49 protein-coding genes and 2 pseudogenes (1 of these 51 running past the window's edge) are annotated in these 57,671 nt (G+C 62.7%); 38 read left to right on the top strand and 13 right to left on the bottom strand.

What is annotated here, in order from left to right; translation table 11 throughout:
* Nucleotides 1-296, bottom strand: a pseudogene (locus G3N94_RS43160) (DUF4158 domain-containing protein); its annotated part reaches 1,649 nt to the left of the window's first position; the annotation flags it as partial.
* Between the two features lie 191 nt (nt 297-487).
* Between G3N94_RS43160 and G3N94_RS42920 the strand changes: the two are divergent.
* A complete protein-coding gene (locus tag G3N94_RS42920) occupies nt 488-610 on the top strand; it encodes a hypothetical protein (RefSeq protein ID WP_277398525.1) in 123 nt (40 codons plus the stop codon).
* A 30-nt stretch (nt 611-640) separates the two neighbouring features.
* On the opposite strand, the gene G3N94_RS08190 is transcribed toward G3N94_RS42920, so the two are convergent.
* The 5 genes from G3N94_RS08190 to G3N94_RS08170 all read right to left on the bottom strand — a co-directional run bounded on the left by G3N94_RS08190 (nt 641) and on the right by G3N94_RS08170 (nt 6,164).
* Nucleotides 641-2,350, bottom strand: coding sequence for a hypothetical protein (locus G3N94_RS08190; protein WP_205791827.1), 1,710 nt, complete (start codon nt 2,348-2,350; stop codon nt 641-643).
* Nucleotides 2,351-2,402: 52 nt separating this feature from the next.
* Entirely contained in the window at nt 2,403-3,635 is a 1,233-nt protein-coding gene (locus G3N94_RS08185; protein ID WP_241021698.1) for an aminotransferase class V-fold PLP-dependent enzyme, read from the bottom strand.
* Nucleotides 3,636-3,651: 16 nt separating this feature from the next.
* Nucleotides 3,652-4,113 (bottom strand): RidA family protein, encoded by a 462-nt coding sequence (locus G3N94_RS08180; protein ID WP_205791825.1) that lies wholly within the window; start codon nt 4,111-4,113, stop codon nt 3,652-3,654.
* A 9-nt stretch (nt 4,114-4,122) separates the two neighbouring features.
* The gene (locus tag G3N94_RS08175) at nt 4,123-5,082 is read right to left on the bottom strand and encodes a dihydrodipicolinate synthase family protein (protein WP_205791823.1); all 960 of its coding nucleotides are present in this window, start codon (nt 5,080-5,082) and stop codon (nt 4,123-4,125) included.
* 110 nt (nt 5,083-5,192) lie between these two features.
* Nucleotides 5,193-6,164 (bottom strand): LysR family transcriptional regulator, encoded by a 972-nt coding sequence (locus G3N94_RS08170; protein WP_205791821.1) that lies wholly within the window; start codon nt 6,162-6,164, stop codon nt 5,193-5,195.
* A gap of 210 nt (nt 6,165-6,374) precedes the next feature.
* Here G3N94_RS08170 and G3N94_RS08165 point away from each other — a divergent pair, with 210 nt between their 5' ends.
* The 5 genes from G3N94_RS08165 (at nt 6,375) to G3N94_RS08145 (ending at nt 15,001) form a co-directional block, all read left to right on the top strand.
* Nucleotides 6,375-10,106 (top strand): hydantoinase B/oxoprolinase family protein, encoded by a 3,732-nt coding sequence (locus G3N94_RS08165; protein WP_205791819.1) that lies wholly within the window; start codon nt 6,375-6,377, stop codon nt 10,104-10,106.
* Nucleotides 10,107-10,190: 84 nt separating this feature from the next.
* Complete coding sequence (locus G3N94_RS08160) at nt 10,191-10,952, top strand: DUF969 domain-containing protein (protein WP_205791818.1); 762 nt, start codon at nt 10,191-10,193, stop codon at nt 10,950-10,952.
* Nucleotides 10,949-11,914: a DUF979 domain-containing protein gene (locus G3N94_RS08155; protein WP_205791817.1), complete on the top strand. Its 966-nt coding sequence runs from the start codon at nt 10,949-10,951 to the stop codon at nt 11,912-11,914. Before G3N94_RS08160 ends, G3N94_RS08155 begins: the two co-directional genes overlap by 4 nt.
* A 183-nt stretch (nt 11,915-12,097) precedes the next feature.
* A complete protein-coding gene (locus tag G3N94_RS08150; RefSeq protein WP_205791816.1) occupies nt 12,098-13,648 on the top strand; it encodes a phospholipase D family protein in 1,551 nt (516 codons plus the stop codon).
* A gap of 141 nt (nt 13,649-13,789) precedes the next feature.
* Nucleotides 13,790-15,001 carry an aminotransferase class I/II-fold pyridoxal phosphate-dependent enzyme gene (locus G3N94_RS08145; protein ID WP_205791815.1) on the top strand — a complete coding sequence of 404 codons (1,212 nt, stop codon included), beginning with the start codon at nt 13,790-13,792 and terminating at the stop codon, nt 14,999-15,001.
* A 99-nt stretch (nt 15,002-15,100) separates the two neighbouring features.
* Here the strand turns inward: G3N94_RS08145 and G3N94_RS08140 are convergent, their stop codons facing one another.
* Nucleotides 15,101-15,727, bottom strand: a complete 627-nt coding sequence (locus G3N94_RS08140; RefSeq protein ID WP_205791814.1) for an NAD(P)-binding domain-containing protein — start codon at nt 15,725-15,727, stop codon at nt 15,101-15,103.
* Nucleotides 15,728-15,809: 82 nt separating this feature from the next.
* Between G3N94_RS08140 and G3N94_RS08135 the strand changes: the two genes are divergently transcribed.
* Complete coding sequence (locus G3N94_RS08135; protein WP_205791813.1) at nt 15,810-16,190, top strand: helix-turn-helix domain-containing protein; 381 nt, start codon at nt 15,810-15,812, stop codon at nt 16,188-16,190.
* A gap of 3 nt (nt 16,191-16,193) precedes the next feature.
* On the opposite strand, the gene G3N94_RS08130 is transcribed toward G3N94_RS08135, so the two are convergent.
* A complete protein-coding gene (locus G3N94_RS08130; RefSeq protein WP_205791812.1) occupies nt 16,194-16,886 on the bottom strand; it encodes a hypothetical protein in 693 nt (230 codons plus the stop codon).
* A 193-nt stretch (nt 16,887-17,079) separates the two neighbouring features.
* On the opposite strand from G3N94_RS08130, the gene G3N94_RS08125 reads away from it, so the two are divergent.
* From G3N94_RS08125 to G3N94_RS08085, 9 genes are all read left to right on the top strand, one after another.
* A complete protein-coding gene (locus tag G3N94_RS08125) occupies nt 17,080-18,237 on the top strand; it encodes a porin (RefSeq protein WP_205791810.1) in 1,158 nt (385 codons plus the stop codon).
* 515 nt (nt 18,238-18,752) lie between these two features.
* Complete coding sequence (gene dhaL / locus G3N94_RS08120; RefSeq protein ID WP_205791809.1) at nt 18,753-19,355, top strand: dihydroxyacetone kinase subunit DhaL; 603 nt, start codon at nt 18,753-18,755, stop codon at nt 19,353-19,355.
* Nucleotides 19,300-19,749: a dihydroxyacetone kinase phosphoryl donor subunit DhaM gene (gene dhaM, locus G3N94_RS08115; protein ID WP_205791807.1), complete on the top strand. Its 450-nt coding sequence runs from the start codon at nt 19,300-19,302 to the stop codon at nt 19,747-19,749. Before dhaL ends, dhaM begins: the two co-directional genes overlap by 56 nt.
* 16 nt (nt 19,750-19,765) lie before the next feature.
* The gene (locus G3N94_RS08110) at nt 19,766-20,083 is read left to right on the top strand and encodes an HPr family phosphocarrier protein (protein ID WP_205791806.1); all 318 of its coding nucleotides are present in this window, start codon (nt 19,766-19,768) and stop codon (nt 20,081-20,083) included.
* A complete protein-coding gene (gene ptsP / locus G3N94_RS08105; protein WP_205791805.1) occupies nt 20,076-21,737 on the top strand; it encodes a phosphoenolpyruvate--protein phosphotransferase in 1,662 nt (553 codons plus the stop codon). The genes G3N94_RS08110 and ptsP overlap by 8 nt, the downstream gene beginning before the upstream one ends.
* The gene (locus tag G3N94_RS08100) at nt 21,734-22,186 is read left to right on the top strand and encodes a hypothetical protein (RefSeq protein WP_205791804.1); all 453 of its coding nucleotides are present in this window, start codon (nt 21,734-21,736) and stop codon (nt 22,184-22,186) included. Before ptsP ends, G3N94_RS08100 begins: the two co-directional genes overlap by 4 nt.
* The gene (gene dhaK / locus G3N94_RS08095) at nt 22,183-23,169 is read left to right on the top strand and encodes a dihydroxyacetone kinase subunit DhaK (protein ID WP_205791803.1); all 987 of its coding nucleotides are present in this window, start codon (nt 22,183-22,185) and stop codon (nt 23,167-23,169) included. Before G3N94_RS08100 ends, dhaK begins: the two co-directional genes overlap by 4 nt.
* A 25-nt stretch (nt 23,170-23,194) precedes the next feature.
* Nucleotides 23,195-23,917: an MIP/aquaporin family protein gene (locus G3N94_RS08090; protein ID WP_205791802.1), complete on the top strand. Its 723-nt coding sequence runs from the start codon at nt 23,195-23,197 to the stop codon at nt 23,915-23,917.
* 77 nt (nt 23,918-23,994) lie between these two features.
* Complete coding sequence (locus G3N94_RS08085) at nt 23,995-25,710, top strand: dihydroxyacetone kinase family protein (protein ID WP_205791801.1); 1,716 nt, start codon at nt 23,995-23,997, stop codon at nt 25,708-25,710.
* A 179-nt stretch (nt 25,711-25,889) separates the two neighbouring features.
* Here the strand turns inward: G3N94_RS08085 and G3N94_RS08080 are convergent.
* From G3N94_RS08080 to G3N94_RS08070, 3 genes and pseudogenes are all read right to left on the bottom strand, one after another.
* A pseudogene (locus tag G3N94_RS08080) lies at nt 25,890-26,021 on the bottom strand (copper resistance protein CopC); the annotation flags it as partial.
* Nucleotides 26,022-26,065: 44 nt separating this feature from the next.
* On the bottom strand, nt 26,066-26,974 hold the full coding sequence (locus G3N94_RS08075) for a hypothetical protein (protein ID WP_241021685.1): 909 nt from the start codon (nt 26,972-26,974) through the stop codon (nt 26,066-26,068).
* A gap of 159 nt (nt 26,975-27,133) precedes the next feature.
* Nucleotides 27,134-27,595, bottom strand: a complete 462-nt coding sequence (locus G3N94_RS08070; protein ID WP_205791800.1) for a DUF2946 domain-containing protein — start codon at nt 27,593-27,595, stop codon at nt 27,134-27,136.
* Between the two features lie 390 nt (nt 27,596-27,985).
* On the opposite strand from G3N94_RS08070, the gene G3N94_RS08065 reads away from it, so the two are divergent.
* The 3 genes from G3N94_RS08065 to G3N94_RS08055 all read left to right on the top strand — a co-directional run bounded on the left by G3N94_RS08065 (nt 27,986) and on the right by G3N94_RS08055 (nt 30,313).
* Nucleotides 27,986-28,240: a hypothetical protein gene (locus G3N94_RS08065; protein WP_205791797.1), complete on the top strand. Its 255-nt coding sequence runs from the start codon at nt 27,986-27,988 to the stop codon at nt 28,238-28,240.
* Between the two features lie 56 nt (nt 28,241-28,296).
* Nucleotides 28,297-29,364 (top strand): DUF6708 domain-containing protein, encoded by a 1,068-nt coding sequence (locus tag G3N94_RS08060; protein ID WP_205791794.1) that lies wholly within the window; start codon nt 28,297-28,299, stop codon nt 29,362-29,364.
* A gap of 76 nt (nt 29,365-29,440) precedes the next feature.
* On the top strand, nt 29,441-30,313 hold the full coding sequence (locus G3N94_RS08055) for a hypothetical protein (RefSeq protein ID WP_205791791.1): 873 nt from the start codon (nt 29,441-29,443) through the stop codon (nt 30,311-30,313).
* Between the two features lie 154 nt (nt 30,314-30,467).
* Here the strand turns inward: G3N94_RS08055 and zwf are convergent, their stop codons facing one another.
* On the bottom strand, nt 30,468-31,943 hold the full coding sequence (gene zwf, locus G3N94_RS08050) for a glucose-6-phosphate dehydrogenase (protein ID WP_205791788.1): 1,476 nt from the start codon (nt 31,941-31,943) through the stop codon (nt 30,468-30,470).
* Between the two features lie 232 nt (nt 31,944-32,175).
* Nucleotides 32,176-33,609 (bottom strand): TetR/AcrR family transcriptional regulator, encoded by a 1,434-nt coding sequence (locus G3N94_RS08045; RefSeq protein ID WP_205791784.1) that lies wholly within the window; start codon nt 33,607-33,609, stop codon nt 32,176-32,178.
* A gap of 464 nt (nt 33,610-34,073) precedes the next feature.
* Between G3N94_RS08045 and G3N94_RS08040 the strand changes: the two genes are divergently transcribed.
* The 19 genes from G3N94_RS08040 to G3N94_RS07950 all read left to right on the top strand — a co-directional run.
* Nucleotides 34,074-35,207 (top strand): DUF5938 domain-containing protein, encoded by a 1,134-nt coding sequence (locus G3N94_RS08040; protein WP_205791781.1) that lies wholly within the window; start codon nt 34,074-34,076, stop codon nt 35,205-35,207.
* A 37-nt stretch (nt 35,208-35,244) separates the two neighbouring features.
* Nucleotides 35,245-36,798 (top strand): AMP-binding protein, encoded by a 1,554-nt coding sequence (locus tag G3N94_RS08035; RefSeq protein WP_205791779.1) that lies wholly within the window; start codon nt 35,245-35,247, stop codon nt 36,796-36,798.
* 14 nt (nt 36,799-36,812) lie between these two features.
* Nucleotides 36,813-38,054, top strand: a complete 1,242-nt coding sequence (locus tag G3N94_RS08030; protein WP_205791778.1) for a thiolase family protein — start codon at nt 36,813-36,815, stop codon at nt 38,052-38,054.
* A 128-nt stretch (nt 38,055-38,182) separates the two neighbouring features.
* The gene (locus G3N94_RS08025) at nt 38,183-39,556 is read left to right on the top strand and encodes an FAD-binding oxidoreductase (RefSeq protein WP_241021693.1); all 1,374 of its coding nucleotides are present in this window, start codon (nt 38,183-38,185) and stop codon (nt 39,554-39,556) included.
* A 41-nt stretch (nt 39,557-39,597) separates the two neighbouring features.
* Nucleotides 39,598-40,887, top strand: coding sequence for an acyl-CoA dehydrogenase (locus G3N94_RS08020; protein ID WP_205791777.1), 1,290 nt, complete (start codon nt 39,598-39,600; stop codon nt 40,885-40,887).
* 68 nt (nt 40,888-40,955) lie between these two features.
* Complete coding sequence (locus G3N94_RS08015; RefSeq protein WP_205791776.1) at nt 40,956-41,732, top strand: SDR family oxidoreductase; 777 nt, start codon at nt 40,956-40,958, stop codon at nt 41,730-41,732.
* 120 nt (nt 41,733-41,852) lie between these two features.
* On the top strand, nt 41,853-42,731 hold the full coding sequence (locus tag G3N94_RS08010; RefSeq protein ID WP_205791775.1) for a phytanoyl-CoA dioxygenase family protein: 879 nt from the start codon (nt 41,853-41,855) through the stop codon (nt 42,729-42,731).
* Nucleotides 42,732-42,909: 178 nt separating this feature from the next.
* Nucleotides 42,910-44,733 carry an acyl-CoA dehydrogenase gene (locus G3N94_RS08005; protein ID WP_205791774.1) on the top strand — a complete coding sequence of 608 codons (1,824 nt, stop codon included), beginning with the start codon at nt 42,910-42,912 and terminating at the stop codon, nt 44,731-44,733.
* 163 nt (nt 44,734-44,896) lie between these two features.
* The gene (locus G3N94_RS08000) at nt 44,897-46,393 is read left to right on the top strand and encodes an FAD-dependent oxidoreductase (protein ID WP_205791884.1); all 1,497 of its coding nucleotides are present in this window, start codon (nt 44,897-44,899) and stop codon (nt 46,391-46,393) included.
* Nucleotides 46,390-47,070, top strand: coding sequence for a c-type cytochrome (locus G3N94_RS07995; RefSeq protein ID WP_205791773.1), 681 nt, complete (start codon nt 46,390-46,392; stop codon nt 47,068-47,070). Before G3N94_RS08000 ends, G3N94_RS07995 begins: the two co-directional genes overlap by 4 nt.
* Before the next feature lie 34 nt (nt 47,071-47,104).
* On the top strand, nt 47,105-48,601 hold the full coding sequence (locus tag G3N94_RS07990; protein WP_205791772.1) for an FAD-dependent oxidoreductase: 1,497 nt from the start codon (nt 47,105-47,107) through the stop codon (nt 48,599-48,601).
* The gene (locus G3N94_RS07985; protein WP_205791770.1) at nt 48,598-49,281 is read left to right on the top strand and encodes a c-type cytochrome; all 684 of its coding nucleotides are present in this window, start codon (nt 48,598-48,600) and stop codon (nt 49,279-49,281) included. The genes G3N94_RS07990 and G3N94_RS07985 overlap by 4 nt, the downstream gene beginning before the upstream one ends.
* A 14-nt stretch (nt 49,282-49,295) precedes the next feature.
* Nucleotides 49,296-50,024 carry a hypothetical protein gene (locus G3N94_RS07980; RefSeq protein ID WP_205791768.1) on the top strand — a complete coding sequence of 243 codons (729 nt, stop codon included), beginning with the start codon at nt 49,296-49,298 and terminating at the stop codon, nt 50,022-50,024.
* Nucleotides 50,025-50,149: 125 nt separating this feature from the next.
* A complete protein-coding gene (locus G3N94_RS07975) occupies nt 50,150-50,836 on the top strand; it encodes a hypothetical protein (RefSeq protein WP_205791766.1) in 687 nt (228 codons plus the stop codon).
* A 368-nt stretch (nt 50,837-51,204) separates the two neighbouring features.
* Complete coding sequence (locus tag G3N94_RS07970) at nt 51,205-52,035, top strand: phytanoyl-CoA dioxygenase family protein (RefSeq protein WP_205791764.1); 831 nt, start codon at nt 51,205-51,207, stop codon at nt 52,033-52,035.
* Between the two features lie 54 nt (nt 52,036-52,089).
* Nucleotides 52,090-52,503, top strand: coding sequence for a RidA family protein (locus tag G3N94_RS07965; RefSeq protein WP_205791762.1), 414 nt, complete (start codon nt 52,090-52,092; stop codon nt 52,501-52,503).
* Between the two features lie 108 nt (nt 52,504-52,611).
* Nucleotides 52,612-53,979: a DUF1329 domain-containing protein gene (locus G3N94_RS07960; protein ID WP_205791882.1), complete on the top strand. Its 1,368-nt coding sequence runs from the start codon at nt 52,612-52,614 to the stop codon at nt 53,977-53,979.
* Nucleotides 53,980-54,057: 78 nt separating this feature from the next.
* Complete coding sequence (locus G3N94_RS07955; RefSeq protein ID WP_205791759.1) at nt 54,058-55,902, top strand: DUF1302 domain-containing protein; 1,845 nt, start codon at nt 54,058-54,060, stop codon at nt 55,900-55,902.
* A gap of 34 nt (nt 55,903-55,936) precedes the next feature.
* Nucleotides 55,937-57,671: MMPL family transporter (locus G3N94_RS07950; RefSeq protein WP_205791756.1), on the top strand; the 1,735-nt coding region annotated here is incomplete at its 3' end.

The following is a 57,671-nucleotide window of genomic DNA, read 5'->3' as shown; positions in this document are numbered from 1 at the left end:
CCGAAAGAGCGTTGGAGACGACGTGGTGTCGTAGCCGAACTGCACGGTGTCGCCGATATCGGCGGCTGCCGAACGTGACCAACGATGGCGATCGGAATAGTGTCGAGCGGCGGGAAATAGTGCAGTTGCTGAAAGACCTTCAGCAGCACCAGCAGGCCTAGGCGAGGTCTCTCACCGCGCGTTGACCGGCGTACCCATTCGAGTTCGTCGGGCAGTGGCGTGTAGCCGGTTTGCAGTTCCCGGGGTGCCAGAACCTCGGGGAAGCGCGGGTACGCGGTGCGTTCAAGGGTAGCCATGCGGATCGTCCGGATCGCAGAGGGCCGTTCAGATTAGCGCGAGAAAATCGGACACTACTACCCAGAATTGTAATGATCTGCGCCATCTTTATAACTTCAAGGCTTATGATGGCAATTTACGCTTACCTTGTTCATTCCCCTCATGCGGCCGTCGGCCGGGGCTTGGCGAAGAGGTGTTGAGGAACGCTAGAATGACCAGTCAGGAAGTGTTTGATTTAATTGGTTATTATTTTGGGGGCGGAGCGCTGAGCCTTGGCACGCCTGGATCGGGCTACACCTGTAAAAAGCATCAAAATCAAGGTCACCCCCAGTAGGCACAAAAGGGACAATTGCCCAGGCTTGGCTCATCGCGCTGACCCCGTGGCGTCCAGCAGTCCGGACCAATACAGATCCGCCGCGATGCTGGCCGCGCGTGCCTGCGTCGTGTGCGCGAGCCGGAAAGCCGAATCGTAGATCGTCTGATCCGGATATTCGGTGACGAGCGTAAACGGCACCGTGGACCGGTGGTCTTCCATGATCATGCACGGGATGCCATGCAGAACCGGATACGGCATCTCGCCGGCGTGTGCATGCCAGGTCCGCAGGTGTTCCGCATTGAAAGCCGCGAGTTCCGGCGACGTCGCGAGTTGCGCGGTGAGCGCCTCCAGGAACGCGATGCCGTCAAGGCCCTTGTGGTGCCGCAGGATCAGGAAGAAGCCCTTCGGAATCGTCCAGTGCTCGAAGCCTTGCGGAATATAGCCAGAGGACACGCGCGTCCATTCGTGCGCGGGATAGCCGTGCATGCTGATATGCAGGCCGGCCTGCGTCCGCTCGATCGCGTCGAGTCGAACGGCCATTTCGCCGAATGGTTCGGCTCGCCGCGCTTCGAGATCGTCGCCGAGCGCCGTATAGCGCGACGCGTGCAGCATGTGATGCGGATTGCGCTCGCGAAGCCGGTGATGAAGCGCATAGCCGTCCGGATTCTCGACGCCAATGAGCGCAAAGTGGGCATCGTGACGCGTCTTCAGCATGTGAGCGGCGCGCAGCGCGCCGACGATGCCTGAGGTTTCGTTCGCATGCTGTCCTGCCGAGATGACCAGGCCCGGCAACCCGCCCCGGACATGAATGCCGGTGACCGGGCGTCCTTCGCGGCTCACTGCGCCGAAGGGCACGCCGTTCAGGCTGCGAAGCTGTGCGTCGACCTGCGTGAGCGTCAACGGTCGATCGGCATCATCGAGTTCCGCCGCGCCCGGGTGGGCTGTATCGACGACGGGCTCGGCAGCCGTGTCGTACGGACGCAAGCTGACGCGCACACGCGTGGCGCCCGCGCTCTCGACGATCTCGGGGATGATCTGTCCGGGCTGCAGCGTCCGGTCGCCGAGGGGCACGCCCGCGCGCGCCTGGAAAAACTCCAGCACGGAAAAATACAGATCCTCGTGCAGCGCCTCGCGCGTGCTGATGCCTTCGTCGTGGTATGGCAGCCGGTGTTCGATGCCGCCTGTTTCGATATCGATGCAGAGCTTCTCGAAGAAGGGCGCTCGTTGTGGCCACGCGTGGTTGCGAATCGCCTCGATCGCGACCGCATAGGCGGCTTCGAACTCGGTGACGAGCGGACCATCCTGTTCGAGCCGGTCGCCTTGCCACACCCGCAGCCAACCGCAAGGCGAGCGCTGCGGAGTGTTGGGCGCGAACACGCGATAGGTCGAGCCCGGCACGGTCACGACGTAATGCGTGGCATCCGAGCCCTCGCTGAACGTGAGCTTTGCGTGCGGCAACAGGCCCGCGAGCGGAAACGCCTCGAGCCTGAAGCGGTGCTCCGCGCCGGCGGGCGTTTGAATCGCGATGTCCGTCAAGCGGCTTGGGTCGACTTCCTCCAGCAGAAAATGCAGAAGCGGCTTGTACGCACTGCGCAACGTGGCTTGCACGCCGGCAGCCGCAAGCTGCTGCCGCGCGGCTTGGCGTGATCGCGCATCGTCGAACACCCACGCTTCGATGCGGGTCGCCGGCATTTTGCTGAAGCGCTCGACCAGTTCGGTCAGCGTGCGAGGAATCGTGGTATCGAGCAAAAGGGTCATGGTGGCGTCTATTGTGATAGAGAATTCACTCGCGTGCAGGCCTGGGGCCTGTTCACACTGTGGCTAGCAGCCGGCACTCTTCGCGCAGCGCGACAAGCAGACGGTCGATTTCTTCGGGCAGCGTGATCGCATGCGGGCTGATACGCAGCACGCCCGCCGGACTATTTTCGCCGTCGTACGCGAGCGGTGCATAGCGCGACGTCGTCACGCACGCCGTGTTGATGCCGCGTCGCCATAGCCGCTCCGCCAGCTGGGCGGCATCAACGCCCGCAAACGATACGCACAGCAATCCACTGGCCGGACGATCAAGATGCACGCAATCCCACTGGTCATCGAGTTCCGCATGAAGTCGCTCACACAGGCTCCTGGTGTACGCATGTATTCGCTCGACTCCGATGTCCTGCACCGCGCGAACGGCGGCCAGCATTCCGAGCCGCAGCGCAGGATGATGCTCGTACAGCTGGAAGCGTCTGGCATCGTCGGCGAAGCGCACGGCAAGATGGCCGCTGGCCGGCACACGCGTCGTGCAGCCCCCGTAGGTATCGAGCATCGCGGGCGCTTCGAAATGGGCAAGGGCGCGCTGCGACAGACAGAGCGCCGCGACGCCACGCGGGCCGCGAAGCCATTTTCGGGCCGGGAACACCAGCACATCGGCGCCGAGGGTTTCGGCGTTCACCGGAATCTGCCCGACGGCCTGGCTGGCATCGACGAACAGCCAGCCGCCAGCGTCGCGAACGGCGCTCGCCACCCCGTCCAGACGATGCACTTCACCGCGCGCACTGCCGATCAGCGGTAACGACACGACGGGCACGGCATCGCGATCGCGCTGCTCGAGCGCTTGATGCACGATCGCGTCCCACGACGCGTGCGGCGCGCCGGGCATCTGCTCCATCGACACGCGCGGTTGCGCAAGCAGCGTGTTCACATTGCCGCCCCATTCGTGCGCGGACACGAATACCTGTAGGCGCCGACGCGGCGCCACGGCGCTGAGCGCAAGCGCCCAGCCGCGCGAAGCCGATTCGCAGATCGCGATCTGCCGGGCGTGCACACCGAGCAGCGAAGCCACAGCCTGCGGAAGCTCGGCGACGGACGCGTCGATCGTTTCAAGCGCGCGATGCATGCCGACGCGCGCCTCCAGGTCGATAAAGCCGCGCAGCGCATCGAGCGTCGCGTTGTCCGGCAGGCTCGCGGACGCATGATTGAGATGCACGAACGCCTCGGCTGCCGGCGTGGACGCACGGATCTGCCTGACTTCGATTTCGCTCAGCGGCAATGGAGGGAGCATGGGCAAGGTAGCGTCCTCACGGCTGGATGGCGGCGATCAGGTCGAGCTCGACCGGTGCATGTCGCGGCAGCGAGACGACGCCGATCGACGTACGGCTGTGCGCGCCGGCATCGCCCAGCGCGCCGACGAGATAGTCGGATGCCGCGTCGATCACATCCGCGTGGTCGAAAAACGACGCGTGACACGCAACATAGCCGGTGACGCGAACGATACGGATCAGCCGATGCAGCCCGCCGAGCTCGCGATCGAGAACGGCCAGGCAATGGCTCGCGCACAGCCGCGCGGCATCGCGTGCTTCTTCGATGCACAAATCGACGCCGACGGTTCCCCGGTAGCGCAATTCACCGTCGACCCGGGGCAATTGCCCGCTGACGAACGCAAAGCCGCCTTGCACGACGACTGCCCGATACCGGCCAGTCGGCGTAAAGGGGGCAGGCAGGGGGGCAAGCAGCGACAACTCTGCCGGATTGAATGCCATGATCGACTCTCAATGAACGAGACTGGAATTGAACGGGGATTCCGCGACCGCCGGCACGCAACGCGGATTGAAATCCAGTGCCTGCAGTTCGGCGATCAACTGCGCTTGTGCATCGGGCGCCAACTCGACGAACGGTGGCCGTACATGACACAGTGACGGATCGTCGAGATAAAACGCGAGTGCCGCTTTCAGCGCCGGTATCATCGGATGGCGGGCGAACGCCGCGCGGACCGCGTTGGCGCGTTGCTGGCGGCTCCGTGCATCCGCATGCGTGAAATTGCGATATAAGTCGACCAGGCCCGCAGGGTTCACATTGGCCGTCGCGCTGATGCAGCCGGCGGCACCCGCTTCCATGAGCGTGACCAGCTCGGTTTCGCTGCCGGCGAAGACATCGAAATCGTCCGATGCGCAGTTCGCGAGCAACGCTTGCGTATAGGCAAGATCGCCGCCGGTGTCCTTGATACCGCGCACCGTGCCCGGAAAGTGTTCCAGCAATTGCTGAACCAACGTCAGCGAAAAGCCGACCTTTGCGACCGGCGGGATGTGATACAGATAAACGGCAAGGCGGTCGTCGCCGACCCGTGCGATGGTCTGCTCATAGAAGCGGAACAGGCCCGCGTCGCTCGGTTCCTTGTAGTAGAACGGCGGCAACATCAGCACGCCACCGCAGCCCAGCTCGACGGCGGCGCGCGTCAGCGTTACCGCGTCGTCGAGCGAGCACGCGCCCGTGCCGGCCATCACGCGGTGCATCGGGATGCCATTGCCGGCCAGTCCTTCGAGCAGCGCGACGCGCTCGCGTGTCGATAACGCATTGCCTTCGGAGTTCGTACCGAACACCGCCAGGCCGACATCATTGGCGAGCAGCCAGCGGCATTGCCTGACAAGGCGCGGCAGATCCGGTTCGAGCGTCGCCGTGAATGGCGTGATCACCGGCGTCAGGACGCCGCGAAAGGACGCATGTCGTTTCATAGTTCGGTGCTCCGGGATCCAGGTTCGAGAGGCACCAGTATGGCGACGGCGCGCCGCGCCGTGGTTGCGCGATGATTCGAGTCCGTTGCGGATTCCGCATCGGTGGAGTGTTACGCGACCTGCCGGGCTTCACGCGCGACCCGTGCGTCGGCGCGGGTACGGCTGCCTGCCTCGAGAAATTGCCAAAGGGCCTCGGAACTGTCGTTCAGCGCCGCTCTGCGACGCGCAAAGGTCACCTGCATCGCGATGTCGAAGTGCTCGTCGGCGGCACGCACGAGGCGCGCCGACTGTAAGTCGTCCGCGACCAGTGTGGCGGGCAGCCACGCGACGCCGAGCCCTGCGAGCGCCATGCCGCGCAACCCGTCGGCGAGCGAGTTTTCATGACGGCGCACGAGCACCGGCAGGCCGTCGAGGGTCGCGAGCCGGCTTTCGAGTACCCATGCGAGCGAGCATTCGTCGCTATAACCGAGCAGCGACACTTCGCGGTCCCGCGGGCCGCTCAGCGAATGCAGCGGGCGGCCGCGGTCGTCGGGTGCGCAGACGGGAACGAGCGCTTCTTCGCCGACCTTCAGCATCCGATAGTCGGTCGAATCCAGCGAGCGGCCCAGCTTGTCCAGCACCCCCTGCGCGTGATCGAGCAGGAATACGACGAAATCCTCCTCGCCCTGGTCGAGCAACGCGAAGCACGACGCCAGATGATCCGACGCGACGGAAAAGCGCGTGCGCCGGAACTGCATATGCAGCATCGGAAACCAGCCGGGAAAGAACACGACCGACATGATGTGCGGCGCGGCGAAGCGGACCTGTTCGCGACGCCCGGCGGCATTGGCGCGAACGGTGCGTCTGACGCCTTCGAGCGCATACACGACCTCCGCCGTCACCGCCTGCAACCGCTGGCCGGCGTCGGTCAGCTCGACACCGTTTGCCGCGCGATGGAAGACAGGCGCGCCGAGCCAGAACTCCAGCGCCTGGATTCGCCGGCTCAGGCCCGACGTGGTGACGTGACACTCGTCGGCCGCGCGGCCGAAATGCTTGAGCCGCGCAAGGACAAGGAAATCCTTCAGGCATTGGATATCTAGCATGGCGCTGCGCCTCGACCGGTGAAAGATGACGACCTGCCGATTCTACTCGCCGCCGGCCATCCTCATTCGCCCCGGCGTTGCCGATTCCGCAACGCGCCGATTTTTGACCGCAATGCCGGAACGGGCCCGGCTGCCGATAATCGTCATCACCAACGAAGCGCCGCGTCGGGTCGTGAATTCAATAAAGGCGATTTGCCAGCCGGAGGAGTCATGAGTCAGTCCGTATTTGAAAACAGCGGGAGCAATGGCAGCAACGGAAGCAACGGGAAATGGCAGTTCTGGATCGATCGCGGCGGCACGTTCACCGATATCGTCGCCAAGGCACCGGATGGCACGCTGGCGGTGAGCAAGCTGCTTTCCGAAAATCCCGAGCAATACGAAGACGCGGCCCTGGAAGGCATCCGGCGTGCGCTGGGTGTCGCGCCCGGCGAGCCGATCCCATCGGACCGGATCGACGCGGTGAAAATGGGCACGACCGTCGCGACCAATGCGCTGCTGGAGCGCAAGGGTGCGCCAACCGCGCTGTTCGTGACACGCGGCTTTCGCGACGTGCTGCGGATCGGCTATCAGAATCGGCCGCGCCTGTTCGATCTGAACATCAGGCTTCCCGATCTGCTGTATGCGGACGTATTCGAAGTCGACGAGCGCGTCGGCGCGCGTGGCGAAGTGGCCGTGCCGATCGACGAGCGCAACACGCTCGCGCAACTGAAGCAGGCCTGGGAGGCCGGCTTCCGGTCGGTGGCCATCGTCTTCATGCACGGTTATCGCTTTCCCGCGCACGAACAGGCGGCTGCGCGACTCGCGCAGGAGATCGGCTTCACGCAGATCTCCGTGTCGCACGAAGTGTCGCCGTTGATGAAATTCGTATCGCGTGGCGACACGACCGTCGTGGACGCGTATCTTTCGCCGGTGCTGCGACGCTATGTCGACCGCGTCGCCGCCGCGCTCGACGGCGTCAGGCTGATGTTCATGCAGTCGTCCGGCGGCTTGACCGATGCGTCGTTGTTTCAAGGCAAGGACAGCATTCTGTCCGGCCCGGCAGGCGGCATTGTCGGGATGGTGCGCACGGCGGTGCAGGCGGGCTTCGACAAGATCATCGGCTTCGACATGGGCGGCACCTCCACCGATGTTTCGCATTTCGCCGGGGAATACGAGCGCGCGTTCGACACCCAGGTGGCAGGCGTCAGAATGCGCGCCCCGATGATGAGCATCCATACGGTCGCGGCAGGTGGCGGCTCCATCGTTCATTTCGACGGCGCGCGGTTCCGGGTCGGCCCCGATTCGGCCGGCGCGAATCCGGGGCCGGCCAGCTATCGTCGCGGTGGCCCGCTGACCGTCACCGATTGCAATGTGCTGCTCGGCAAGATCCGTCCGGACCTGTTTCCGCATGTGTTCGGCGAATCCGGCGCGGCGCCGCTCGATGTCGACGTGGTGCGCGAGAAGTTCACGCAACTCGCGCGGGATATCGAAACGGCAACCGGCAAGCGCCGGCGTCCCGAAGAGGTGGCGGAGGGCTTCATCGAAATCGCCGTGCAGAATATGGCGAATGCGATCAAGAAGGTGTCCGTGCAACGCGGGTACGACGCGACCCAGTACACGTTGCAGTGCTTCGGTGGCGCGGGCGGCCAGCACGCGTGCCTGATCGCCGACACGCTCGGCATGTCGAGCATTTGCGTGCATGCCTATGCAGGTGTGCTGTCCGCATACGGGATGGGACTCGCCGATCTCACTGCGATGCGCGAATGCGCAATCGAAGAACCGCTCGCGGCCGCGTCGATGCAGAAGCTGGATCACAGCTTCATCGGCCTCGTGTCTGGCGCGGTCGCGCAGGTCCGCGAGCAGGGCGTCGACGACAGCCGGATCGTGGTGATACGGCGCGCGCACGTTCGCTATGAAGGAACGGATACCTGCCTGATCCTGCCGTACGGCTCGCTGGAGCAGATCCGCGACGCTTTCGAGCGCGAATACCGGGCGCGTTATGCGTTCCTGATGGAAGGCAAGGCGCTCGTGGTCGAAGCCATTTCGGTGGAAATCATCGGGCGTTCTGGCGAAGCCGCGAAGGTCAACGCGGGCGCCTCTGCGGAAAGCCGCGATGCGTCGCCCAAGGCGCGGCGAACGGTCGAGATGTTCTGCGACGGCGAATCACGCGCGGCACCTGTGTTTCGTTACGCCGACCTGCAACCCGGCGATGTGGTCAGCGGACCGGCAATCATCGCCGACGATCATGCGACGACCATTGTCGAACCTGGCTGGCAGGCACGCGTGGCGGCGGCCGATCACATGGTGCTGCGTCGCGTCGAAGCACTCGCAACGCGCGCCGCGATCGGAACCGATGCGGATCCCGTGAAGCTCGAAGTCTTCAACAACCTGTTCATGGCCATCGCCGAACAGATGGGGTTGACGTTGGCCAACACCGCGTACTCGGTCAATATCAAGGAGCGCCTCGATTTTTCGTGTGCGCTGTTCGATCGGCACGGCAACCTGATTGCGAACGCGCCGCACATGCCCGTGCATCTGGGCTCGATGGGCGAATCCATCCGTACCGTGATCCGTGAGAACGCCGGACGGATGAAACCCGGTGACGTCTATGCGTTGAATGCGCCGTACAACGGCGGCACGCATCTGCCCGACGTCACCGTGATCACGCCGGTTTTTGGCGAGGCCGGCGAGGTCTTGTTCTACGTCGGATCGCGCGGGCACCAGGCCGATATCGGCGGCATCTCGCCGGGATCGATGCCGCCGCGCTCGCGGCATATCGATGAGGAAGGGGTCCTGATCGACAACTTCCTGCTCGTCGAAAACGGCCGTCTGCGCGAGCATGAAGTTCGCGAACTGCTCGGTTCGGGCGCTTACCCGTCGCGCGCCATCGACCAGAACGTCGCGGACTTCCGCGCGATGATCGCCGCGAACGAAAAGGGCGTCCGGGAACTGCGCCGGCTGGTGCGCGAATACGGCCTCGACGTCGTCAATGCGTACATGCAGCATGTTCAGGACAACGCGGAGGAGGCCGTACGCCGCGTGATCGATGTGCTGGTGGACGGCGAATTCTCGTATGAGACGGACCGTCACTCGGTGATCAACGTGCGTCTGTCGATCGACCGGCAAACGCGCAGCGCGACCATCGACTTCACCGGCACCACGCCGCAGCAGCCGGACAATTTCAACGCGCCGCGAGCGGTATGCCATGCCGCCGTACTGTACGTGTTCCGCTCGCTTGTCGACGACGATATCCCGCTCAACGCCGGCTGTCTGAAGCCGCTGAACCTCGTGATTCCGGACGGCTCGATTCTGAGTCCGCGTTACCCGGCCGCCGTGGTGGCGGGCAACGTCGAGACCTCGCAGAGCGTGGTCGATGCGATCTACGGCGCATTGTCGGCTTGCGCCGCGTCGCAAGGCTCGATGAACAACTTCACGTTCGGCAACGCGCGCTACCAATACTACGAGACGATTGCGGGCGGTGTGGGCGCAGGTCCGGGATTTCACGGCTCGACGCCGGTGCAGACGCACATGACGAACTCGCGGATGACCGATCCCGAGGTGCTCGAATGGCGCTTCCCGGTGCAGGTACAGGAGCATTCGATCCGGCATGGCACCGGCGGGCGCGGGCGCTGGCAGGGTGGCCCGGGCGCACTGAGACGGATTCGCTTTCTGGAACGCATGACGGCCGGGATCCTGTCCGACCATCGACGCGTCAGGCCCTACGGGATGGCGGGAGGCGAACCGGGGCAGCCGGGCATGAACTGGGTCGAGCGCATCGACGGGCGGATCGAGCCGCTCGCCAGTTGCGACGAGGTCGAGATGAATCCGGGTGATGTGTTCGTGGTCCAGACGCCAACGGGCGGCGGTTACGGGCACGCGGTCGAAGGCCGTGACGAAGGCGAGCGCGAGCCCGGCGGCAGCGTCGAAGTCGATCGGCGTGAACCGGCCACGCATCCCGGCTGACGATCGCTGCATTCGCGTCTTTCCATTCGTATCTTCCACTCGTCAAGCGAAGCGCCGAGCCGGCGCTTCGCACCGGGGAACCTCATGAATACCATCAACTTTTGGCCATTGCTCGGCATTGGCGTGATCGTGCTCGGCTTTGCGATTCGGTTGAATCCGATGCTGATCGTGCTCGTGTCGGCATTGACGACAGCACTGCTGGCCGGCCTTTCGGTCGACAGGATACTCACGCTGCTTGGCACGGGTTTCTGCAACACGCGCTCGTTGCCGCTGATCGTGCTGTTGCCGCTTGCGGTGATCGGCATGCTGGAGCGACACGGCCTGCGCGAGCAGGCGGAACGGTGGATCGCGCGCTTCCGTCGCGCGACCGTCGCGCGCCTGCTCACGACCTACCTCGCCGTGCGAGGCGTAAGTGCAGCGCTCGGCCTGGTGGGCCTGGGCGGGCATGCGCAGATGGTCCGGCCGTTGCTGTCGCCGATGGTCGAATCCACCGCACAACGGCATCACGGCACGCTCGAACGGTCCGCGATGCAGCGGATCAAGGCGATGTGCGCCGCGACCGACAACATCGGCCTGATGTTCGGCGAGGACATCTTCGTCGCGTTTGGCGCGATCCTGCTGATGGTGACGTTCCTCCGTCAGGCCGGCATCGACGTGATACCGGCACACGTTGCCGCGTGGAGCATGCCGACCGCGTTGTGCGCGTTCGTGATTCATACGATCCGTCTGCGCCACTTTGAGCGCTCGTTGCAGGCTTCTGTCGCGTCAACCACCCGTTCGGCGGGCACTCCGATGACGATCGATGCGCCGCGCTCAGACGCGATTGCGCCGGGAGAATCACGATGAGCACGACGATCCTGTCTGTCGACTATCTGTACTGGCTGACGGGTGGCCTGCTTGCCGTCATCGCGATGCTGATCCTCGCGGATCGCTCGCATCCTCGGCGGCTGCAAACCGGGTCGTTCTGGCTAATTTATGCGCTGCTCTTTCTGGGAGCCGATTTCCTGCCATTGCCGGGTGTGGGCGCGCTGCTTGTCACGATGACGCTGATTGCCGGATTCGGCGGCGTGGTGGCGGCGCAGAAGGCCGCGAGCTTGCCAGGGCAACAGGCAGCCGGCGCGGCACGGCTCGGCAACCGGCTGTTCATTCCTGCGCTGACGATTCCTGCGGTCACGATCGCCGGCACGTTCGGTGCGCCACATCTCGCGATAGCGGGCCGCTTGCTGATCGATCCGCGAAACGCGACGCTTGTGTCGTTCGGGCTGGGCTGCGTGCTGGCGGCGATCCTCGCGTGCGCGACTACTCGCGAAGGTGGCTATCAGGCTGTCAAGGAGGGCCGCCGCCTGACGGAATCGCTCGGCTGGACGGTGGCGCTCCCGCAGTTGCTCGGCATACTGGGGCTCGTATTTGCCGCCGCGGGCGTAGGGCAGGCCACGTCTCACCTCGTTACCGCGTACGTGCCGATGGACAACCGCCTGATCGCGGTCGCCGTGTACTGCCTCGGCATGGCATCGCTGACCATCGTGATGGGCAATGCATTTGCCGCCTTTCCCGTCATGACCGGAGGCGTCGGCATCCCGGTGCTGATCGGGCTGCATCACGCGAATCCCGCCGTGGTTTGCGCGATCGGCATGTTCTCCGGCTATTCGGGGACGCTGTTGACGCCGATGGCCGCCAATTTCAACATCGTGCCGGTTGCGTTGCTGCAGTTGCCCGACAAGTTCGCGGTGATCAAGGCGCAGGCACCGACCGCTGCACTGCTGCTGCCGCTGAATATCCTGTTGATGTACTGGTTGGCGTTTGGATAGGACGCTGGTCCGTCGCGTTGACGCAACCGCCTAACTTTGCACACACACGAGGATTACCCCGGAACACACGACGAGCGTTCGAAGATTTCCGTCAGCGCCGGCACAGGCAGGTATGCTGTGCGTCGGCCGGCACGTCCGACCGACGTAACAGAACACGCTTCGCCGGCGAGGGGGACGGCAACCATGGTCACGCTGCGTTCGTTGAGTGCGATGCTTTCGCTGCTGGCGCTGGTCGCGTGCGCCAGCCTTCCGCCGCAGGCCGACCGCGAGCCGACGCATGCGATCACCGACACCGGCAACACGCGCCTCGGCATCGCGTTCCGGCCGCAGGCCGCCGCGCATCCGGGCCAGGATGCGTTTCATCTGCTGCGCGATCCGGTCGACGCGCTCGACGCGCGCGTGCTGCTCGCCGATCGCGCCGACCGTTCGCTCGATCTCCAGTACTACATCTGGCACGACGACCTGACCGGGCACGCGCTGGCCGACGCCGTCCTGCGCGCGGCGGACCGCGGCGTGCGCGTACGCGTGCTGCTCGACGATCTCGGCACCAACGCGGACGACCGCAAGCTGCTCGAGATCAGCGCGCATCCGAACATCGACATCAGGCTCTTCAATCCGGTCGCCAGCCGCACGTTCAAGAAGCTCGGTGCCGCGCTCGAGTTCGCGCGCGTCAACCGGCGCATGCACAACAAGGCGATGATCGCCGACAACCAGGCCGCGATCGTCGGCGGCCGCAATATCGGCGACGAATATTTCGGTGCTTCGTCGATGGTGGAATTCGGCGATCTCGACGTGGTCGTGCACGGTCCCGTCGTGACCGACATCTCGACCGAATTCGATACGTTCTGGAATTCCCCGTACGCGTTTCCGATCAGCACGCTCGTCGGCCACGACGCGGCGCCGGGCGGACTGGAAACGCAGCGCGAGCGGTTGCGCGACTACCTGCGCGCGATGGAGGACAACCCGTACGTGCTCGAGGCGAAGCAACGGCTCGAGCAGATCATCCATGGTCAGGGTACCGAATTGTCCTGGGGGCGTGCGACCGTGCTGTACGACGATCCGTCGAAGATCGCGCGTGCGCCGAACGACAGCGAAGGGCACCTGATGCCGCAACTGCGGGCGCTCGCGCTGCAGCCGGAGCACGAACTGCTGATCGTGTCGCCGTATTTCGTGCCGGGCAAGGGCGGCGTCGAGCGGCTGCGCGCGCTCACCGCCCGCGGCGTGCGCGTGACGGTGCTCACCAACTCGCTCGCGTCGACCGACGTGGCGGCCGTGCATGCCGGCTACCGGCGCTATCGTCGCGACCTCGTCGACGCAGGCGTGCTGCTGTACGAGCGGCGGCCATCCGGTGGCAAGAGCATCTCGAAGCGCATCGTGTTCGGGTCGTCACGCGCGTCGCTGCACGCGAAGACGTATGTCTTCGACCGCAAGAGCATCTTCATCGGCTCGATGAACCTCGATCCGCGCTCGCTGAAGCTCAACACGGAGATCGGCGTGTACTGCGAGAGTCCTGCGATTGCGGCCGATGCGGCGACCGATCTGGAGTCGCGGCTCGACCGGATCGCGTGGCGGGTCGCGTTGCGGACCGATCCGGCGGGGAGGGGGCGGCTCGTGTGGATTCAGACGGACGAGGACGGGTCGACGACGGAGCTCGATACAGAACCCGAAGTGTCGGCGGCGCGCAGGATGGAAATCTGGTTTCTCGGTCTGCTGCCGATTGAGTCGCAGCTGTGAGTGCGACACGGTGAGCGTGTTCGCCGGTATCAGAAAATCTGATCAAAGCATTCAAAACAACGCATTTGTCCGATCGTCAAACGGCTCGCATACTGGCTGCATTCCTTCATGCAGCCGCGAGCGCGGCGGGAGACCAACGTAATGCCGAACACCTACGACGAATTCCGGCAACTGGGCATGCGCCTCGACATGACGCGCGGCAAGCCCGCGCCCGAGCAGCTCGACCTGGCGAGCGCGCTGTTCGCTGCGGCCGGCGACGCGGGGCATCGGTCGCGCGACGGCTTCGACTGCCGCAACTACGGGCATGTGCTCGGTTTGCCGGAAGCGCGCGAGTTCGGCGCGGCGCTGCTCGACGTCGAGCCGGCACAGGTCGTCGCGGCCGGCAACGCGAGCCTCGCGCTGATGCACGACGCGCTCGCGTTCGCGATGCTGTTCGGCATGCCAGATGCGCGCGCGTGGCACACGCAACACGATGTGGCGTTCCTGTGCCCGGTGCCCGGCTACGACCGGCATTTCGCCATCTGCGAGGCGCTCGGGATTCGCATGATCCCGGTGCCGATGCGGGACGACGGTCCCGACATGGACGTCGTCGAGGCGCTGGTGCGCGACGATCCGTCGATCAAGGGCATCTGGTGCGTGCCGCTGTACAGCAACCCGAGCGGCGCGATCTACTCGGCCGACACGGTGCGGCGGCTCGCGTCGATGCCGACGGCGGCGGCCGATTTCCGGCTGTTCTGGGACGACGCGTATCGCTTCCATCACCTGACCGACGTGTCGCACACGACGCCGAACATCATCGGCGCATGCGCGGCGGCCGGGTATCCTGATCGCGCGCTGGTGTTCGCGTCGCTGTCGAAGGTGACGTTCGGCGGCGCCGCGGTGGCGTTTCTCGCGTCGTCGCGACGCAACGTCGACTGGTGGCAGCGGCATGTGACGATCCGCACGATCGGCCCGGACAAGCTGAACCAGCTGCGCCACGTCCATGCGCTGCGCGATCGCGCGGGGCTCGACGCGCTGATGGCGCGCCATCGCGCGCTGCTGCGGCCGAAGTTCGACGCGGTGCATCAGGCATTCGGCGCGCGCTTTGCCGACCTGCCCGACGTGTCGTGGACGCAGCCGGAAGGCGGTTATTTCATCAGCCTGCATGTGCCGCCGGGGCACGCGAAACGCACGGTCGCGCTTGCGGCAGAGGCCGGGCTCGTGTTGACGCCAGCCGGCGCCGCCTTTCCGTATGGCGAGGATCCGGACGACCGGCATCTGCGGATCGCGCCGTCGTTCCCGTCGCTCGACGACGTGCGGCGCGCGGCCGACGGGATCGCGCTGTCGGTGCGGCGGGCGATCGGGGTGGACTGACGCGCGCGGAAAGCGATGCGTCGCTCACGAAAGGAATGTGTCGGTTGTCAGGCTGAATGCATCCCGTGCATTCAGCCAGTTCGCCGATCAGAACCGGAATCAGGCACGCACCTGATGGTAGATAAAGCCTGCGTTCGTTCCACCCCCTCTTCCGACCGCAATTTGAATATTGAGATGCGCGATGGCCTCCAGATAGCGGGCGTTGTGCAAGGTGCCGGTGACGACCGGAGCGAGTCCGGCACTGGTTGCGATCGTTGCGACGGTGGCATTGGCCTCGGCATCGTCGCCTGCAATGAACGCCGTGACGGCATGCCCGCCTCGATCGACGCGGTCCGGCGTCATGATGTCGGCGAACACGGTGTTGAAGCACTTCACGAGACGCGCTTGCGGGAGCAGGCGAGCGATCGCCTCGGTGGCCGAACCGTCCTGACCGAGCGGGAGCGGCGACCAGTCATCCTGCAGCGCGTTGGTTGCATCAACAACGATTTTTCCTGACAGCAGTCGAGCCAGCGGAGGCAGTACCTCCGCGCACGCCTGATATAGCACGGCAATGATGACGACGTCACCGTGCGTGGCGGCATCTTCCAGCGACGCAATTGCGTATCGCGCGCCGGGCCGCGCCCTCGACATATCGCGCAATCCGACCACGATGTCGTGTCCGGCCGCAGCCAGGAGCTGGGCCAGATTCCCGCCGAAATTCCCGCCGCCCAGGAATGCGATCTTCATGATGGTGCACCTCGTAATTGATTAGGTCGTACCATTCTTTCAAGGATGGTTTCCGCAATCAATTAGGTACCTGAGAGTAACCATGTCGAAAAAAATCGAGCTGCCGCCGGATGCATTCCTGAAAGTCTGTCCGTCCCGCACGGTGCTGTCGCGCATCGGGCAGAAATGGACGGTGCTGACCATGGTCGCGCTGCAGGACGGGCCAATGCGTTTCGGCGACATCCGGCGCCGTCTGGAAGGGGTTTCGCAGAAGATGTTGACCCAGACGCTGCGTGCGATGGAACGCGACGGCCTGATCGAGCGAAGCGTCTACGACGAACTGCCGCTGCGCGTGGAGTACTCGTTGAGCCCGCTGGCGGACACGCTGCTTCCGCTCGTCGTTGCGCTTAAGGCCTGGGCGGAAGATGCACTCAACGCCATCGAGGCGAACAACCGCGCATTCGACCGGAAATATCCGGACTGACCTTCACAGAAACGGATTGCGCCCGTCGTAGATCACGTTGATGCTGCGAAAAGGGATGTTGCCGGGGTAGATCACCTCATCCACATTGCTCCCTTGGCTGACGGGTTGCGCAGACAGGAACGGATCGCTGTTGAACGTGAAGATGAAGCAATGTGTGGCGCTGAGGCGATAGCGGTCCGCGCCGAGAAACAGCGTCTGATGCGCGCGTTCGCCGTTCATCGCGTCCTTCGCCATCGCGAGATACACGCCCGGCTGCGCACGCGCGCCCCGGCGAGCCGCATTGGGCGTTCCCATGATGCAGCACTGCATCCTGATCGCGGTGTGGCCTGCTTGCGACGTGTAGTGGATGTAGATCGGACGTCCGTTGAACATGCCGTTGTTCAGATGCATGTCGATGCGTGGATCCTTGCTGATGCCGAAGGTCATGGCGAATCCTTGTCGGTAGGTTGACGACACGCGCGACAGCGTTCCGCGCCGCTTGAACGACGCGCGGAACCGGTCCCCCGCTTTCACTGAATCACTATAGGTGATTTTCGTCGTACGAAAGGGCGGATCTTCGGATTCCCGCCGTGTGCGGATTCCGTGCGGGGACCGGCGAGCTGCATGCCGGCTCCATTCTGGCGCGCCGAACCAGGGCAACACGACGATCACGACCGCCAGCGAGAGCTTCGAGCGCAGACTGCGCGGCGTGCGCAATCGGCCACGTGTCACCAGGATGTGTCGTTTGTTTGCATTGTGTGTTTTTGTGACACATTTGCGCGCTATCGTGCCTCACGTCGCGCGATGCAGCGCACGTTTCGCGAGCGCGACCCGAGGTTGCCGAAGTCACCCACCGAAATCATTGGATTCAATAGTTGTCCTTCTTTTCGTCATGAATCTCAGACACAACATGCAACGCATCATTCTGCCCACGCTTTCGCTCGCACTCGCCGGCGTTTCCGGCCTTGCACACGCGCAAACCAGCGTCACGCTGTACGGCGTGGTCGACGACTCGATCCAGTTCATCCACAACGCGACGTCGGACGGACGCAACCAGGTCGGCCTCTACCAGGGCACGCTGTCGGGCAGCCGCTGGGGCTTGAAGGGCGCCGAGGATCTCGGGGGCGGCCTGAAGGCGATCTTCCAGCTCGAGAGCGGTTTCAATCCGAATACGGGCAAGATGGGGCAGGGATCCCGCGAGTTCGGGCGCCAGGCGTTCGTCGGGCTGAACAGCGAGCAGTACGGCACGCTCACGATGGGCCGCCAGTACGACCCGGTCGTCGACCTGGTTCAGGGGATCACCGGCGACAACGCGTTCAGCGGCACGTTCGCGACCGCGGGCGACGTCGACAACTACGACAACAGCTCGCGTACCAACAATGCGCTGAAGTACGTGTCGCCCGTGTTCGGCGGCCTTCAGGTCGAAGCGATGTACGCGTTCGGCGGCGTCGCCGGCCAAACCGGCTCGGGTCAGACCTGGTCGGCCGCGGCCGCGTACAACAACGGCCCGCTGTCGATCGCGGGCGGTTATTTCGTCGCGAACAATCCGTCCGTCGCCGGCGCGAAGCGCACGACGTGGGGCGGCACGTCGGACGGCACGTTCGACGGCTCGCTGATCAACCTCGGCTACCAGAGCGCGAAGTCGATCAACATCGGCCGCGTGGCCGCGCAGTACGTCGCGGGCCCGTTCACGTTCGGTGTCGGATACAGCAATGCGCAGTACAAGGCGGACGCGCAGTCGGCGTTCGGCGCGACCGAGAAATTCAATACGGGCCAGGGATTCGTGAACTACCAGGCGACGTCGGCGCTGTTGCTGGGTGCCGGTTACAGCTATACGAAATCGAGCGGCGATACGAACGCGACCTATCACCAGGTATCGCTCGGCGCGGATTACCACCTGTCGAAGCGCACCGACGTGTATCTCGTCGGCGCGTGGCAGCATGCGAGCGGTACGACGCGCGCGGAAGACGGGTCGCTGACCGGCGCGCAGGCATCGGTGGGTTCGTATGGCGTGCCGGGGACGAACACGCAGGAGATCGTCAGCATCGGGCTGCGGCACAAGTTCTGACGGTGATGCGACGCCGGGCATTGGCCGAATGAGCCGATGCCCGGTGCGTGCCGTATTGTGGCACTGTCCGCGGCGCGCGCGGTGTCGCACTGGCTCGTCGCGATACGCGGCGGAAGGTCGTCCAGAGCGCAGAGACGCAGGTGGTGCTGGCGACGCTGTTGCCGATCTGACGCAGCACATTGGCGCATATCGCCGTTTGCCGATGCCCGAAGGAGGGCGATTGAGTGCAGGGCGCGACTCCAGCGAGGACAACGCTCAACATTACACTCAACATCGCGCTCAACTTTTGTTCAGTAAATCCTGGTCGTCAGATTCCGCTACGGCCACTCAACCCCGCCAAAATCGCGGGTTTCCCCCAATAACGACCCGAAAATCTCCTGATAGACTCCATTCAAAGTTTAGTGACATGTTTTTTTAACTAAACACGCGATTCATCCAGACGATACTGGGCGCAGTCGCCAGACAGACTATCGTCGACCGCACCGATGGTCGCGCAAAGACAATGGAGAAGGGCAGTGGAACAAGAGACACTCAGGGCGCTGCTTCAGGCCGTCGCGCAGACGGTGATCACGCATACCGAGGAGTTGACCGCGCTGGATCAGGCAATCGGCGACGGCGATCACGGGCTCAACATGAAGCGCGGCTTTGAACGCGTGGCAGAACTTGCGGGCGACATTTCGCAACAGCCGCTCCCGCAGGCGCTGACCGAAGTCGGCAAGACGCTCGTGATGACGGTCGGCGGCGCATCGGGGCCGCTCTACGGCACTTTCTTCATGACGCTTGGAAAGGAGCTGCCCGCCGAGCCGAATCTCGTCGACGTGGGCAATGCGTTCCACGCGGCGATCGCTGCCGTTGAGCGACGCGGCAAGTCGACTGCCGGACAAAAGACCCTGCTGGATGTTCTGGTGCCTGTACACGAAGAACTATGCGTTGGCACTGACAACGTCCTCGACCGCGTCAAGCGCAGGGCGGCGTCGGCGGCCGATGCGACCATCCCGATGCTGGCGGTGCGCGGACGGGCGTCATTCCTCGGTGAACGATCGATTGGTCACATGGACCCCGGTGCGCGTTCGTCCGCACTGCTTATTACTGCATTTTGCGATTTTCTTGGAGCGTGACATCGTGCCGAACGTAGGAATTGTCATCGTGTCGCACTCGGCGAAGATTGCCGAGGGAACCGCGGATATGGTGCGTCAGATGGTGGGCGACAGTGTGCCGCTTGCCTATACGGGCGGCAACGCGGATGGCGGACTCGGCACCGACGTCGGCGCGATCATGAAGGCGATCGACCGCGCATGGTCGGACGCCGGGGTCGTCATTCTCGTCGATCTCGGCGGCGCTGAGACAAACAGCGAAATGGCGATCGAAATGCTGGATGCCGACAGGCGGCACAAGGTCGCGCTCTGCGATGCGCCGCTTGTCGAAGGCGCAATCATTGCGGCGGCAGAAGCGTCCGGCGGCGCGTCGGTCGGCCAGGTCAAGAGCATGGCCGAAGAAATTCACCGGCAGTGAAAGAGGAGAAACATCAATGTCGCATGTGGTTGCTATCGGAAGCGCTCGCTTGATCAATGAAACGGGGCTGCATGCCCGACCAAGCGTCAAGCTCACGCAGCTCGCGAAATCCTTTCCCGGGCAGGTCGAGATGGCGACTTCGTCAGATGGCCCCTGGATCAATGCAAAAAGTCCGGTGAAGGTGATGGGTTTTCAGGCTGAAACGGGCGTGTCGCTCTACTTCCGTGCAACGGGCGACGGTGCGAGCGACGCGGTCGCAGCGTTGGTTGCGCTTGTCGAGCGAAACTTCGACGAAGACAAGCTTTGCCAGACCGACGGACACCGTCATGGCTAGCCTGGTCCTCAAGGGGCGTCCTGCGTCCGTCGGGTTCGCTGCTGGCCCGCAGACGAGGCTGGCGGCGGATGACGTGACGTCCGCGCACCGTGTCCCCAGTGCGGATACTGCCGTGGAACTCGCTGCTCTGCGCGCGGCGATCGAGACCGCCACTGGCCAACTGCAAGCGCTGGTCGAACGTGCGGATGCGCAGGGTGCCGAGATCATCGGGTTCCAGATCGCACTGGCCGATGACGAAGAGCTGTGCGAACCGATCTTCGCAGCGATTCGGCAGGGGGTCTCCGCCGATGAGGCATGGCGCGGCGCAATGGACGACGAGATTGAAACGTATGAAGCGTCGCGCAATGACTATTTCCGGGCCCGCGCGTCGGATCTGAAAGACTTGCGCGATCGGGTTCTGGCCTGCCTGTATGGCGAATGCGCTTCGGATGCGCTCCCGAGCGGCGCGGTGATTGTCGGTCGGGACCTGTCGCCTTCACGCTTTCTGTCGATCGACTGGACGCGCGGAAGCGCGATCGTGCTGACCGAGGGCAGCGCCACCAGCCATGTCGCAATGCTGGCGCGTGCCAGAGGTGTGCCGATGATCGTCGGGCTGCAGGGTAGCATCCCCGCCGACGCGAACGAGATTCTCGTCGATGCTGTTGACGGCAGCGTGATCGTTGAGCCGACCGATGAGGACCGGCAACAGTTCCGATTGCGCATGGAGAATGACGTTGCCGAGCGGATCGCGATCGACCGGTTCGCGCATCGGCCGGCTGTCACTCGCGATGGCATTACCGTGGCGGTATCGATCAACGTCGCCGATGTCGCGGAACTCGACGCGCTGGATGTCGAGGTATGCGATGGCGTGGGTCTGGTCCGCACGGAACTGCTTTTTGCTGACGAGCTTGCCCAGCCGACCGAAGATTTCCAGTACGGCGTCTATTGCCGCATTCTGGATTGGTCCGCCGGACGCCCCGTGATCGTACGCACGCTGGATGCTGGCGGAGACAAGCCGATTGCAGGGCTGACCATCGACGGCGAAAGCAATCCGTTTCTCGGCGTGCGCGGTGTGCGCCTGTCACTCGTCCGTCCGGAGCCCTTCCGCATTCAGCTACGCGCGCTCGCCAGGGCAGCCGTGCACGGCAACCTGAAGATCATGGTGCCGATGGTCACGGTGCCTGCCGAGCTCGAGGTGGTCCGATCAATGCTCGATGAAGAAGTGCAGTTGCTGAACCAGGCCGGGATCGCAGCCAGGGTTCCTGCACTGGGCATGATGATCGAAGTGCCCGCGACAGCGATCGCGCCGGATTTGTTCAGCGCGGATTTCTTCTCCATCGGCTCGAATGACCTTACGCAATATGTGACGGCAGCGGGACGGGACAACGAATCTGTCAGCGCGCTCGCCGACCCGCTCAACCCGGGTGTGTTGCGCCTGATCGCGAATGTGGTTCGATACGGCGAAAGTGCCGGCATCAGCGTGAGCCTGTGCGGAGACGCGGCCGCCGACCCGACGGTGCTGCCACAGCTTCTGGCATGCGGCCTGCGGTCGATCTCGGTGGGCATCGCGGGCGTCGGCCGGGTCAAGGCCGCCATTGCAGACGTCGACCTGAGTACGTTGAGCCTTCCGCGCCAGGCCGCACTCATCGAAAACCCCATCAAGAGTTCTTTATGAGCGACGAAGAGAAGCCTCCCGCACGGCAGGATCTGGTAGCCGAATACAAGCGCGTCCTGACCGGCGTTCTGGACAATCGCCCTTCGGGCACGCGCCAGCACCTGGCCCAGGCGCTGGGAAAACATCGTTCGTTCGTGTCGCAGATTACCAATCCTGTGTATGCGACGCCGATCCCGGTCGACCATCTGAACACGATATTTTCGGTCTGCCATTTTTCCGCTGCCGAGCGGAGTGCTTTTCTCGATCTCTATCGCCAGGCTCACCCGCGACGTCGCCTGCAAACAGACACCGCGCACAGGACTCGCACGATTAGCGTGACGCTGCCCGATCTCGACGACGCAGAGTTGAACCTCAGGATGGATCATCTGGTCGCCGATTTCGCGCGGACACTTGCACAAATGGCGAACACGTTGGCTTCACCACGACAACAGCAGGAGGAGACGGAGTGAAAAAACTGATCAACGCACCAGAGAACGTACTTTCTGAATCGCTTGATGGTTTTGTTGCCGCTCACGCAGACATCGTCACGCTGGGTGCCGAGCGAAAGTTCGTCCGGCGCAAAACGCTCAGGCAACGCAAGGTGGGTCTCATATCGGGGGGCGGCGCTGGACATGAGCCGCTGCATGTCGGTTTCGTCGGCACCGGGATGCTGGATGCCGCATGTCCGGGACAGATTTTCACGTCGCCAACCCCCGACCAGATTGCAGCGGCAATCAATGACGTCGATACCGGTGCAGGCAGCCTGCTCATCGTCAAGAACTATGAAGGCGATGTGATGAACTTCGAGATGGCGGCTGAACTCGCCGAAGGGAAGGTGCTGACCGTCATCGTGGACGATGATGTCGCCGTCGAAAAGTCGACTTACTCCATCGGGCGCCGCGGCGTGGCCGGCACGCTCGTGGTGGAGAAGCTGGTGGGCGCCGCGGCCGAAGAGGGACGGACGCTTGAAGAGCTTCAGGCGCTGGCGCAGGCCGTGAATGGCAGGACCCGCTCGATGGGCGTCGCGCTGAGCTCATGCATCGTGCCGGCTGCCGGTGGTCCGACGTTCACGCTCGGCGACGATGAAATGGAAATGGGTGTCGGTATCCACGGTGAACCGGGCCGCCGGCGCGTCAAGCTGGAAAGCGCGGATGCGATCGCGGCCGAGCTGGTCGAGTCGATTGTCCATGATCTCGAGCCACGAAATGGACGCGATTGCCTGCTGCTCGTCAATGGCTTCGGCGGCACCCCGCTGGTCGAGCTTTATCTGATGGTGACCGCTGCGACACGAATCCTGCGCGGACGTGGCATTTCGGTCACCCGTTTCCTGACCGGCAACTATGTGACGTCGCTGGAAATGGCAGGTTGCTCGATCACGCTGACGGAGCTCGACGATGAATTTGCACGGCTCTGGGATGCGCCGGTCCATACCGCTGCGCTGAACTGGAGATAATTTAAAACCGAGGAAGGAGAGAGACATGGAAAACGGATTCGTTGGTGAATTGATTGGGACTGCTATTCTTGTGTTGATGGGGAACGGCGTCGTGTCGAATGTGTTGTTGACGAAATCCAAGGGACAAAATTCCGGCTGGATCGTGATCGCTACCGGCTGGGCTTTCGCGGTGCTGGCGGGGGTAGTGACTGCCGTGGCGCTGGGTAGTCGGGGCCACCTCAATCCTGCGGTGACACTCGCGTTCTTTGCATTGGGGCACTTCCCGAAAGAGGAGCTGTTGCCCTATCTTGGCGCGCAGCTCATTGGCGCCATTGTCGGCGCAGTGCTGGTCTGGCTGGCGTATCTCGCGCATTGGAAAAGCACGGAAGATGCCGGAATCAAACTCGCCTGTTTCTCAACGGGCCCGGCTATTCGCGCACCCTTTGCGAACATGCTCACGGAATTCATCGGCACGTTTGTCCTTGTCTTTCTGGTCGTTGCGATCTTCAACAAGTCGGTCGGCACGACCGGTGTGCTTGGCCCGCTGACGGTGGCGCTGATCGTGTATGGGATCGGACTCTCGCTTGGCGGACCGACCGGTTTTGCGATCAACCCGGCTCGCGATTTCGGTGCGCGCATCGCTCATTCGATCCTGCCGATTCCCGGGAAGGGATCGTCTGACTGGTCATACGCGTGGGTGCCGGTCGTCGGCCCGATTCTCGGAGGGATCAGTGCGATCGGCGTGGCGAGGCTCGCCGGGATGATGTGATCGCGCTGTCCGACCCGCTGTCCAACCTTTTTGCCGCCTGAGCGGCGGCTTTCTCCCGCTTTTTTACGAGACTGCAAATGAAGAAACTTATCAACGATCCGTCCGCTGTTGTCCGCGAGATGCTGGAAGGGATAGCGCGACAAGCGCCGCACGTCGCCATACTGGGCGACGAGAACGTGCTGGTCCGGCAGGGGCTCCCCGTTCCGTCGGAACGCGCCGTCGCGCTGATCTCGGGCGGGGGCAGCGGTCATGAGCCGGCACATGGCGGGTATGTGGGCAACGGCATGCTCAGTGCGGCCGTGTGCGGCGAGGTTTTCACGTCCCCGTCGACCGACGCCGTACTCGCGGCGATTCACGCGACCGGCGGAGAGAACGGCGCGTTGCTCATCGTGAAGAACTACACGGGCGACCGTCTCAACTTCGGTCTCGCGGCCGAGCTGGCAAGATCCGAAGGGATCCCGGTTGAAATCGTGACCGTGGCAGACGACGTGTCGCTGCGCGGTCGAATCGAGCGCCATCAGCGTCGCGGCATCGCAGGTACCGTGCTGGTCCACAAGATCGCCGGAGCGGCCGCGGCCCAGGGACGGTCGCTGGATCAAGTGGCCGCCATTGCACGGAAGACGTCCGCCAACCTTGGAACAATGGGCGTCGCGCTTGACGGATGTACGTTGCCGGGCGCGGAAAAGGCGGGCTTTCACCTCGCGGACGACGAGATCGAACTCGGTCTGGGTATTCATGGCGAGAAGGGCGTCGAGCGTACTGCGCCGATGCAGGCGAGCGAACTGACGGAAACGCTGCTCGCGAACATCATCGAGGACCTCGCGTTGAAAAGCGGCGAACGCGTTGCACTGCTCGTGAACGGACTGGGCGCCACGCCGGAGATGGAACTGTCGATCGTTCTGCGGGATGCGCTCGAAAGCCTGGAGCGCCGGAATGTGACCGTTGAACGCGCGTGGGCAGGTACCTTCCTGTCGGCCCTTGATATGCCCGGCTGCTCCATCTCGCTGCTACGCGTGGATGATGAGATGCTCGCGTTGCTGGATGCCGACACGGAAGCGCGCGCGTGGCCGGGCGTCGGGACCATCAATCATCATATTCGTATCGAGCCCGCTGCCACGTTACCTGATCTGGAGGCCAGTGCATCGGATGTGGACGATGGCGGCCACGGATGGTCCGACAGGCTCCGGCCTGCATTGCAAGCGGTCGCGCACGCGCTGCTCGACCACGAAGCCATCCTCACGGAACTCGATTCGAAGGCCGGTGATGGCGACCTCGGGGCCAGCATGACGCGCGCCGCGCAAGCCATTCTTGCCGTGCCCTCTGCCGCTCTGGCAACCCCCGACAGCGCGCTCGCCGCGCTCGGCATGGCATTGCGCAGGGCGATAGCGGGCAGTTCGGGACCGTTCTACGCGACGGCGCTGATTCGGGCGGCCCGAACGCTGGCGGATCGTCCGAACCCGACTGCGCAAGACTGGGCCGCGGCGATGGCCGGTGCGGCTGACGCGATCAGCGAATTGGGGGGCGCGAAGCCCGGCGATCGCACCATGCTCGACGCGCTGGTACCGGCCGTCACCGCATTCGAGCGTGGACTGAAATCCGGTCACGATGTCGCGCAAGCGTGGGCAACGGCGGTAAGCGCCGCGGAGTCCGGTGCGGAAAACACGTCACATATGACGCCACGCGCGGGCCGGGCGAGCTATCTGGGTGCGCGCGCGATCGGCTCTCCCGATGGCGGGGCCGTTGCAGTCGCCTGCTGGCTGAAGGCGTTGCAGCCATACATCGCCGGACGTTAACTCGCCACTGGGCGAAAGCGCCGCATCGGCACGATTGGCAACTCGTTCGCGTCGCTCGTTGCGATTCCTCGTTGCCGCCCCTGTCGAGGTGGCGCCGGGTATCGGCCGGATGGGCCGATACCCGGCGCGTGCGAGCCGCTGCAGCGGGCGAGTCGGCTACCCGCGCGCTAGCGGTCCCGTTACTTCACCCTGAACGAGTAGTCAGCGTGCGTGCGATGCCCGTCCGCAGCCACCGCCACCCAGTGCACGGTGTACTTGTCGGGCGGCAACGCGACGCTGATCGACTTCCGGTCGTTCGGGTCGACGGCGGCCACGGCGCACGGGTCGCGCCGACGACGCCTGACTTCACGCATGGCTATTCTCCTTTGCCGAAAAGCGGTTTGCCGATCGTGTTCGGAAACACGTCGTCGAGGTAGAGATGCGCCTGCAGCAGCACGCCCACGCCGGTTCCGCTTGCGTGATTGACGGGAATCTGCGCCTCGACGCCGAACTGGCCCCAGCGATTGACCCACATCACGCCGGGATTGATCGTCCCGGTCGTCTGTCCCGAACACGGACTGGCCGTGCAGGTGCTCATCGGGAACTCGACGACGGGGATCAGGTTGTTGAACGGCGCCGTGAGCCCCATGTCCTGCACGTGGCTTTGCAGGTACGGCACACTGTATTGCACAGTGACGCCCCAACTCAGCGAATTCGGATCGGCGCTGTTCAACGTGATGCGTGGGCCGACCGTCCCCGTGATCGCCAGCGGCTTCAGGTATTTCAGGCTGTCGGGCAGATCGCCGAAACCCTTGCCGAAGTAGAGCGTCGGCGTCACGGCCGAGTGCGGATTGGCGATCGAATGCGCGCCGGTCCCGCCGAGCTCCGCGAACGCGCCGACCGACGCCATGAACTCGTGTTTTTCGTTCACGTAGAAGCGGTACTTGGCGCCGACCTGCCAGTTGTCGAAGCCGCGTGCCGAGCCGTCGTTCGGCGCGTTCAGGTTGACGTAGGTGCCCGTCACCGAAAGCTGGAAGCTCGGCGTGATCCGCTTGTCCCATTCGAGCGTGGTCGTATTGGTGTTCTGCTTGTCGCCATCGCCGGTGTCGGACTGAAGGTGGCCGAAGTTGAGGTTGAGTTCGTCTCCGACGCCCGGGTCGTCGACCGCCATCGTCGCCGGGAACACCCGGTTGCCGGCCACCGCATGAGCCGACGCATCGACCGGGGAGAGGCAAGGCGCGAGCGCGCACAACACCGCGGCGCCCCGTTTGAGTATGGTTCGCATGTTTGGTCCTGATCATGTTGTCATCACGCACCGCGCCGGCGGTCGCCCTGCGGGCCGGAAAGGACTCGCAGGGCGCACGCGGCGCAGGCACGCGCGATTCCGGCGACGTCGTGCACCGACATCGCCGGAATCGCTGGAAAGCGTCAACGAAGTTCAGGATCACGCAGGAGGTGCGCGCGGCTGGGCCGGAGTCAGAATCGTGTACGGACGAAACGCGTCGACTACGACAGGCGGACGGAACGAGAGCTTCGGCGGCGGGACGCCGGAATTAGCTACCGCGCTGGGCAAGGTCGGCGCATGTGCGATCAGTCCGCAATAAGGACACGCGTCGAACAACGGCGACGAATCGGAACCGTGATGGTGCGCGGCGTGCTCGGCATGCGCTGTGCTGGCAAGCTGGGCGACCGCCATCGCATGGTGCCCATGATGCATGTGATGCGCATGATCATGGACATCGGCATTGGCGCGCTGAAGCACTTGGGAAACGATCGGCGCGACCGTGCTCAGCAGGATCGCGAGCATCCCCAGGAAAGCCCCGACCTTCTGACGGCGGTGGCTGGTCATGGCGCACCTACAAGGCTTCGATGCAAACAGTATGCGGAAAATCTGCGGCAGGTTCACTGCACTTTCGGTTTCTCCCCGGTGGCCGCGACGGCTGCCGTTGGCACAATCACGCCGCGGTCCGTACGAGGATGACATGACGCTTTTACAAACTCACTCGAGCAGAACCCTACACGGTGGTGGGGACAATCCCGCCAACCAGACGTTGCTCGGCCAAATATTTCATTCTGCTTCTGATTTTCTTTCAAATAACGAGACGCATTGAGAGTCCCTGACATTTCTACCGTGTAACGTTCAGGAGCTTTGTGGTATATCTCTCGTTTTATGGCAATAAATCACGGCGAATCTCGGATACCGGAATCGCCGGTGATTATCGCCATCTGGTTTCAGGGCTCACGGGCAGCCCGGTTGGCGTCACGCCCGGACCGAGGAAGAAAACGAAGAACAATCATGCAGAACTCCAATCAAGCACTGAGAGACTTGGCACTGGGTCCGCAACACAATCGGCTGGTGCAACTCGCGTCCGTGGACAACGACGCACCTTACAAAATCCTGCTGCCGAACGCGTTTGACGCGACCGAATCGCTTTCGAAGGATTTTGCGTATTCGCTCGAAATTCTGCCGGATAACGCGCAGCTCGCCCCGAACGAGTTCATCGGCAAGCCATCGCTAGCTGGCTACCGCCTCTTTGGACGATCCTGGTGACCTCCATCGTGATCGGTTTCATGATCGTGTACTTCAAATCGACGGCGGGGTGACGCATGGACGAGCGATTGATGCAAAAGTGCATCGGCTCGCCCATCCCCGAGTGGGATAGAGCTCACCGCCTGCGGATCAATCAACCAGCCGGGCCGGAAATCAAGGATTTGGGGACGGTATTCAGCATCAACTCCACCTTCATGGATGTGATCGATCCATCGTTCCTTGACAGGCAATGGGTCATCATGGCCGTCTTTATTGCTTTTCTGGCAGCTGGAATTGGGCCATATATTTATTGGCTGACATTTATTCGCTATCCAGGTGGTGGCATATTTGAGATTATTCTTTCAATCTTTGCTTCGTTTCTTTTCGGTTCGATCGTCTGGAATCTCGGTCGCGGCCTGTTCTTTGGCCTGTGCGACCGGCCCATCCGGTTCCATCGCGCAACGCGCAAACTCTATGCAGTCAGGAACCGACGATTTTTCGCGAAACCGGGCGAGGGCGATGTCGTATGGGAAGCCCCGTGGACGGACGATTCGATCTTCTGTCTGCATCGCGAGGAATCTCCTTACGGCACGGTGTTTCATATCCGGCACTACACGGTGGACGAACAAGGCAACGTCACGCGGGTATTCTCGATCGGCCGCGAGTGGACGGGCTCGCAAATCCGGTTGGCACTGGCCCAGTGGAACTACTGGTGCCTGTACATGAACGACGGCCCACGCGACCTGCCCAAACCGATGCTGTTTCATACCCGGCGGGAGACGCCGCGCGAATCGTTCCTGTTTTCCCTGTATGGCTTCGGCATGAACGTGTCGCTCTTCATGCGACTGCTGGCCATGCCGGCGATTCTGACCTTCACCGTCATGCGGATGATGGCGAATGTGACATGCCGTGCGCCGATCTGGCCTGACGCGATCAAGAACCTGTCCGCGGTCGCCCAGGATGATCCTTATGCCGAGCCGCGGGCCGGCACCCCTGTTGGTTGGGGTGACACCGTACTGGCGCAGCAACGGGGTGAATATCTGAATGACGCACACGCACTGGTTTCGGATTGGGCGGGCGAACCAGACGGTCGCAAACACGCTGCCGCGTGGCTCGAGAATCCCGTCGCTCATACGGCCTGGTAAGAATGGTCGACAACATCCTGCCCGTCACGGTAATGCCTATATGAATGCAAATGCCCGTTCCACGTCGTTACCCTGGATGGCTGCCGCCGTTGCGGCCATTGTCCCGACCCTGTTGTTCGTGTATAGCCTGCACAGGCTGCTCGCGTCATCTTCACTACCCGAAGATCGCGTGGCCATCATAGGGTCCGCTTTTATCTTCGGCATCGTATTCAACGCAGGTCTCGCATTCCTGATCGCGCAATGGCATGGCGAACGGCACGAGCAACTGGCATTCCGCCGGCCCGCGCTATTGCTGGCTATCTATGCGCTATTTCTGGCCGTTTGGGAGATTGCCCGGGGTTACCTGGCGAACGCACTGGTGCAGGGATTCATCGATCGTGACGAGCTCTACCAGAAACTGGTGATCATGCTGTTGCCGATGGTCAATCCGGTGCTTTACACACTGGTTGCGTGGCTGGCATGGTGGTTTGCTACTCGTCTGCTGCGCAAGGATGCATTGCCCGGGATACCGTCAGTCGATGCACGGTTGCGTGTGGCGGGTCTTGCCGCGTGGACGCTGGCGTGCGCGTTGCTGTTTCTGATGCCGCAGGCGATGGCTATGTTGCTGATCCGTTTTGACGATGGCCCCGGGCCGGCAGGGGCGGTAGCAGGCTATATTGGCGCAGCAGCCATTCCAGTCGCGCTGGCTTTCGCCGGCGCGCTGCGTGGACTGCCTCGTGGCCTGGCGCGGCTGCACGGCTGGCGCCTGCTGGGTTCATCGATTGCGGCGATGATCTCCGTCTCGCTGCTTGCTTACGGGGCAATGCAGGTATTGAGCAGCCTTCATCTCCCCGCCAGTGTGGCGGCAGGTTTGCTGATCGTCATTGTGGTCGTCGGTGTAGGCGCCGCGTACTGGCTCTTCACTCGCATGCTGTTTGCAGGCGTGCGCCACGTCGCCGTGGCTTCGTAACGTGGACGCTTCCCGTCAGTCTTTTTATCCGAAAGCCGCAGTCGACCCTCATGCGGTGAAGGTCGACCGCAACGACGCGAACACCGCGCGTCATCGCGAGCGGCTCGAGGCGACCGCCTGACACGACCGCCTCGGCAGACCACCGCTCGCCAGGTCAGGCTTCCTCGGCCCACGACATGTTGTCCCGCGCGAGAAGCGCGGACGACGCGGCCGGACCGAACGTGCCGGCCGTATAGGAACGCGGCCGATCGCCCAGTTGCTTCCAGCCGTCGAGAATCGGCTCGACCCACGCCCACGCCGCCTCGAGTTCGTCGCGGCGCATGAAGTGCGTGAGGCGCCCGCGAATCACGTCGATCAACAGGCGCTCGTACGCTTCCGCGCGACGTTCCGGCATCGCCTGCTGCAGATCGAGGTTCAGGTTGACGGGCACCATGTTCATGCCGCTGCCCGGCTCCTTCGCGAGCATCTGCAGCTGGATCGATTCCTCCGGCTGAAGCTGGATCACGAGGCGGTTGCCGTAGTGACGCGGCCCGCTCGGGATGATCGAGAACGGCATGTCGGCGAACTCGATCACGATTTCCGACTGACGTCGTTGCAGCCGCTTGCCGGTGCGCAGGAAGAACGGCACGTTCGCCCAGCGCCAGTTGTTGATGTGCGCACGCAGCGCGACAAAGGTTTCCGCGCGGCTGTCCGGGGGGACGTTGTCCTCTTCGAGATAGCCCTTGACCGGCTTGCCGTCAACCGCGCCCGCCGTGTACTGGCCGCGCACCGTGTCGCGCGCGACGTCGGACACCGCCATCGGCCGCAGCGAGCGCAGCACCTTCAGCTTTTCGTCGCGCACTGCGTCCGGATCGAGCGACACAGGCGGCTCCATTGCGACGATGCACAGCAGCTGCAGCAGGTGGTTCTGCACCATGTCGCGCAGCGCGCCCGTATGGTCGTAGAAACCGGCGCGGCTACCGACGCCGACCGTTTCCGCGACCGTGATCTGCACGCTGCGAATGCTGGGCGCTTGCCACAGCGGCCCGAAGATCGGGTTGCCGAAGCGCAGCACCATCAGGTTCTGCACGGTTTCCTTGCCGAGGTAGTGGTCGATCCGGTAGATCTGCGATTCCGCGAAATGCTTGCCGACCGCGTCGTTGATCGCTTTCGCGGACGCGAGATCGTGTCCGAGCGGCTTTTCGAGCACGACGCGCGCGTGCGCGTCGACGAGCTGCGCGGCGGACAGGTTGTCGCAGATCGTCGTGAACAGCTCCGGCGACGTCGACAGGTAGAACACGCGGATCGCGCCGGGGCGCGCGGCTTCGGCGAGCCGCGCATAGTCGCCGGGTGCACCCACGTCGATCAGCACGTACTGGAACAGGTCGAGGAAGCGGCTCCACGCTTGCGGGTCGAAGGCCTTCTCGTCGATGAACGGACGCGATTGCTCCTCCATGAACGCCCGGTAGCCGTCGATGCCCCAGTCGCGGCGACCGACCGCGATGATGCGCGTGTCGGACGGGAGATTGCAGTGCAGATGCGCCATGTACAGCGCAGGCAGCAGCTTGCGGGCGGCCAGGTCGCCGCCGCCGCCGAAGATGATCATGTCGACGGGCTGATCGGTTGCGGTCCGGGTAGGTTGATTCGTCATGGATCGTTCGCGGTCTGAAAGAGTGAGCGTGAAACGTGCGTCGGGCGGTCCGCGCGACGGCAAACGTCAATAATGCCCGGTTTTTGCGGATCGCGTTTGTGTTCGCCGTGATCGTGCTCATCAGCGAGCCATCGTGTCGTCGGGAAGCGAACGATCGTACTCGTGAGTGGCGTCGGGCTGAAACGCCGCCGTAACCTGTCAGGAGTCGTCGCTGAAAACCTGCCGGCTTGGCCTACGCTGCGTCGCTTGTGGCAATTTGCCCATGTGCGACGCGAACTGTTATCGCGAGGATTAGTTCGAATACGCGATCCATGCTCACAGGTTGATTCTGCGCAGAAAAATTCAGCACAAATGCACCGTCCACCAGTGCTGCGATGAGTGTCGCGCGAGCGAGGCACTCACGCGCCGTCGCCGACGAATCGATCTCCCGTATGAGATCGGCGCAGACCACCCTGTAGGCGGCGTAGCCGTTCCTCACAATTTCACGGGTGATATCCGAATGCTGGGCCAGTGCCCACAGCTCTGACCAGAGTCGATACACGGCAAGATCACGGGAATCCTCGAAGAGCGTGGCGATTTCGCACAGACGTTCCAGCGCCGGTTTGCCGCTGGGCTTGCCAATTTCCGCGAAGCCTTCCAGATAAACCTGCCCCAGCGCACCCATTGTCGTACGGAGCAGGTCATCAAAGGTCGGGAAATAGTTCTGGAGCGCCGATGGCAGGATGCCAAGCTCTTTCGCCACCCGCGCCAAGGTAAAGTTTGCATAGCCTTCCGTCGCCAACAGGTTGGCGGCCGTGGAAACGATCTCGTTGATCTTGACTTCTCTGCGCTTCCCTTGGGCCGTTGGCCGGTAATAGAAGGCGTCTTGAGCCGGTTGCGGTACCCGTAGACCCAGTAACCGTGACTGAAGGTACCCATCAGATCCCAGGCCGTCGCCCTGAGCGTCGCTGCTGCCATGAGCGTCAGTGCGCGAACGACGAAGAGGCGCCTCGCACTTCAGCACTTGCGGCGAAGCGCTAACAATCATTTTTACCGCGCGCTTCGCCACGCGAACGAACTCGATATAGTCTCTCCCCGGGTAAGCGCCGTGGGACGCGAATATCGTCATTCCGTCCACCTGCGCGCCGATAACGACGGCACGCACCAGGCACTCTTCGCTAGTCAACGTCGGGTGGAGTTCTGACAGCAACTTCACAAAGATGCTTCGAAACCGCGCCTGCATCTCCTTCACCAGCTCCGCTACATAGGCTTCATGCCACGCGAAAGCCCAGAGCTCAACCATGAACTTTGGCAGATCGGTCTCGTTGATGTTCTGAAAAATACGACTGATCAGGGCGGAGCAACGTTGCGCAGCGCCAATACCCGGCTGACTCGCGATCGCCGTGTAGTCCTCCATGACCTGGCTCACATAGGCCGAGAGCGCCGTGCGCAGCAAATCTTCCGTCGTTCGAAAGTAGTACTGGAGATTTCCATGTGTGATGCCAACGCGATCCGCTACGCGGCGCGTCGCGAACCTGGCGTAACCATCCTCCTGCAACACCTGGCGGGCGGCATCAATGATCTCCCTGATGCGTAGTTCCCGATTTCGTTGCGTTGCCGGCTGCATGCCCGGTTTCGCTTCCTCGGAATGGTCAGGGATTTCTTGCTTGACTGCCCTCTTTTGCACGTCGGCTCTCCTGAAACTCACACAAAACGGTACGAAATTATAGGCCTATCCGATGGAAGAGCAAAACGCCGCTGTGTTTTTCCATGCTTGCACGTATGAACAGCGAGCACGTGAGTGGGCAGGTGCTCCCGTCAAGCTCCGACTCGTGTGGATTGGGCGGCAGATCCTGCCTTCGTCCCAAATTCTCCGGTCAAGGGTTCCAGATGACCTGTGGCTACAGCCAATCGCCTGAGCGTTTCGGCTGCTGCGCCGCCGCACGGTCCCATCGGCACCCGATGCGACATCGTTTGTGGGGGGCAGTTGGTGTTTCCCCTAACTGCCGTCGCCTTGAATGTAGGCCGATTCGCCTCTACTATTAGGCCGTCGATACGTAATTACTAGGCCGATGATACGTATAGCATCTGATTTTTGGTGAAGACGTTTGATCAACCCAACCCTTAACACAGAGGTATCAGGAGACAACCATGGCAAAGCACCCCGTCGTCGTCTACGGCGCAAGCGGTTACACCGGCATGTTGATCATGGACTGGCTGATCGACCAGAACATCCCGTTCACCGCGGTGGCGCGCAATGCTGGCCGCACGAAGGAAATGATGGCCCAGCGCGTCGTGCGTCTTGAATCCGCCGACTACGAGATCATCGAAGCGGATCACGATGTCGATTCGCTCATCAAGGCTTTCCGCGGCGCGAAGGTCGTGTGCAACACCGTCGGGCCGTTCAGCAATTTCGGGCCCGTTGCCGTCGAAGCGGCGCTCAAGGCCGGCTGTCATTATCTCGACACAAGCGGTGAGCAGAGCCATGTCCGCGCAGTGCGCGACGGCTTTGGCGAGTTGTACCGGCAGGCCGGGCTGCTGGTGTCGCCGTCGATCGCGTACATGTACTCGTTCGCGGAAATCGCCGCCGAACTGGCGCTCGAGACGCCGGGCGTTGATGCACTGGAGACGGCGACCCTGGCGCGCGGTCCGCGTGGTGGCAGCGCCGGCGTGAGCGTGGGGTCCACGGCAACCATCTTCGATACCTATCGCCAGGAAGCGTGCTACCTGTGGGAAAAGAAGCTGGTGCCGCATGACAAGCATGCCTCGTTCAATGTCTCCTCTCCTGACTTCCTGCAACCGGTGTTTGCGCTGCCGTGGAGCGGCACGTCGCTGCCGGTGTACTTCGAGAACGATCCGCGCGTGCGCAGTTGCATTTCGTGTGTGGGCTTCTACGACAACAACGTGATGCAGACGGTGCATGCACTCGGCCAGAAGTGGGAGGCGGAGTACGCGAACCTGCCGCGCGAGCAGCAGGATGTGGTGCTCAAGCAGATCGTCGATTCGACCACGCCGGCCATGCCGCCGCGCGAACGCACGTCGCTGCATCGCACTGTCGATTTCGCAATCGGACGCGGTCAGATTGCGGCGGTGCGGGCGACCTTGCACGGCACCACGCCGTATATCTCGACCGGGGCGCTTCAGGTTGCCGGCGCCATCAAGCTCATCGACGGCGAGATCGCCAAGGTCGGTTTCGCGTCCGGCTCCAAGGCGTTTGGGCACCGTTACCTGCTCGGGTTCCTGGAGCAGCGCGGGCTGGCGCGCGCGACGATCTCGCAGTTGTAACCCGATCGACCTGGTATGGATTCCAAGGCATACGCAAATGGCAATCATTGATTTTTTCGACCGTGGATGGCGCATCAATCCCCACGGCATCGCGTATATCCAGGGCGAGCGCAGTTTCTCGTTCCAGGAGGTTGGCGAGCTTTCGTGCCGCGTCGCTAACGGGCTGCTCGCTTCCGGGTTCGAGAAGGAGGCGAAGGCCGCGGTCTGGGCAGACAACGACGTGATCGGGTGGGGCTGCGCGCTCGGCATGTGGCGCGCCGGCATGGTGTACATCCCCGTCAACGGGCGCAATGCACCCGCCGAGAACCAGTACGTGCTCGACGCCTTCGACTGCGAGGCACTGTTCTTCACCCAGGCCTTCGCCTCGATCATCGAAGAACTGCGCGCCAGCTTGCCGAAAGTGAGGCTGTGGGTGTGCATCGATGCTGAATTGCCATGGGCACCGTCGCTTGCAACGTGGAGTGCAGGCCAGCCGGCGACCCTGCCGCGCGTCGATTACGACATGGACGACATCGTCACGCTGTCGGCCACCGGTGGCACGACAGGCGCGCCGAAGGGCGTGATGAACTCGCATCGCGCGTTTCAGGCGTACTTCGCGCAGTCCATGATCGCGTTCCCATATGGCACGCAGCGCCCCGTGAATCTCGCCGCGGCACCGATGACGCACACCGCCGGAATGTTGTCGCTGCCCTGCACCGCACGTGGCGGCACCGTGGTCGTGCTCCCGAAACCCGATCCCGTTCTGCTGCTCGCCGCCATCGCAAAGCACCGGGTCACGGAATTCTTCCTCCCGCCGACGGTCATCTATCGCCTGCTCGATATTCCGGGCATCGAGCAGCAGGATTTCTCGTCGCTCAGGTACTTCTTCTACGGTGCCTCGCCGATGTCGGTGGAGAAACTCAAGCGCGCGATCGAGGTGTTCGGCCCCGTCATGGCCGGCGGGTACGGCCAGACAGAAGCCCCGGCTTCGATCTCGTATCTGACGCCGGCCGAGCATTTTGTCGACGGGAAGATCGCGTCCGATGAGCGACTGTCCTCGGTCGGCCGTCCGAACCCGCTGATCCGCGTCGAGATCATGAATGATCAGGGCGAGGTGCTGCCACAAGGCGAGACGGGCGAGATCTGCGTGCGAGGCGATCTGATCATGAAGGGCTATCACAAGGCGCCGGACAAGACCGCGGAGACGATCGTCGACGGCTGGCTGCACACCGGCGACATCGGTCATCTCGATGCCGATGGTTACTTGCACATCACCGACCGCAAGAAGGACATGATCATCAGCGGCGGCTTCAACGTGTACCCGAGCGAAGTCGAACAGGTGATCTGGGCACACCCGGCGGTGCAGGACTGTGCGGTGGTCGGCGTGCCCGACGAGAAGTGGGGTGAAGCGGTGAAGGCGGTCGTGGAACTCAACGTCGGACAGAGCGTGAGCGCGGAAGAACTTGTCGCGCTGTGCAAGGAGAAGCTTGGTTCGGTCAAGGCGCCGAAGAGCGTGGACTTCGTCGCCGCGCTGCCGCGCAGCACGGTCGGCAAGGTATTGAAGAAGGACTTGCGCGAGCAGTACTGGCAAGGCCTGCAACGCAAGATCTGAGCCGAGCGACAACCATGACCAACATCTACATTGCCGGTATCGCCATGACGGTATTCGGCCGGCACCTCGAACGCAGTATCGATGACCTTGCAGGCGAGGCGCTGCGTGGTGCGCTGCAGGACGCGGGCTGCAGCGCCGATGCGATTGGCACGGCTTACTATGCCGGCATGACGAATGGCCCGCTCCAGGGGCAGACAGGGATCCCGGGTCAGGTGGTGTTCAGCAAGATCGGGCTCGAAGGCATCCCGATGTTCAACGTCGAGAATGCCTGCGCCTCCGGCAGCACCGCCGTGCACCTGGCAATACAAAGCCTGAAGGCCGGCGCGTGCGATACGGCGCTGGCGATCGGCGCGGAGAAGATGAACGTTCCGGACAAGGCGAAGGCCTTCGCGCTATTCGACGGCGGGTGGGATGTGTCGCGCGTCGAGGAAAACTTCGCGACGCTGGTGAAGCTAGGCGAGGGCATCGAGCCGCCCCCTGGCTCGGAATCCGAACTGCCCTACAGTCGCTTCATGTCGGTTTATGCCGCACTGTGCCGGTATCACATGAAGACCTATGGCACGACGCAGCGCCAGATCGCGGCCGTCTCGGCGAAGAACCACGGGCACTCGGTGCACAACCCGTACTCGCAGTTCCGCAAGCCGTTCACGATCGACGAGGTGCTCGCGGCGGCGCCGATCACCTACCCGATCACGCTGCCGATGTGCGCGCCGATCTCGGACGGCGCAGCTGCGGTGATCCTCTGCACCGAAGAGGGACTGCGGCGCATTGGTGCAGACCGAAAACGTTGCATTCGCGTCGCGGCAAGCGTGATCCGCAGCTTCACGCACCGGGGCATCGACGAGCCGGAAAGGAACATCGGTCGTCTGGCCGCCCTGCAGGCGTACGAGCAGGCCGGCCTCGGCCCGGAAGACATGCACGTTGCCGAGGTGCACGACGCATCGGCGATGGGGGAGATCGTCCAGGCAGAAAACCTGGGGCTGGTGCCGCTAGGCCAAGGCGGCCCCGCCGCTGAGCGCGGGGATTTTACGATCGGCGGGCGCATCCCCATCAATACGTCTGGTGGCCTCGAATCGAAAGGACACCCGTTAGGCGCAACCGGTATCGGTCAGCTCTACGAACTGGTCACGCAGTTGCGTGGCGAGGCGGGCGAACGTCAAGTGCAGGGCGCGCGTCATGCCATTCAGGAAAACGGCGGAGGCTTCCAGGGAATCGAAGAAGCCGCGCTTGCCGTGCACATTTTGAGCAAGGATTGACGGAGATTGAAATGAGCATGGATCTCGACACAAAGCCGGAAGGGCGGGCCGAGGGGGCAGAAATGACCCCACGCAATTCGGTGAAAGGCGCGGCAGCCGCACCCGTTGCCGTGCCAGCCGTGGCGGCGATGCAAAGTGCGCGCACGAAACGGGCGGAGGACGGCAAAGAGCGAGCCGACCTGGAAAAATATCGTGCGCTGGGTGGCTGGGTGGAAAAGCCTGATGACATGCAGCCCGCGCTCGAGGGCGATGTCAGCGCGGACGTGGTAATTGCCGGCGCGGGGTTCGCGGGCCTTTCCGCGGCACTGGAGCTCGCCAAGCAGGGCGCGAAAGTGGTTGTCATCGAGCGTGAGTTTCCGGGCTTCGGTGCAAGCGGACGCAACGCGGGTTATGTGGCCGGCGCCATGGCGCTCGAATACGACCTCATGTTCAAGGGCATCAGCAAAGAGCGCGCGACGCAGATCGTCCGCTACTACGACGACGCCGTCGGCTTCGTCGAAGACAAGCTCAAGGAACACGATATCGACTGCGAATACGTCCAGTCCGGCTGGATCCGTGCGGGCGTCCATCCGGCGCAGGAGAAGAGGATCCGCGCGGATATGCAGGTTGGCGTCGAACACGGCCACAAGTCGGAGTTTCTGGATCAGGCGCAGATGCGCGCGCGCGGGATCCCACCTGCGTTTCTGTTTGGCGAATACACACCGATCGGCGGCACGCTCCACCCCGGCAAATACGTGATGGGGCTGCGGCGCGCTGCGCTCCGAGCTGGCGTGAAGCTTTACGAGAACACGCCGCTGCTGTCTTACACCGAAGGCCCGGTCATCCAGGTGAAGACTCCGCGCGGTAGCGTCAGCGCGCCGGTGCTGATGTTTGCCACCAATGCCTACACCCCGCAGCTCGGTGTGCTCGCAAACAAGGTGGTGCCATTGCGGATCTCGGCGATCGAGACCGAACCGCTGTCCAAAGAGCAACTGGCATCGCTGGGTTGGCCAAGGCGAGAAGGCATCGTGACCGGCCACTGGAGCATGGAAAGCTTCCGCCTGACGGCACGCAACACGATCATCTCGACCGTCAAGCGTATCCACTATCCATACGGGTCTGAGACGCCGAATGTGCCCGCCTACGATCAGTATCGTGAGTTGAGGACGGGCCTTCATGAGCGCCTGCCGACCTTGAAGGACGTTGCATTGCGGCACTGCTGGAGCGGCTATATCAGCTCCGCCGGCAACGCGCTTCCCGTGGTCGGCACAACCGGGCCGAACCAGAACATTTACTACACCGCCGGGTGTTCGGGGCATGGCTTGGCAAGTCAATCCATGGTGGGGCACATGATTGCCCAGCAGATTCACGGTACCGAGCCACCGCTGCTGACAGCGTTGCGTCACGACACGCCCTCGCTACCGCCTGAGCCGTTCCGATGGTGTCTCATCAATGGGGTATTGACAGGAGCGAACACATTGGACGATCGGGTGAACCGTAAGGTGCGCGACGCCGCAGCCTGAAGGCGAGCGCTTTAACTGCAAAAGGAAAGGAGGAGCACAACATGATTCGCCTGAAAAAAAACGTGGAGCTGCCGTCGGTCTGGCCGACCGGTTTCGAGACGCCGTTGAGCGAAGAGGAACGCGCGATCCAGAGCACCGTCCATCGCTTTGCGCGAGACGTATTGCGCCCGATTGGCCGGGAGCTCGATCGCATGACACCGGAGGACGTGATTGCGCTCGGGTCTCCGTACTGGACGGCCGTGATCGAGGCCACCAAGCTCGGGCTCGACCCGCAACTGATCGCGCAGTTTCCGCCCGAAGTCGCCATCCGGATCGAGTCGATCATTGGTGAGGAGCTCGGGTGGGGCGATTCGGGCCTCGCCATTTCGATTGGCGTTGCGGGTCTGCCGCTGACGATGGCCCAGGCAGTCGGCAACCAGGAACTGATCGACATGTGCACGGGCAAGATCGGCTGCTGGTCGAGCACGCAGCCCGACCGCGGCTCCGATGCCGTGACGCTCTACCGCGAGGAAATCAGCGCGTACGGCAAGCAGCCGGTGGGGAACATCACCGCGAAGGTCGTTGGCGACGAAATCATCATCAACGGGCAGTATTCGTCGTGGGTGTCGAACGGCTCGGTGGCGCAGGTCGCGCTTGCCTACATGGCGGCGGATTACGGTGACGGCTTCTACCGCACCGGAGAAAACGCCACCCAGACGAATGGCATCGGGCTGATCATTCCGCTCGATTTGCCGGGGATCTCGCGCGGCAAACCCTTGGACAAGATCGGCCAGCGCGCGCTGCCGCAGGGTGAAATCTTCTTTGACAACGTCAAGGTGCCGAAGCGCTTCGCCATTGCGCTGAAGGATGAATTCCTCGGCACCTTGGCTACGACGTGGTCGTACGCCGGAACGCATATGTGCCAGGTGTTCACCGGTGCTGCCCGCGCTGCATTCGAACTGGCGCTGGCCTATTGTCACGAGCGCAAGCAGGGCGGGAGCTTCCTCATCGAGCATCAGATGACGCAACTGCGCTTGGGCGACATGCTGCGCCGACTGGAAATGGCGCGTGCTGTTGCGCGCCGCAGCCTCGCGTTCGCGCGGATGTCGCCGCAGACCCATCCTTACGCGAGCGCGCAGGCCAAGGTCAGCGTGACGGAAGAGGCGATGAAGATCGCTCAAGAAGCGCTCCAGCTGTTCGGCGGCAATGGAACCACGCGCGAGTATCCGATCGAGAAGATCTTCCGTGATGTCCGGTCGGCGCTGATCGAAGACGGTGAGAACTATATCCTCACGGCGCGACTGGGCGGTCTGGCAAGCCAGCTTTATCAAAACGGGTGGACGAAGGAGTAAGCGTCGCGAGTGGGCACCGCAGCCGTATCCGCCACGAAGTGACCCAAACGATTCATGAAGAGACATCAATGAACAACATTCAATCCTTGTTCAGTTTGCATGGCAAGGCGGCCTTCATCAGCGGTGCTTCCAGTGGCATTGGCTTGCATGTTGCAGAGTTGATGGCGGAGGCGGGCGCAAGCGTTGTTCTTGCCGCCCGACGTGCCAGTCTGCTGGAGGCCCATGTGGAACGGCTGCGCGCAGAGGGGCACGCTGCGTCCAGCGTGCCCCTCGACGTGAGCGACCCGGGTTCGATTGCGCAAGCGTGGGCTCAAGCCGAGAGCCAGGTTGGCGGGCCGATCGACATCCTGTTCAACAACGCAGGTGTCATCTACACCGAGCGCTTTCTTTCTCAGCGAGCGGAAGACATCGATCGGGTTTTCGATATCAATTTTCGTGGCGCATTTCTCCTCGCTCAGCAGGCGGCCAACGGAATGGCGGCGCGACGCAGTGGCTCCATCATCAATGTCGTTTCGACGTCCGGCTTGCGTGCGGGTGGATACATGACCAGTTATGGAGCCTCCAAAGCCGCGCTGATCAGTTTGACGCAATCCATGGCGCTCGAACTCGCAGGAAAGGGGGTTCGGGTCAACGCACTTTGCCCCGGAAACTTCAGGACGGATATGCATGCGTCTTTCGAAGAGAACGGGCTGGAGGAGAACCTGATCAAGCGTATCCCGATGCGCAAGATCGGCGAGGTCGAGCAGCTCGACGGGGCGACCCTGCTGCTGTCGTCCGATGCGGGCAGCTACATGACCGGCTCGGTGATTGTCGTCGATGGCGGCCAGGTCCTGAGCTGGATGTAAAGGCACTGTCGTCTGACATGTAGCCGACGATGCATACGGCAATTTCGGAAGAGCGTGGAAGTCATGAAGCTGAACGCGCTCACATTTGTTCAATCATTAACCTCGTCGTGAGGTAAAACCATGTCCGTCAAGCGATTCCCCAATTCAGCTACGCCCGCAGAACTTGCGTCGGTCATCAAAGAGGACGGCGGTGCGATCGTAAAAGGGTTCCTCAGCCCAAGCCTGCTCGAGAACCTGAAGAAGGATCTTCTTCCCTTGCTCGAGACTACCCCGAACGGGGTGGACGAATACTTCGCAGGTGCACAAACACGGAGGTTGTCACGTCTGTTTGCGCGAACCGACCATATGGTCGACGTCGCGCTGAACCCTCTGTATCTCGAAACCGCGCGCCTCATCCTGCAGACGCCGATCAAGGTCTGGAGCGGTGAAAACCAGGTCGACGTAGCTCCCGATATTCAGGTGGGCGTTACGCAAGCCATTCAGATTCGACCGGGTCAAGGCGTGCAACCCTTGCACCGTGACGATTCGGTCTGGCTTTGGCGGCACCCCGGATACAACCGGGAGGCACGCGTGCAGATCATGATCGCCATCACCGATTTTTCCGAAGAGAACGGCGGGACCTTGGTCATCCCGGGGAGCCACAAGTGGGATGACGAACGCATGCCAAAGCAAGAAGAGGCCATCCCGACCTCGATGGACGCCGGCGACGCACTGATATTCATTGGTTCGACGTATCACGGAGGCGGTCAGAACCGTAGCAACGCCCCGCGCACGGGACTGACGATGTCGTATGACCTCGCGATCTTGCGACAGGAAGAGAACCACTACCTGACTTTGCCTATCGAGCGAGTCAAGCGCTTTCCTGAGGAAATGCAGAGGCTGCTTGGATGGTCATGCAGCACGACCTATGCGGGGTTCGTCGAACGCAACGGGTTGATGTCGGACCCGCAGTCGTTGCTCAAGCAGGACGACTTTGTTGAGGTCGGCCGCTTCGACTAGCGCCAGTGCATCAGTCCCTCCCACGGGCTGCGCGGGACGGAGTGGCTGACGCTGATCAACACATAACGCCCGCAATGCTTCTTCGGTCGATCGTCTTGATCATATCAATTTGCATTCCTTAGTTTATTGAAGACATTCAAAAACTCGCGAAGGACCCAAAACCCGTTCATTCGATTCCATGACTAGCGAACTCATCCTCTCCCGCCGCGACGTGGAGTTCATCCTTTTCGACTGGCTGCAAGTCGAGTCTCTTGCCAGTCGGCAACGGTTTGCCGGGCAGGATCGATTCGACTACACATCCGTGCTGGATGTGTACGAATCTCTCGCCACGGATCTCTTCAAACCACATAACAAGAAGAACGACAGCAACGAACCCGCATTTGATGGCGAACGCGTCACCATCAACCCGGAGGTTGGGGTCGCATTGCGGGCATTTGCAGACGCCGGCCTGGTCAGCGCCGCGTTCCCTGCCGAGTGGAACGGCATGAGCTTGCCGAGCACCGTAGAGCGCGCCGGCATGGCCTATTTGTTTGCGGCCAATACTGGAACGGCAGGCTATCCGCTTCTCACCATCGCCAACGCAAATCTGCTGATTGCCCACGGCGAACGGGCGCGCGTGGAACACTACGTCAAGGCCATGTCAGAAGGCCGGTGTTTTGGCACGATGTGCCTGTCGGAGCCACAAGCCGGGTCGAGTCTTGCCGATATTCGGACGCGTGCGGTCCCCAGTGGCGATGGTCGCTACCGCCTGTTCGGCAACAAGATGTGGATCTCCGGTGGCGATCATGAGCTTTCCGAGAACATCGTCCACCTGGTGCTGGCGAAGATTCCCGACGAGAACGGCCAGCTTCCTCCAGGGGTTCAAGGCATATCGCTGTTCACCGTTCCGCGCAAGTTGATCAACGCCGACGGGCAGCCGGGGCAGCGAAACGATGTCGTCCTTGCCGGCATCAATCACAAGATGGGTTACCGCGGCACCGTTAATTGCCTGCTGAATTTCGGCGAAGGTCGCTACCGTCCGGAAGGCGAGGCTGGCGCAATCGGAGAGATCCTTGGCGAGCCCGGCAAAGGGCTCGCCTACATGTTCCACATGATGAACGAGGCGCGTATCTCGGTCGGCCTCGGCGCCGCCGCGATTGGCTATACAGGCTATCTGCACGCGCTCGATTATGCGAAAACGCGCCTGCAGGGGCGGACACGCGGCGACCGATCGCCCACATCCGCCCAGGTCCCCATCATTCGTCATGCCGATGTCCGGCGCATGCTGCTGGCACAGAAGGCGTATGTATCCGGTGCGCTCGCGTTATGTCTGTACGCGGCTCGTCTCAGCGACGATATTCACTCGCTGGAAGACGCCCACGGCCGCGAAGAGGCGCAATGCCTGCTTGATCTGCTCACCCCCGTCGTCAAGAGCTGGTCGTCCCAATGGGGCCTCGTCGCCAACGATCTCGCCATTCAGGTTCACGGCGGTTATGGGTACACGCGCGAATACAACGTCGAGCAGTTCTATCGCGACAACCGGCTCAACCCGATACACGAAGGCACATTCGGCATTCAGGCGCTCGACCTGCTTGGCCGCAAGACCCGTGCAAACGGCGATGCCGCCATGACGGTTCTGGACAGGAAAATCTCCGCCACGGTCTCCAGAGCGCGGTCGACCGAAGCGCTCCAACGTCATGCCAGCACACTCGAATGCGCGTGGGAGCGCATCCGCATCGTCACCGGCAAGCTGCACCGGCTTGACGACCCGGAGCTCCAGCTGGCGAATGCGGCCGCCTACCTTGAAGCATTTGGCCATGTCGTCGTCGGCTGGATTTGGCTCGATCAGGCGATTGTGGCCAATACGCTCGAGAGCGGCCCGACCGGAAGCGACTTCCATCGCGGCAAGCTCGCGGCGTGCGACTACTTCTTCGGATGGGAGATGCCCAAGGTAGCCGCCTGGCTCGCCGTTCTCAATCCGGTGGAAACAACCCCTTTGACCATGCCGGAGCAGTGGTTCTGAGTAATACGCTGCGATCCATTACTTCAATAACTCGCGCGCCGCGATGCCACCGGGGCGAAGGTGGCGATGGCCGGTCCGTTGTCGCAACGGGATTTCGAGGACCTGGCGCAATACGTCGCAAGCCGATAGCGCTCCCAATTTTTCAAGTCAGGCAGGAGACGAGATGGACGATGTTGTAAAGAAACGCGATGAGGCGCCGGAGACGGCCGCGCTCACGCGTCGCGGCTTTCTCGGTATGGCCGCGTCGGTGACGGCAGCGGCGACGGCAGCGGGTCTGCCGAAGGTGGCGCGCGCGGCGAGTGTCGCAAGCGATGAGCGCGACGTGCTCGAGGTTGCCATCATTGGCGCCGGGCTGGCAGGCCTGACCGCGGCACGTGACCTGAAACGTGCCGGATGCGAATCGTTCGTGGTGCTGGAGGCGCGCGACCGTGTCGGCGGACGCACCCTCAACCACGACCTCGGCAACGGCTATTTCTCGGAAGCGGGCGGCCAATGGATCGGGCCGGGCCAGACCGCGGTCGCCGACCTGGCCCGCGAGCTGGGCGTCGGCACGTTTCTCACGTACTGGCAGGGCAAGTCCGCGATGCTGGCCGGCGGTGCACGCGCTGCGATCGAGCTCGGTGGCGTACCCGGCACGGATCTGAAGTTTCAGCGCGAACTCGAGGAGCTGGCCAGGAGCGTGCCGTCCGGCGCGCCGTGGAAGTCGCCGCGCGCCGCCGAGTTGGATGCGCTGTCGGTCGGCGACTGGCTGGCGAAAAAGAACATTGCACCGGAGAACCAGATCGATTGGTCAGCGAGCTTGCGGCTTACGAGTGGCACCACGCCGACGAAATTGTCGCTCCTGTACTACCTGTCGATGATCAACTCGGCCGATTGCAAGTACGAGCGGCTTGAGGGCACCAGCGGCGGTGCGCAGCAAGCCCGTCTCTCCGGCGGTTCGCAAATCCTGTCGATCAGGATGGCACAGGCGCTGGGCGACAAGGTCCGATTGTCGACCCCCGTGCTGCGCATCGAGAACTGGCAGAACGGACCGGTCGCCATCCACACCCCGAATGGCGTGATCCGTGCGCGCCACGTGATCGTCGCGCTCTCGCCGCCGCTGTGCAACCAGATCGCCTTCGATCCTCCACTGCCGGAAAAACGCCGCGAGATGCAGCGGCGCTGGCCCGCATATGCGCCGATGCGCAAGACGGCCCATGTCTACAAGAAGCCGTTCTGGCGCGACAAGGGTCTGAGTGGCTGGATCTTTCAAATCAAGGGGCCGGTGTTATGGGCGTACGACAACTCGCCGGAGGATCTCTCGTTCGGTGTGATCAACGCGTTCGTGCACAACGGTCTACTGCCATCCGACCCGAAGGCGGCCGAGGCCGAGCTTACGCGCATCTATGCCCAGGCGCTCGGCGACGAAGCGCTGCATCCCGTCGCGTATCACGACCGCGACTGGGGTAAGGCGGATCAATGGACGCTGACCTGTGTCTCGCCGATGCCACCCGGTTTTCTTACCCAGTACGGTGAAGCCTTGCATCCGACTGTCGGCCGGCTGATCTGGTCGGGCACGGAAACGGCCGATATCTGGGCGGGCTACATGGATGGCGCAGTGCGTTCCGGCCACAAGGCGGCATTGCAGGCGCTGCAAGCCGCGGCCGCGGGGAGGGCATGATGAATACCGTAAAGACGCGCAGCCGTTCCAGAAAAATGGTCGTCCTGTCGGGTTGGCTGCTGACGGCGGTGGCCGTGGTCGCCGGCATCGTCTACGGGCCGGAACTTTACGGGTTGCTGCAGTTGGGTAAGCAGGTCAACCAGATCTCGCAGGATGACACACGTGCCGGCGGTACATGGCCGCGTCCTAGCGAAGCGTGCATTGGCTGTCATGGCTACGGAGGCAATGCGGGCAGCCAGACCTATCCGCACCTGGCGGGTCAACCGGAGCCGTATCTCAAGAAGCAGCTCGCGGCATTCGCCAGCGGCGAACGCAGCGATCCGAACATGACGCCGATGGCGCTGAGCATGTCGCCGCGCGAGCTGGACAGCCTGGTGGCGCAATTCTCGAAGACGGCGCCACTGCCGAACACGACCTTCCATGCCAACGCGGCCCGCGTGGCACGTGGCGAAGCGCTGGTCAAGGCCCACAACTGCGCCGCCTGTCACGGGCAGCGGCTGGAAGGGAAAGACATCTATCCGCGATTGGCCGGGCAGGGCCACGACTACCTGATCGATCAGCTCACGCGCTTCAAGAGCGGTGCACGACGCGATGCCACCGGCGCGATGCCGGCGATCGTCAGAGCGCTGTCGCAACAGGATATCGAGGACCTGGCGCAATACATCGCAAGCCGATAGCGCTCCCAATTTTTCAAGTCAGGCAGGAGACAAGATGGACGATGTTGTAAGGAAACGCGATGAGGCGCCGGAGACGGCCGCGCTCACGCGTCGCGGCTTTCTCGGTATGGCCGCGTCGGTGACGGCAGCGGCGACGGCCGCGGTACTGCCGAAGGTGGCGCGCGCGGCGAGTGCCGCAAGCGATGAGCGCGATGTGCTCGAGGTTGCCATCATCGGCGCCGGGCTGGCAGGCCTGACCGCGGCACGTGACCTGAAACGTGCCGGATGCGAGACGTTCGTGGTGCTGGAGGCGCGCGACCGTGTCGGCGGACGCACCCTCAACCACGATCTCGGCAAAGGCTATTTCTCGGAAGCGGGCGGCCAATGGATCGGGCCGGGCCAGACCGCGGTCGCCGACCTGGCCCGCGAGCTGGGTGTCGGCACGTTTCCCACCTACTGGCAGGGCAAGTCCACGATGCTCGCCGGCGGCGCACGTGCCGTAGTCGATACCGAGGGCGGGTTCGGCACGGATCCGAAGGTCGCGCACGAACTCGAGGAGCTGGCCAGGAGCGTGCCGTCCGGCGCGCCGTGGAAGTCGCCGCGCGCCGCCGAGTTCGACGCGCTGTCGGTTGGCGACTGGCTGGCGAAAAAGAACATTGCACCGGCAGACCAGATCGGTTGGTCGACCGGCCTGGAGATCACCGGCGGCACCACGCCGGCGAGGCTGTCGCTCCTGCACTGGTTGTCGATGGTCAATTCAGCCGAATGCAATTACGACCGGCTCGAAGCGGTCAAGGACGGTGCGCAGCAGACCCGTCTCTCAGGTGGCTCGCAGATCCTGTCGATCAAGATGGCGCAGGCGCTGGGCGACAAGGTCCGTCTGTCGACTCCCGTGCTGCGCATCGAGAACTGGCAGAACGGACCGGTCGCGATTCATACCCCGAACGGCGTGATCCGCGCGCGCAGCGTGATCGTCGCGCTCTCGCCGCCGCTGTGCAACCAGATCGCCTTCGATCCGCCGCTGCCGGAAAAACGCCACGAAATGCAGCGGCGCTGGCCTGCGTTTGCGCCCGGGCGCAAGACGACGCATGTCTACAAGAAAGCGTTCTGGCGCGACAAGGGCTTGAACGGCTGGATCTTTCAACCGAAGGGACCGGTGTTATGGGCATATGACAACTCGCCGGAGGATCTCTCGTTCGGCGTGATCAACGCGTTCGTGCACATCAGCATGCTGCCGTCCGACCCGAAGGCGGCCGAGGCCGAGCTCTCGCGCATCTATGCCGAGGCATTCGGAGACGAAGCGCTGCATCCCGTCGCGTTCCATCAGCGCGACTGGCTCAAGGCGGATAAATGGACGCTGACCTGCGTCTCGCCGATGCCGCCCGGTTTCCTCACGAAGTACGGTGAAGCCTTGCATCCGTCGGTCGGCCGGCTGATCTGGTCGGGCACGGAAACGGCGGACATCTGGGCGGGCTACATGGACGGCGCAGTGCGGTCCGGCCATAAGGCGGCATTGCAGGCGCTGCAGGCCGTGGCCGGGGGGAGGGCATGATGAATAGCACAACGAAATCACGAAGCCGCGGCAAGCGGATGCTCATCGCGTCGGGCTGGCTGCTGTCAGCTGTCGTCGTGGTAGCCGGCATCGTCTACGGACCGGAATTCTATGGCTTGCTGCGAGTGAGCAACGAGATCGACCGGATCTCGAGCGACAACGCACGTATGAACGGTCCATGGCCGCGTGCCAGCGATGCCTGCATTTACTGCCACGGTTTCGAAGGCAACGCGCGCACCCAGGCCTATCCGCGTCTGGCGGGTCAGAAAGAGGCCTATCTCAGGACGCAGCTCAGGGCATTCGCCAGTGGCGAGCGCAGCGATCCGACCATGACGCCATTCGCGCTCAGCCTGTCGGAGCGCGAGTTCGAATCGTTAGTGACGCACTTCTCGCAGATGACGCCGTTGCCGAACACGTCCTTCCATGGCGATGCGGCGCGCGTGGCACGTGGCGAAGCGCTGGCCAAGGCCAACAATTGCGCCGCCTGCCACGGACAGCAGCTGGAGGGGAAGGACGCGTATCCGCGCTTGGCCGGGCAAGGCTACGACTACCTGGTCGATCAGCTTACGAACTTCAGGAGCGGCACGCGCCGCGATGCCGCCGGTGTGATGGCGGCGATGGCCGGTCGGCTGTCGCAACGGGATATCGAAGATCTGGCGCAATTCATCGCAAGCCGATAAGCAGGAGTCAGACCATGACACAACAAATGACAGTTAACGACCCGCGCCGCTTCGTCGGCTGGCTGGCCGTGATCGGCGCGGTGCTCGGCTGGGGCATGGCGGTGCTGTACGCTGCCGCGGCCAATTTCGATGTCGAGGTTCTCGAACGTCCCGTCGCGATGCTTGCATTCGCTCCGGGGTCGCAGAACCTCTATCGATTGTCGATGTGGGCCGACATCCTCGGCTGGTATCTGCCGTTCCTGGCCGTTGGCGGCTATCTCTGGGGACGGATGCGCCAGCGCGTGGGCGTACTGGCAGATATTGCCCTGACCGGGGTCGTCGCGTACGCCATCCTGGGGATCGTTGGCGCAGGCATGCTGAACCTCACGCTCGCACCGCTGGCCGGCCTGTATGCGGGCAACGACCCCATGGCCAGGATGGCAGCCGAAGCCATCTGGCCCACCCTGCAGAATGCCGCACAAGGTATCTGGAACGCTGAAGCACCGGTCCTGCTGCTGTGGGGAATCGTAGCAGCACGCTTCCTGCGCGCCGAGAAATGGGGCTTCGGCCGTCTGCTCACTTTCGATCTTTGCGTGTTCGGCATTGAGTTCATTCTCAACCTCGGCGGCCGGCGGGATCTCGGCGAAATGGCGCTGCAGCTCACCCTCGCGATTCATCCTCTGTGGTTGTTTCTCTTCGGTATCAGCTTACTGCGCGAACGCGCCCCGGCACTCGTGGGCACCGCGATGGCGCCAGCCGCCTGACATACCAGTGCGAAACCCGCATATATCGGCAGCGCCATCTCGCGTCCAGACGTGATGCAAGGATTGGTATTGGCGTGGGTCAGCGTAATAGTGAATCAAATTCATAATGGCCATTGGAATTCATCATGGAATTCAAATTTTATCTTTATTGTCTTGCTGATCTTGCATTGATAGTGACTTCCCTTGTCTATGGTGTGAAGCTCCTCAAGAAGCGTAACTACCTACTCGGGGTCGAGTGGCTGGTTGTGACGTTCTCGGCGACGAATTTAATGATCAATGCCTTAACCGGCGCGCAGGTCTTTTATAGCATCTCGCTTTTTTGCGATGCATTTTCCAGAGCCGTCGGCATACCGGTTATCGCCATCGCAGGCATGATGGCTGTTACGCATCGATACAAGCCATCGATTGTCGTTGATGTCGTGTATGTGGCGGGCGCATTGGCGGCAACCGTTATTGTGTGGGCAGCGGACTTTATGGTTGGGCCCAAGCCCTACTTCTATCTTGTGATGTGGTCTTTGTTCTCGATTTACCTCGCTTACTTTGCCAAGAGATTGCTGAGCGTCGGAGAGAGGCTTAACGCTGTGGGCGTGATCCTGGCACTGGTATCCGCGCAGACGATTGCGAGCACCTATGACTTCTACCATATACCTGGCGACGACGATCACATGATTTTCTATATATTCGCGTTGCTTACCTGGTCTTACCAGTCCGTTTCGTTGTATTACGCCTATTGTGCGTTGGAGCGCGCGCAGGAAAAGGAACCGAACGTCAATCGAAGTTATACGCTTCCTGGCCTGGAGCGCCATCGCTAACGGCCTCTTCCCTTAGCGGTATGTTGACTTTGCTGCGACGCACCCTTCGAGACCGCAATGCCGTTCAGTTGAGCACTGGACGGCACGTTTGCTTTGAATGGGAGAAGCCCATCCCGTCGTCTTGATGTGACCGAAGCCCGAAGCGCTCCGGCTGCCGCCACACGCCCCTGCGGCAGGCGAATTTGACTCGATTCGACATCGATTGCGCGGGGCTCAGTTGGTGTTTCCCCTATCTTCCTTTGTCTTGATTGTAGGCCGTTTCACCTCTACGATTAGGCCATAAATACGTAATAGATAGGCCGGATGTACGTATGTTGAGGGATGAATTGTTCACAACTGTGTTTTCAATGCGGCATGAGGAGATTCACATGCAAGTGACTGAGCAGATGAGGCTGGACCTGGCGCGTGACGGTGCCACCGTCGCACGGGGCTTGTTCACCCCCGAGCGGCTCAAGCGGATGCGCGAGGCTTTCGATTACGGGATCGCCCACCCGAGCCCGCAGCACGGCTACGCCTTCGAAGGCACGCCGGATGAGCATTTCAACGACTACGGCAACTTCGACAACCGCGACGTGCACGTCGCGACGATCAAGGCGTTGGCACTCGATGAATTTGTGGCGTCGCTTTGGGACTCCGAGCATGTGTGGTTTCTCGGCGAGGAAATCTTCGTCAAGAAGGGAGGCAGGGCCGGCCGATCGCCGTGGCACCAGGACACCTCGTACTATCCGTTTAGCGGGCCGCAGTTGCTCAACATCTGGACCTGTTTTGAGACGATACCCCGCAAGAATTCGCTCGAAGTCGTCCGAGGCTCCCACCTCGGCATCCAGTACAACGGCACCTCCTACAATGACCCTAACGACCACACCAAGCCGTTGTGGGCGAACACCGACTGGCCCCACCTGCCCGACATCCAGGCCGACCGCGCGAAGGACCCAGCATCGTGGGATGTCCTTTCCTGGGATCTGGAGCCCGGCGATGCGCTGTTGTTCCAATCCGGCTCCCTGCACGGTGGTGCTCCCGTGACCCCCGACTGTCCGGACCGCCACACACTGGTCTACCGGTTCTACGGCGACAAGCTGTTCTACCGGCCCTTGCCGACTGGGGGATGCAACTACCCCTATGACATTAGCGAGCTCAACGATCCATCGCTGACGCCGGGTGAGCCGTTCCGGGCCGCCTACTGCACGCAGCTGCGCTGACCCGTTCCGCGCGACCTGTTTTCATCACACCATCCGAGTCAGGAGGCTTACGTCATGACAGCAACTCACACGCGGCAATCGATCGTTCCGCCCGCTTTCCAGGCGTTCCACGACGCCTATCATTTTTCGCCCGCGACCCGCGTGGGCGACACGATCTGGGTGTCCGGCCAGGTCGGAGCCGATGCCCAGGGGAACGTCGGCGAGGGCATGCAAGCGCAGGCACAGATTGCCTTCGAATCGCTGAAGATGGTTCTCGAGGCGGCGGGCGCAAGCCTGGCCGACGTGGTTGAGCTGACGACCTTCCACACCGACCTTCACGGCGGAATGGAAGCGTTCGCGACCGTCAAGGATCAGTACTTCCCGAGCCGCTATCCGTCGTGGTCGGCAGTGGGCGTGACGCAGTTGGCCCTTCCCGAGTTGTGCATCGAGATTCGGGCGGTGGCGGTGGCCGGGGCCGGCAAGGACTGAGTCTGACGCGGAGTGGCGATGACCGACGTTGAAACCACCATCGACGACATCGCGCTCCGCACGGCCTGCCATGCAGGCCACGAAGCGTATGGAATCGGAAGGAGAACGATGATGAAGCAGCGCAGTATCGGAGCCGTGTCCGCCATCGCGGCCGCAGTATGTCTTGTGATCGGAACGACGGCCGTGGCGGAAGACCTCACGCCGACAGGCGCAGAGCACGCGGCCAGCAAGGATGGACTGGTGCCGGCGTTTGCCGGCAGGCAAGCCTCGCCTGCGGGCTGGGAGTGGGGCAAGGTTCGCGGCGACTTCTGGAAGCACAAGAGCGAAAAAGCCCTGTACACGATCGATGCGGCGAACGTCGATAAATACGCCGACAAACTGACGCCGGGGCAGATTCAGCTCGTCAAGCAGTTGAAGGGCTACCGCATGGACGTCTATCCGTCCCACCGCGAATGCCAGTTGCCGGAATTCGCCGAGCAGAATTCGAAGGCAAATCTCACGGCCGCGAAACTCGCTTCGGATGGCGAGAAAGTGCAGGCAGCGGTGCTCCCGGGCGTGGCGTTTCCGCAGCCGAAGAACGGCGCCGAGGCGATCCTCAACTATGAGACACGGTACCGCGGCGAAGGCGTGGAGTGGGCGCCGGGTGTCACGGCCATTTCCCCACGCCCGGGCGGTAACGACTGGATCGACAGCATCGGCCCGCAGGTCTTCTATTTCCCGGCGGGCAAGGAAGGCAAGACCACGCCGCAGGACGTCGACCAGTTCAACCTGGGCGCCTATTTCTCGGTCAACTCACCCGCGGCGCTGGCCGGACAGGCGTTCGTGCAACGCCAGTACTTCGACAAGGATTCGGAAACCTACTACTACTTCCCCGGACAACGGCGCGTGCGACGCATGCCGGCTTATACGCATGACGCGCCGCTGATCGGCTACGAAAACCAGTATTTGATCGATGAATCCAACATGTTCAACGGCTCCATCGACCGCTTCAACTGGAAGCTCGTGGGCAAGAAGGAAATGATCGTCCCGTATAACGCGTTCGGCATGTACACCTTCAAGGACAAGCTGCACGATGTCGCTACGCCCAATGGCGTCGCGTCCGATCATCGCCGCTACGAGGTGCACCGCGTGTGGGTCGTGGAGGCGACGCTCAAGTCCTCGGCGCGCCACGTTGCGTCGAAGAAGACCTTCTATCTGGACGAGGATAGCTGGCTTGCGCTGGTCGGCGAGGACTATGACGCGCAGGGCAAGCTCTGGAAGGTGCGCGAAAGCTATCCGATTCCGGTTTGGGAGCTCGGCGGCGCCTGTGATAACGAGCCAATGGCGCAGTACGACCTCAACAACGGACGCTACGTGTTCGACGCTTCGTCGATTGGCCAGGGCAAGGATATCCGCTGGTTCCAGCAGATCAACGACCCGCGCTACAAGACGGACTTCTACACGGCCGAATCCCTGCGGTCGGTGAGCGAGCGCTGACGGTTGTCGAACAGATAAAAAATACAGAGCCGGCGCGTGCGGATGCGTCGCCGGCATCCGGTTTGGAGGAGTGGGGCGATGAAAGCGAAAAATGTCGTTAGACGTACTACGGTTTCGATTGCTGTTCTGAGTGCGACGGCTTCGGCCGCGTACGGGTATGACTTCACGACAGGGTTCAACGACCTGCAGGGATCGTGGGTGACCAACCTGACCGCAGGCATGGGGATCCGCACCAAGAGCCCGAGCTGCTCGCTCACGGGCGATCCGAATGCGAACGGTTGCGGCGCGTCGGCCAACACCAATCAATGGGGGAACGCCGACAACGGCGACCTGAACTACCGCAAGGGGCAGCCGTTCAGCACCTACATCAGCGCGACCAGCGAACTGCTGCTGAAGATGCCGAGCGAGGGGCTGAAATTCATGGTACGCGGCACGGGGATGTACGACTTCATGGCGAAGAACACCGAGAGAACGCCGCTGTCGAGCACCGCGGCGGCGCAGGTGGTGTACAACGCGCAATTGCTCGACCTGTGGGCGGAGAAGGATTTCACGATCGGCGGGCGCAACGCGCACGTGCGGGTCGGCAACCAGGTGATCAACTGGGGCGAGAGCATCTTCGCGCAGAGCGGCATCAATGCGACCAATTCGATCGACACGCAGAAACTGCTGATTCCGGGCACTCAGCTCAAACAGGCGTTGCTTCCGGCGCCGATGCTGAGCGTCGCCGCGGACCTGTCCCATGGCTTCAGCACCGAGGGTTACTACCAGTTCCAGTGGAACGGCAACCGCGTCCCGCCGGTCGGCTCGTACTGGTCGATCACGAACAGCTTCGGGCGGGGTACGGAACCGTTCACGCTCAACTCGACCAACCTGAACGTGGCCGGGCCGAGCGCGGGCACGATCGCGAACGCGATCGGCGGGCCGGGCGCAGCAGGCAACCAGGATACGCTGAACGCGATCAAGAACGGGCTCGTCAACGGACAATTCCAAGGCCCGCCGTTCAACGACATCGGTGTGCCGGTCACGACGAACCTGCCGGCGAAATACCGGCCGCAGTTCGGCGTGAAATTCAATTACTCGCCGCGTTCGTTCGATGCGAACTTCGCGTTCTACTACGAGAACTACATCGACAAGTCGCCGGTCATCGCTTCGCTGGCGAACGGGACCGCACAGTGGTCGTATCTCGGCAACCGCCAGCTGTTCGGCGTCAGCGCGAACTTCGGTCTTGGCCCCTGGGCGATCGGCACCGAACTGTCGTATCGGCCGCGCGACGCCGTTGCATTGTCGGGCTGCTTTGGCGCGGGTGGCCCGCTCGACCTGAACACCAACGGCGTACCAGGAATCAACTGCCAGCAATGGGTCGACAAGAAGAAATTCCAGCTCGACCTCAACGGCCTGCTGGCGCTCACGCGCAGCGAGTATCCGTTCCTGAAACTGCTCGGCGCGGATTCGGCAGCGTTGACGTGGGAAGTGACGTGGATCCATTACCCGGGCCTGAATGCCAACGGCGTCACGCGCACGATCGACGGACAGACGGTCACGCAGGTGCCCGCCGCCGGCTATCTGCCGTGGCTGAACAACAACTCGGGGCTCGGCTATCCGATCGTGGCCGCGCAGGGCACGGCGAGTTCGGTGGGCGCAACGATCGATTTCAACTGGACCTACGACGGCACGCTGATTCACGGCTGGCAGGTGACGCCGGGCATCACGTTCTCCGACGGACTCTATGGCTACACGCCGACGTTCACGGGCAACTACATGCAGGGCGCGAAGTCGGTGAACCTCTACGTGCTGTTCAACCAGAATCCGCCCAACTGGCAGGCGGGTATCAACTTCACGGCGTTCTTCGGCGGACACCAGACGGTGGGGAACCCCTACTCGGATCGAAATTTCGTCGGGTTGTTCGTCACCCGGAACTTCTGACGAGTTAACCCGTGACATTTGAAGAGGTAATGCTGTGCTCAATCGTCTAGTCAGTTACCTGGAAAGACTCTTCTTCGGCCATCGCGCGATCGTGCTTGTGGTGATCGGCCTGTTCACCGTCGCGATGGCGGTGTTCGCGGTGCAATTGCGGATGGATGCGGGCTTCGAGAAGCAGATGCCGATCGGCCATGAATACATCCAGACGTTCCAGAAATACCGGAACGATCTGCTCGGCGCGAACCGCATCACGGTCGTCGTGCGCGCGAAGCACGGCTCGATCTGGACGCCGGAGGGGCTGACACGGCTGTACAAGGTGACCCAGGCGGTCACGTACCTGCCGAATGTCGACCGGATCGGTGTGCGCTCGCTGTGGACGCCGAACGCATTCGTCAACGAGATCACCGACGAAGGGTTTCGCGCCGAGCCGATCATCTCGGGCAACATCACACCGAATCAACTGACGCCTGAGGTCGTTGCACACATTCGTCGCGCGACGACGCTGGGCGGCTACGTCGGTACGCTCGTCTCGCATAACGAGGACAGCGCGATGATCACGGCCGAGCTGAACGAACGGGATAGCACGGGTAAGGTGCTCGACTATGTGGCGTTCAACCATACGCTCGAAGAGAAGCTCCGCAAGCCGTTCGAGGACGCCGGCTACGAAATCCAGATCATCGGCTTCGCGAAGCAGATCGGCGACATTGCCGATGGCGCCACGGCCGTGCTGGGTTTCTGCGCGATCGCGCTGCTGCTGACCGCGCTGGCCGTCTACTGGTATTGCCATTCGGCTCGCTTCACGGTGCTGCTGATCGTCTGCTCGCTGACGTCGCTGGTCTGGCAGTTCGGTACGTTGAGGCTGCTGGGCTTCGGTCTGGACCCGCTTGCGGTGCTGGTGCCGTTCCTGGTGTTCGCCATTGGTGTGTCGCACGGCGTGCAGCAGGTCAACTTCATCGTGCGCGAGATCGCTCGCGGGAACAGCTCGTACGATGCGGCGCGCCACAGCTTCAGCGGTCTGCTGATCCCGGGTGTGCTGGCACTCGTCACCGCGTTCGTGTCGTTCATCACACTGCTGCTGATCCCGATTCCGATGGTGCGCGAGTTGGCCATCACCGCATCGATGGGCGTCGCCTACAAGATCGTCACCAACCTGATCCTGCTGCCGGTTGCCGCATCGTGTTTCAACTTCACCCAGGCGTACGCCGAGAGCGCGCTCAAGCGAAGCGCGTGGCGCTCGGCGTTCCTGCGACCGCTGTCGCGGGTGGCCCAGCCGAAGTTCGCAAGCGTCACGCTTTTGATCACGTTGATGGTATTCGGACTTTCCGTCTGGCAGAGCCGCGATCGCGTGATTGGCACGCTGCAACCGGGCGCCCCGGAGTTGCGTGAGGAAGCGCGGTTCAACCGGGATGCGACGTCGATTGCGGGCAACTACGACATGGGCCTCGACTGGCTGTCGGTGGCCATCGAGTCGAACGGCAACGCGTGCGACAACGCGGCGGTCGGGTTGTACGAGGACGAATTCTCGACCGCGATGCGCACCGAACCGGGTGTGGTGTCGGTACAGTCTTACTCGGCGATGCTGCGCACCTACAACGCGGGCTACAACGAAGACTATCCCAAGATGAACGTCGTCCCGATCGACCCTGAGAACTACGGCGCGGTGTCGGTCGATGTGGCGCGCCTGAAGGGCTTCATGACGGCCAATTGCAGCATGACTGCCGTTCACCTGTACCTGACCGATCACAAGGCGACAACGATCAATCGGGTCCTCA

It is taken from the genome of Burkholderia sp. Ac-20353, assembly GCF_017104785.1.
Classification (GTDB): Bacteria; Pseudomonadota; Gammaproteobacteria; order Burkholderiales; family Burkholderiaceae; genus Burkholderia.
The sequence above is the reverse complement of the archived record's forward strand: the minus strand, read 5'-3'. Positions and strand labels throughout refer to the sequence as shown.

Excerpts from the sequence above, each read along its gene's own strand:
- G3N94_RS08035 (WP_205791779.1), top strand. The coding sequence starts at position 35,245 with ATGGCAATCATTGATTTTTTCGACCGTGGATGGCGCATCAATCCCCAC.
- G3N94_RS08010 (WP_205791775.1), top strand. The coding sequence starts at position 41,853 with ATGTCCGTCAAGCGATTCCCCAATTCAGCTACGCCCGCAGAACTTGCG.
- G3N94_RS08170 (WP_205791821.1), bottom strand. The coding sequence starts at position 6,164 with ATGCTAGATATCCAATGCCTGAAGGATTTCCTTGTCCTTGCGCGGCTC.
- G3N94_RS08160 (WP_205791818.1), top strand. The coding sequence starts at position 10,191 with ATGAATACCATCAACTTTTGGCCATTGCTCGGCATTGGCGTGATCGTG.
- G3N94_RS08175 (WP_205791823.1), bottom strand. The coding sequence starts at position 5,082 with ATGAAACGACATGCGTCCTTTCGCGGCGTCCTGACGCCGGTGATCACG.
- G3N94_RS07960 (WP_205791882.1), top strand. The coding sequence starts at position 52,612 with ATGATGAAGCAGCGCAGTATCGGAGCCGTGTCCGCCATCGCGGCCGCA.
- G3N94_RS08055 (WP_205791791.1), top strand. The coding sequence starts at position 29,441 with ATGGCTGCCGCCGTTGCGGCCATTGTCCCGACCCTGTTGTTCGTGTAT.
- G3N94_RS07985 (WP_205791770.1), top strand. The coding sequence starts at position 48,598 with ATGATGAATAGCACAACGAAATCACGAAGCCGCGGCAAGCGGATGCTC.
- G3N94_RS08020 (WP_205791777.1), top strand. The coding sequence starts at position 39,598 with ATGATTCGCCTGAAAAAAAACGTGGAGCTGCCGTCGGTCTGGCCGACC.
- G3N94_RS08155 (WP_205791817.1), top strand. The coding sequence starts at position 10,949 with ATGAGCACGACGATCCTGTCTGTCGACTATCTGTACTGGCTGACGGGT.
- G3N94_RS08150 (WP_205791816.1), top strand. The coding sequence starts at position 12,098 with ATGGTCACGCTGCGTTCGTTGAGTGCGATGCTTTCGCTGCTGGCGCTG.
- G3N94_RS08025 (WP_241021693.1), top strand. The coding sequence starts at position 38,183 with ATGCAAAGTGCGCGCACGAAACGGGCGGAGGACGGCAAAGAGCGAGCC.
- G3N94_RS07990 (WP_205791772.1), top strand. The coding sequence starts at position 47,105 with ATGGACGATGTTGTAAGGAAACGCGATGAGGCGCCGGAGACGGCCGCG.
- G3N94_RS08030 (WP_205791778.1), top strand. The coding sequence starts at position 36,813 with ATGACCAACATCTACATTGCCGGTATCGCCATGACGGTATTCGGCCGG.
- zwf (WP_205791788.1), bottom strand. The coding sequence starts at position 31,943 with ATGACGAATCAACCTACCCGGACCGCAACCGATCAGCCCGTCGACATG.
- G3N94_RS07965 (WP_205791762.1), top strand. The coding sequence starts at position 52,090 with ATGACAGCAACTCACACGCGGCAATCGATCGTTCCGCCCGCTTTCCAG.
- G3N94_RS08015 (WP_205791776.1), top strand. The coding sequence starts at position 40,956 with ATGAACAACATTCAATCCTTGTTCAGTTTGCATGGCAAGGCGGCCTTC.
- G3N94_RS08125 (WP_205791810.1), top strand. The coding sequence starts at position 17,080 with ATGCAACGCATCATTCTGCCCACGCTTTCGCTCGCACTCGCCGGCGTT.
- G3N94_RS08185 (WP_241021698.1), bottom strand. The coding sequence starts at position 3,635 with ATGCTCCCTCCATTGCCGCTGAGCGAAATCGAAGTCAGGCAGATCCGT.
- G3N94_RS08060 (WP_205791794.1), top strand. The coding sequence starts at position 28,297 with ATGGACGAGCGATTGATGCAAAAGTGCATCGGCTCGCCCATCCCCGAG.
- ptsP (WP_205791805.1), top strand. The coding sequence starts at position 20,076 with ATGGCTAGCCTGGTCCTCAAGGGGCGTCCTGCGTCCGTCGGGTTCGCT.
- G3N94_RS08145 (WP_205791815.1), top strand. The coding sequence starts at position 13,790 with ATGCCGAACACCTACGACGAATTCCGGCAACTGGGCATGCGCCTCGAC.
- G3N94_RS08000 (WP_205791884.1), top strand. The coding sequence starts at position 44,897 with ATGGACGATGTTGTAAAGAAACGCGATGAGGCGCCGGAGACGGCCGCG.
- G3N94_RS07975 (WP_205791766.1), top strand. The coding sequence starts at position 50,150 with ATGGAATTCAAATTTTATCTTTATTGTCTTGCTGATCTTGCATTGATA.
- G3N94_RS08140 (WP_205791814.1), bottom strand. The coding sequence starts at position 15,727 with ATGAAGATCGCATTCCTGGGCGGCGGGAATTTCGGCGGGAATCTGGCC.
- G3N94_RS07980 (WP_205791768.1), top strand. The coding sequence starts at position 49,296 with ATGACACAACAAATGACAGTTAACGACCCGCGCCGCTTCGTCGGCTGG.
- G3N94_RS07970 (WP_205791764.1), top strand. The coding sequence starts at position 51,205 with ATGCAAGTGACTGAGCAGATGAGGCTGGACCTGGCGCGTGACGGTGCC.
- G3N94_RS08100 (WP_205791804.1), top strand. The coding sequence starts at position 21,734 with ATGAGCGACGAAGAGAAGCCTCCCGCACGGCAGGATCTGGTAGCCGAA.
- G3N94_RS07955 (WP_205791759.1), top strand. The coding sequence starts at position 54,058 with ATGAAAGCGAAAAATGTCGTTAGACGTACTACGGTTTCGATTGCTGTT.
- G3N94_RS08065 (WP_205791797.1), top strand. The coding sequence starts at position 27,986 with ATGCAGAACTCCAATCAAGCACTGAGAGACTTGGCACTGGGTCCGCAA.
- G3N94_RS08165 (WP_205791819.1), top strand. The coding sequence starts at position 6,375 with ATGAGTCAGTCCGTATTTGAAAACAGCGGGAGCAATGGCAGCAACGGA.
- G3N94_RS42920 (WP_277398525.1), top strand. The coding sequence starts at position 488 with ATGACCAGTCAGGAAGTGTTTGATTTAATTGGTTATTATTTTGGGGGC.
- G3N94_RS08090 (WP_205791802.1), top strand. The coding sequence starts at position 23,195 with ATGGAAAACGGATTCGTTGGTGAATTGATTGGGACTGCTATTCTTGTG.
- G3N94_RS08075 (WP_241021685.1), bottom strand. The coding sequence starts at position 26,974 with ATGCGAACCATACTCAAACGGGGCGCCGCGGTGTTGTGCGCGCTCGCG.
- G3N94_RS08040 (WP_205791781.1), top strand. The coding sequence starts at position 34,074 with ATGGCAAAGCACCCCGTCGTCGTCTACGGCGCAAGCGGTTACACCGGC.
- G3N94_RS08085 (WP_205791801.1), top strand. The coding sequence starts at position 23,995 with ATGAAGAAACTTATCAACGATCCGTCCGCTGTTGTCCGCGAGATGCTG.
- G3N94_RS07995 (WP_205791773.1), top strand. The coding sequence starts at position 46,390 with ATGATGAATACCGTAAAGACGCGCAGCCGTTCCAGAAAAATGGTCGTC.
- G3N94_RS08190 (WP_205791827.1), bottom strand. The coding sequence starts at position 2,350 with ATGACCCTTTTGCTCGATACCACGATTCCTCGCACGCTGACCGAACTG.
- G3N94_RS08005 (WP_205791774.1), top strand. The coding sequence starts at position 42,910 with ATGACTAGCGAACTCATCCTCTCCCGCCGCGACGTGGAGTTCATCCTT.
- G3N94_RS08110 (WP_205791806.1), top strand. The coding sequence starts at position 19,766 with ATGTCGCATGTGGTTGCTATCGGAAGCGCTCGCTTGATCAATGAAACG.
- G3N94_RS08180 (WP_205791825.1), bottom strand. The coding sequence starts at position 4,113 with ATGGCATTCAATCCGGCAGAGTTGTCGCTGCTTGCCCCCCTGCCTGCC.
- G3N94_RS08135 (WP_205791813.1), top strand. The coding sequence starts at position 15,810 with ATGTCGAAAAAAATCGAGCTGCCGCCGGATGCATTCCTGAAAGTCTGT.